Source organism: Streptomyces sp. NPDC052101, from assembly GCF_040680235.1.
Taxonomy (GTDB): Bacteria; Actinomycetota; Actinomycetes; order Streptomycetales; family Streptomycetaceae; genus Streptomyces.
The window spans coordinates 1-56,358 of sequence record NZ_JBFAWH010000020.1; the positions used below are offsets into that span (position 1 = coordinate 1).

The 56,358-nt window shown below is 71.1% G+C and carries 51 protein-coding genes and 1 pseudogene (1 of these 52 only partly in view); 22 read left to right on the forward strand and 30 right to left on the reverse strand.

Features of this window, described 5'->3' with window-relative positions; genetic code table 11:
• The 10 genes from AB0L75_RS30040 to AB0L75_RS30085 form a co-directional block, all read right to left on the reverse strand.
• The coding region (locus tag AB0L75_RS30040) for an amino acid permease (protein WP_365187065.1) at positions 1-1,340 on the reverse strand (1,340 nt) is incomplete at its 3' end.
• Entirely contained in the window at positions 1,337-2,017 is a 681-nt protein-coding gene (locus AB0L75_RS30045; protein WP_031226953.1) for a FadR/GntR family transcriptional regulator, read from the reverse strand. The genes AB0L75_RS30045 and AB0L75_RS30040, both read right to left, overlap by 4 nt.
• 172 nt (positions 2,018-2,189) lie before the next feature.
• Complete coding sequence (locus tag AB0L75_RS30050) at positions 2,190-3,026, reverse strand: undecaprenyl-diphosphate phosphatase (RefSeq protein WP_365187067.1); 837 nt, start codon at positions 3,024-3,026, stop codon at positions 2,190-2,192.
• Positions 3,027-3,101: 75 nt separating this feature from the next.
• Positions 3,102-3,476: a fluoride efflux transporter CrcB gene (gene crcB, locus AB0L75_RS30055; RefSeq protein WP_365187069.1), complete on the reverse strand. Its 375-nt coding sequence runs from the start codon at positions 3,474-3,476 to the stop codon at positions 3,102-3,104.
• A complete protein-coding gene (locus tag AB0L75_RS30060) occupies positions 3,473-3,853 on the reverse strand; it encodes a DUF190 domain-containing protein (RefSeq protein WP_365187071.1) in 381 nt (126 codons plus the stop codon). Before AB0L75_RS30060 ends, crcB (AB0L75_RS30055) begins: the two co-directional genes overlap by 4 nt.
• Positions 3,850-4,311, reverse strand: a complete 462-nt coding sequence (gene crcB, locus AB0L75_RS30065) for a fluoride efflux transporter CrcB (protein ID WP_365187074.1) — start codon at positions 4,309-4,311, stop codon at positions 3,850-3,852. The genes AB0L75_RS30060 and crcB (AB0L75_RS30065) overlap by 4 nt, the downstream gene beginning before the upstream one ends.
• Positions 4,312-4,400: 89 nt before the next feature.
• Positions 4,401-5,354: an SMP-30/gluconolactonase/LRE family protein gene (locus tag AB0L75_RS30070; protein WP_365187076.1), complete on the reverse strand. Its 954-nt coding sequence runs from the start codon at positions 5,352-5,354 to the stop codon at positions 4,401-4,403.
• Positions 5,355-5,473: 119 nt separating this feature from the next.
• Positions 5,474-5,761, reverse strand: coding sequence for an ArsR family transcriptional regulator (locus AB0L75_RS30075; protein ID WP_365187077.1), 288 nt, complete (start codon positions 5,759-5,761; stop codon positions 5,474-5,476).
• Between the two features lie 190 nt (positions 5,762-5,951).
• On the reverse strand, positions 5,952-7,514 hold the full coding sequence (locus AB0L75_RS30080; protein ID WP_365187079.1) for a glycosyl hydrolase 53 family protein: 1,563 nt from the start codon (positions 7,512-7,514) through the stop codon (positions 5,952-5,954).
• 109 nt (positions 7,515-7,623) lie between these two features.
• On the reverse strand, positions 7,624-9,645 hold the full coding sequence (locus tag AB0L75_RS30085; protein ID WP_365187081.1) for a beta-galactosidase: 2,022 nt from the start codon (positions 9,643-9,645) through the stop codon (positions 7,624-7,626).
• 235 nt (positions 9,646-9,880) lie between these two features.
• Between AB0L75_RS30085 and AB0L75_RS30090 the strand changes: the two genes are divergently transcribed.
• The 4 genes from AB0L75_RS30090 to AB0L75_RS30105 are packed head-to-tail and all read left to right on the forward strand — an operon-like array spanning position 9,881 to position 14,050.
• The gene (locus AB0L75_RS30090) at positions 9,881-11,197 is read left to right on the forward strand and encodes an extracellular solute-binding protein (RefSeq protein ID WP_365187083.1); all 1,317 of its coding nucleotides are present in this window, start codon (positions 9,881-9,883) and stop codon (positions 11,195-11,197) included.
• On the forward strand, positions 11,194-12,120 hold the full coding sequence (locus AB0L75_RS30095) for a sugar ABC transporter permease (RefSeq protein WP_365187085.1): 927 nt from the start codon (positions 11,194-11,196) through the stop codon (positions 12,118-12,120). The genes AB0L75_RS30090 and AB0L75_RS30095 overlap by 4 nt, the downstream gene beginning before the upstream one ends.
• Positions 12,117-13,022 (forward strand): carbohydrate ABC transporter permease, encoded by a 906-nt coding sequence (locus tag AB0L75_RS30100; RefSeq protein WP_365187087.1) that lies wholly within the window; start codon positions 12,117-12,119, stop codon positions 13,020-13,022. Before AB0L75_RS30095 ends, AB0L75_RS30100 begins: the two co-directional genes overlap by 4 nt.
• Entirely contained in the window at positions 13,019-14,050 is a 1,032-nt protein-coding gene (locus AB0L75_RS30105; protein ID WP_365187090.1) for a LacI family DNA-binding transcriptional regulator, read from the forward strand. The genes AB0L75_RS30100 and AB0L75_RS30105 overlap by 4 nt, the downstream gene beginning before the upstream one ends.
• 119 nt (positions 14,051-14,169) lie before the next feature.
• On the opposite strand, the gene AB0L75_RS30110 is transcribed toward AB0L75_RS30105, so the two are convergent.
• Together AB0L75_RS30110 and AB0L75_RS30115 are read right to left on the reverse strand one after the other, a co-directional pair.
• Positions 14,170-14,853 (reverse strand): response regulator transcription factor, encoded by a 684-nt coding sequence (locus AB0L75_RS30110; RefSeq protein ID WP_365187092.1) that lies wholly within the window; start codon positions 14,851-14,853, stop codon positions 14,170-14,172.
• Positions 14,850-15,713, reverse strand: coding sequence for a histidine kinase (locus tag AB0L75_RS30115; protein ID WP_365187095.1), 864 nt, complete (start codon positions 15,711-15,713; stop codon positions 14,850-14,852). The genes AB0L75_RS30110 and AB0L75_RS30115 overlap by 4 nt, the downstream gene beginning before the upstream one ends.
• A gap of 131 nt (positions 15,714-15,844) precedes the next feature.
• Between AB0L75_RS30115 and AB0L75_RS30120 the strand changes: the two genes are divergently transcribed.
• From AB0L75_RS30120 to AB0L75_RS30135, 4 genes are all read left to right on the forward strand, one after another.
• Complete coding sequence (locus AB0L75_RS30120) at positions 15,845-16,552, forward strand: ABC transporter ATP-binding protein (protein WP_365187097.1); 708 nt, start codon at positions 15,845-15,847, stop codon at positions 16,550-16,552.
• Complete coding sequence (locus tag AB0L75_RS30125) at positions 16,549-18,861, forward strand: FtsX-like permease family protein (protein ID WP_365187100.1); 2,313 nt, start codon at positions 16,549-16,551, stop codon at positions 18,859-18,861. The genes AB0L75_RS30120 and AB0L75_RS30125 overlap by 4 nt, the downstream gene beginning before the upstream one ends.
• A gap of 118 nt (positions 18,862-18,979) precedes the next feature.
• Positions 18,980-19,330 carry a VOC family protein gene (locus AB0L75_RS30130; protein WP_365187104.1) on the forward strand — a complete coding sequence of 117 codons (351 nt, stop codon included), beginning with the start codon at positions 18,980-18,982 and terminating at the stop codon, positions 19,328-19,330.
• Positions 19,331-19,412: 82 nt separating this feature from the next.
• Positions 19,413-19,811: a MarR family transcriptional regulator gene (locus AB0L75_RS30135; protein ID WP_365187106.1), complete on the forward strand. Its 399-nt coding sequence runs from the start codon at positions 19,413-19,415 to the stop codon at positions 19,809-19,811.
• 6 nt (positions 19,812-19,817) lie between these two features.
• Here AB0L75_RS30135 and pqqB read toward each other — a convergent pair whose 3' ends face one another.
• The 7 genes from pqqB to AB0L75_RS30170 form a co-directional block, all read right to left on the reverse strand.
• The gene (pqqB, locus tag AB0L75_RS30140; RefSeq protein WP_365187109.1) at positions 19,818-20,708 is read right to left on the reverse strand and encodes a pyrroloquinoline quinone biosynthesis protein PqqB; all 891 of its coding nucleotides are present in this window, start codon (positions 20,706-20,708) and stop codon (positions 19,818-19,820) included.
• Positions 20,709-20,806: 98 nt separating this feature from the next.
• A complete protein-coding gene (locus AB0L75_RS30145) occupies positions 20,807-21,919 on the reverse strand; it encodes a hypothetical protein (protein ID WP_365187111.1) in 1,113 nt (370 codons plus the stop codon).
• A gap of 73 nt (positions 21,920-21,992) precedes the next feature.
• A complete protein-coding gene (locus tag AB0L75_RS30150; RefSeq protein WP_365187114.1) occupies positions 21,993-22,391 on the reverse strand; it encodes an SseB family protein in 399 nt (132 codons plus the stop codon).
• 207 nt (positions 22,392-22,598) lie between these two features.
• The gene (locus tag AB0L75_RS30155) at positions 22,599-23,306 is read right to left on the reverse strand and encodes a GntR family transcriptional regulator (protein WP_365187116.1); all 708 of its coding nucleotides are present in this window, start codon (positions 23,304-23,306) and stop codon (positions 22,599-22,601) included.
• Positions 23,303-23,854 (reverse strand): isochorismatase family protein, encoded by a 552-nt coding sequence (locus tag AB0L75_RS30160; RefSeq protein WP_365187119.1) that lies wholly within the window; start codon positions 23,852-23,854, stop codon positions 23,303-23,305. The genes AB0L75_RS30155 and AB0L75_RS30160 overlap by 4 nt, the downstream gene beginning before the upstream one ends.
• Positions 23,851-25,308, reverse strand: coding sequence for a cytosine permease (locus AB0L75_RS30165; protein ID WP_365187360.1), 1,458 nt, complete (start codon positions 25,306-25,308; stop codon positions 23,851-23,853). The genes AB0L75_RS30160 and AB0L75_RS30165 overlap by 4 nt, the downstream gene beginning before the upstream one ends.
• A gap of 237 nt (positions 25,309-25,545) precedes the next feature.
• Entirely contained in the window at positions 25,546-26,793 is a 1,248-nt protein-coding gene (locus AB0L75_RS30170; RefSeq protein WP_365187122.1) for an MFS transporter, read from the reverse strand.
• 54 nt (positions 26,794-26,847) lie between these two features.
• Here AB0L75_RS30170 and AB0L75_RS30175 point away from each other — a divergent pair, with 54 nt between their 5' ends.
• Complete coding sequence (locus AB0L75_RS30175) at positions 26,848-27,609, forward strand: helix-turn-helix transcriptional regulator (RefSeq protein WP_365187125.1); 762 nt, start codon at positions 26,848-26,850, stop codon at positions 27,607-27,609.
• Between the two features lie 124 nt (positions 27,610-27,733).
• Complete coding sequence (locus AB0L75_RS30180; RefSeq protein WP_365187127.1) at positions 27,734-28,807, forward strand: NAD(+)/NADH kinase; 1,074 nt, start codon at positions 27,734-27,736, stop codon at positions 28,805-28,807.
• 67 nt (positions 28,808-28,874) lie between these two features.
• Here the strand turns inward: AB0L75_RS30180 and AB0L75_RS30185 are convergent, their stop codons facing one another.
• Together AB0L75_RS30185 and msrA are read right to left on the reverse strand one after the other, a co-directional pair.
• Positions 28,875-29,915: a hypothetical protein gene (locus AB0L75_RS30185; RefSeq protein ID WP_365187129.1), complete on the reverse strand. Its 1,041-nt coding sequence runs from the start codon at positions 29,913-29,915 to the stop codon at positions 28,875-28,877.
• A 300-nt stretch (positions 29,916-30,215) separates the two neighbouring features.
• The gene (msrA, locus tag AB0L75_RS30190; protein WP_365187131.1) at positions 30,216-30,737 is read right to left on the reverse strand and encodes a peptide-methionine (S)-S-oxide reductase MsrA; all 522 of its coding nucleotides are present in this window, start codon (positions 30,735-30,737) and stop codon (positions 30,216-30,218) included.
• Positions 30,738-31,132: 395 nt separating this feature from the next.
• Between msrA and AB0L75_RS30195 the strand changes: the two genes are divergently transcribed.
• Entirely contained in the window at positions 31,133-32,845 is a 1,713-nt protein-coding gene (locus AB0L75_RS30195) for a carbohydrate binding domain-containing protein (RefSeq protein WP_365187133.1), read from the forward strand.
• Between the two features lie 265 nt (positions 32,846-33,110).
• Entirely contained in the window at positions 33,111-33,404 is a 294-nt protein-coding gene (locus tag AB0L75_RS30200) for a hypothetical protein (protein ID WP_365187135.1), read from the forward strand.
• Between the two features lie 19 nt (positions 33,405-33,423).
• On the opposite strand, the gene AB0L75_RS30205 is transcribed toward AB0L75_RS30200, so the two are convergent.
• Both AB0L75_RS30205 and AB0L75_RS30210 read right to left on the reverse strand, forming a co-directional pair.
• Positions 33,424-34,698, reverse strand: coding sequence for a Zn-dependent hydrolase (locus AB0L75_RS30205; RefSeq protein WP_365187137.1), 1,275 nt, complete (start codon positions 34,696-34,698; stop codon positions 33,424-33,426).
• 61 nt (positions 34,699-34,759) lie between these two features.
• Positions 34,760-35,908, reverse strand: a complete 1,149-nt coding sequence (locus AB0L75_RS30210) for a diaminopropionate ammonia-lyase (RefSeq protein ID WP_365187138.1) — start codon at positions 35,906-35,908, stop codon at positions 34,760-34,762.
• Between the two features lie 118 nt (positions 35,909-36,026).
• Here AB0L75_RS30210 and AB0L75_RS30215 point away from each other — a divergent pair, with 118 nt between their 5' ends.
• Positions 36,027-37,019, forward strand: coding sequence for a LysR substrate-binding domain-containing protein (locus tag AB0L75_RS30215; protein WP_365187140.1), 993 nt, complete (start codon positions 36,027-36,029; stop codon positions 37,017-37,019).
• On the opposite strand, the gene AB0L75_RS30220 is transcribed toward AB0L75_RS30215, so the two are convergent.
• A complete protein-coding gene (locus tag AB0L75_RS30220) occupies positions 36,956-37,768 on the reverse strand; it encodes a TetR/AcrR family transcriptional regulator (protein WP_365187141.1) in 813 nt (270 codons plus the stop codon). The genes AB0L75_RS30215 and AB0L75_RS30220 overlap by 64 nt on opposite strands.
• Positions 37,769-38,003: 235 nt before the next feature.
• Here AB0L75_RS30220 and AB0L75_RS30225 point away from each other — a divergent pair, with 235 nt between their 5' ends.
• Positions 38,004-39,716: an MFS transporter gene (locus AB0L75_RS30225; RefSeq protein ID WP_365187143.1), complete on the forward strand. Its 1,713-nt coding sequence runs from the start codon at positions 38,004-38,006 to the stop codon at positions 39,714-39,716.
• A gap of 136 nt (positions 39,717-39,852) precedes the next feature.
• On the opposite strand, the pseudogene AB0L75_RS30230 reads toward AB0L75_RS30225, so the two are convergent.
• Positions 39,853-40,781, reverse strand: a pseudogene (locus tag AB0L75_RS30230) (2-hydroxyacid dehydrogenase); the annotation flags it as partial.
• Between AB0L75_RS30230 and AB0L75_RS30235 the strand changes: the two are divergent.
• Positions 40,771-41,106: a hypothetical protein gene (locus AB0L75_RS30235; RefSeq protein ID WP_365187144.1), complete on the forward strand. Its 336-nt coding sequence runs from the start codon at positions 40,771-40,773 to the stop codon at positions 41,104-41,106. The pseudogene AB0L75_RS30230 and the gene AB0L75_RS30235 sit on opposite strands and share 11 nt — an antisense overlap.
• A 124-nt stretch (positions 41,107-41,230) precedes the next feature.
• Here AB0L75_RS30235 and AB0L75_RS30240 read toward each other — a convergent pair whose 3' ends face one another.
• Positions 41,231-42,181 (reverse strand): zinc-binding dehydrogenase, encoded by a 951-nt coding sequence (locus AB0L75_RS30240; protein ID WP_365187147.1) that lies wholly within the window; start codon positions 42,179-42,181, stop codon positions 41,231-41,233.
• 121 nt (positions 42,182-42,302) lie between these two features.
• Here AB0L75_RS30240 and AB0L75_RS30245 point away from each other — a divergent pair, with 121 nt between their 5' ends.
• Positions 42,303-43,034: a hypothetical protein gene (locus AB0L75_RS30245; RefSeq protein ID WP_365187149.1), complete on the forward strand. Its 732-nt coding sequence runs from the start codon at positions 42,303-42,305 to the stop codon at positions 43,032-43,034.
• 486 nt (positions 43,035-43,520) lie between these two features.
• Here the strand turns inward: AB0L75_RS30245 and AB0L75_RS30250 are convergent, their stop codons facing one another.
• On the reverse strand, positions 43,521-44,315 hold the full coding sequence (locus tag AB0L75_RS30250; RefSeq protein ID WP_365187152.1) for an SAM-dependent methyltransferase: 795 nt from the start codon (positions 44,313-44,315) through the stop codon (positions 43,521-43,523).
• Positions 44,316-44,467: 152 nt separating this feature from the next.
• On the opposite strand from AB0L75_RS30250, the gene AB0L75_RS30255 reads away from it, so the two are divergent.
• Positions 44,468-45,445 (forward strand): Lrp/AsnC ligand binding domain-containing protein, encoded by a 978-nt coding sequence (locus AB0L75_RS30255; protein WP_365187155.1) that lies wholly within the window; start codon positions 44,468-44,470, stop codon positions 45,443-45,445.
• 42 nt (positions 45,446-45,487) lie between these two features.
• Here the strand turns inward: AB0L75_RS30255 and AB0L75_RS30260 are convergent, their stop codons facing one another.
• Complete coding sequence (locus AB0L75_RS30260; RefSeq protein ID WP_365187158.1) at positions 45,488-46,693, reverse strand: MFS transporter; 1,206 nt, start codon at positions 46,691-46,693, stop codon at positions 45,488-45,490.
• A 200-nt stretch (positions 46,694-46,893) separates the two neighbouring features.
• Between AB0L75_RS30260 and AB0L75_RS30265 the strand changes: the two genes are divergently transcribed.
• Positions 46,894-47,754 (forward strand): hypothetical protein, encoded by an 861-nt coding sequence (locus tag AB0L75_RS30265; protein ID WP_365187160.1) that lies wholly within the window; start codon positions 46,894-46,896, stop codon positions 47,752-47,754.
• Between the two features lie 7 nt (positions 47,755-47,761).
• On the opposite strand, the gene AB0L75_RS30270 is transcribed toward AB0L75_RS30265, so the two are convergent.
• A complete protein-coding gene (locus AB0L75_RS30270; RefSeq protein WP_365187363.1) occupies positions 47,762-49,072 on the reverse strand; it encodes a phosphatase PAP2 family protein in 1,311 nt (436 codons plus the stop codon).
• Between the two features lie 307 nt (positions 49,073-49,379).
• On the opposite strand from AB0L75_RS30270, the gene AB0L75_RS30275 reads away from it, so the two are divergent.
• The 3 genes from AB0L75_RS30275 to AB0L75_RS30285 all read left to right on the forward strand — a co-directional run bounded on the left by AB0L75_RS30275 (position 49,380) and on the right by AB0L75_RS30285 (position 53,645).
• Positions 49,380-51,284 carry a glycosyltransferase family 39 protein gene (locus tag AB0L75_RS30275; protein WP_365187162.1) on the forward strand — a complete coding sequence of 635 codons (1,905 nt, stop codon included), beginning with the start codon at positions 49,380-49,382 and terminating at the stop codon, positions 51,282-51,284.
• A 124-nt stretch (positions 51,285-51,408) separates the two neighbouring features.
• Complete coding sequence (locus tag AB0L75_RS30280) at positions 51,409-53,340, forward strand: VCBS repeat-containing protein (protein WP_365187164.1); 1,932 nt, start codon at positions 51,409-51,411, stop codon at positions 53,338-53,340.
• A complete protein-coding gene (locus AB0L75_RS30285) occupies positions 53,337-53,645 on the forward strand; it encodes a VCBS repeat-containing protein (protein ID WP_365187166.1) in 309 nt (102 codons plus the stop codon). The genes AB0L75_RS30280 and AB0L75_RS30285 overlap by 4 nt, the downstream gene beginning before the upstream one ends.
• Before the next feature lie 71 nt (positions 53,646-53,716).
• Here AB0L75_RS30285 and AB0L75_RS30290 read toward each other — a convergent pair whose 3' ends face one another.
• Entirely contained in the window at positions 53,717-55,549 is a 1,833-nt protein-coding gene (locus tag AB0L75_RS30290; RefSeq protein WP_365187168.1) for a trypsin-like serine protease, read from the reverse strand.
• A gap of 139 nt (positions 55,550-55,688) precedes the next feature.
• On the opposite strand from AB0L75_RS30290, the gene AB0L75_RS30295 reads away from it, so the two are divergent.
• Positions 55,689-56,358 carry the 5' portion of a hypothetical protein gene (locus AB0L75_RS30295; RefSeq protein WP_365187171.1) on the forward strand. It continues 215 nt past the right edge of the window, so the window shows 670 of its 885 coding nt (coding positions 1-670); it begins with the start codon at positions 55,689-55,691; the stop codon falls past the right edge of the window.

Consider the following 56,358-nt stretch of genomic DNA (forward strand, 5'->3'; position numbering starts at 1 on the left):
GTGCGTCCGGCGCCGCCGTCGGCGTACATGAGGACCAGGACGGAGGCGAGGAACGCCAGCGTCACGAGTTCGGTCCAGGGGGAGCCCGGCAGCCGGTACGACGGCCGGATCAGCTCGCTCCGCTGGGTCTTCCGCCAGAAGAGCAGGTGACAGATCATGATCATGCCCCAGGTCGCGAGGATGCCGATCGCCGCGAAGTTGAGGACGATCTCGAACGCGTCGGCGGGGACGACGTAGTTGAGGCCCACACCGAGGACACAGATACCGCTGGTGAGCAGGATTCCGCCGTACGGGACCTGGCTGCGGCTCATCCGCGCGGTGAACTTCGGCGCCGACCCGCTCATGGCCATGGAGCGCAGGATGCGGCCGGTGGAGTACAGGCCGGAGTTCAGCGAGGACATGGCGGCGGTGAGCACGACCAGGTTCATCACGCCGCCGGCCGCCGGGACGCCGATGTGCGACAGGACGGTCACGAAGGGGCTCTCGCCGGCCCGGTACTGGTTCCAGGGCAGCAGCATCGAGAGCAGGACGACGGAGCCGACGTAGAACAGGCCCACGCGCCACATGATCGAGTTGATCGCCTTCGGCATGATCTTCTCGGGGTTCTCGGTCTCGCCGGCCGCGACACCGACCAGCTCGACGGAGGCGTAGGCGAAGACGACACCCTGGATGATCAGCAGCATCGGCAGCAGGCCGTTGGGGAAGACACCGCCGTTGTCGGTGATCAGGGACGGGCCGGGGTGGTGGCCCTCGACCGGGTGCTGGGTGACCAGCAGGAAGATGCCGATGCACATGAAGACGACCAGCGCGCTGACCTTGACGATCGCGAACCAGAACTCCAGTTCGCCGAAGATCTTGACCGAGATCAGGTTCACGGTCAGGACGACGGCCAGCGCTATCAGCGCGATCACCCACTGCGGGATGTCGGAGAACATGCCCCAGTAGTGGGTGTAGGTGGCGACCGCGGTGATGTCGGCGATGCCGGTGGTCGCCCAGTTCAGGAAGTACATCCAACCCGCGGTGTAGGCACCCTTCTCGCCCAGGAACTCCCGCGCGTACGACACGAAGGCACCGGAGGACGGGCGGTAGAGGACGAGTTCGCCGAGGGCGCGCACGACCAGGAAGGCGAAGACGCCGCACACGGCGTACGCGATGAACAGGGAGGGTCCGGCGTCGGCGAGCCGGCCGCCCGCGCCGAGGAAGAGGCCGGTGCCGATGGCTCCGCCGATGGCGATCATGTTGACGTGCCGGTGCTTCAGGCCTTTGCTGTAGCCGGCGTCTCCGGCGTCGACATGGCCGGACGAGGGGCGCGTCTCGTCTTTGAGGTGCTGCTCGCTCACGCCTCGGGTCCGCCTTCCGTGGGGAGGTCGTCCGTCCGCTGGGGACGCACGATGTCGGTGAGGGTCGTCTCGACGCGGTCCAGGTGGTGGCTCATCGCCTCCACCGCGTCGTGTTCGGAACCGTCGACCAGCGCCTCGACGATCGCCCGGTGCTCGCGATTGGACTGCTCGCGGCGCCCGCCCAGCTCGTTGAGGAAGGCCGACTGACGCGCCAGTGCGTCGCGGATCTCCTCGATGACCCGGCGGAAGACCGGGTTCTGGGCGGCCTCGGCGATCGCGAGGTGGAAGAGGGTGTCCATCGCCACCCAGGCCGTGGTGTCCGTCTCCCGCTCCATGCGGTCGAGCAGATGCGCCAGGTGGTCCAGGTTCTCCGGGGTGCGGCGCGCGGCCGCGTACCCGGCGACCGGGATCTCGATGTGCCGGCGCACCTCGAGCAGGTCGCTGGCCGCGTAGTCGCCGAAGGTGGGGTCCTCGACGGCGTTCGCGACGACGAAGGTGCCCTTGCCGGTCCGGGAGACCGTGAGGCCCATCGTCTGCAGCGCGCGCAGCGCCTCGCGCAGCACGGGCCTGGACACCTCGAGGGTGCGGCACAGCTCGGCCTCGGAGGGGAGCTTGTCGCCTATGGCGTACTCGCCGCGCTCGATGGCGCCGCGCAGGTGGCCGAGGACCGCTTCCATGGCGCTGACGCGCCGCGGGGCCGGGCCACCTGTCTGGCTGTCTGACAGGTTCACGGGAGCGATCCTGCGGGTTGCGTCAGGGAACTGTCAAGACATCGCGTAAGGAAACATTCACGGGGTGCGGCGCCTGAATGCAGGCATCCGCACCCCGTGGGTGATCAGGAGGGTTCGGTCAGGCGTCGAGCACGCCCGTGGCGAGCAGGCCGAGCAGGCCCACGCCGATGACGATGCGGTAGATCACGAAGGCGTTGAAGGAGTGCTTGGCGACGAACTTCAGCAGCCAGGCGATGGAGGCGTAGGCGACCACGAACGACACGATGGTGCCGACGGCCAGCGGAGCCGCGCCCACGCCCGCACCGAGGGCGTCCTTCAGCTCGTAGATGCCGGCGCCGGTCAGGGCCGGGATGCCGAGGAAGAACGACAGCCGAGTGGCGGCGACGCGGTCCAGGTCCAGGATGAGCGCGGTGGACATGGTGGCGCCGGAGCGGGAGAAGCCGGGGAAGAGCAGGGCAAGGATCTGGGAGCAGCCGACCCACATCGCATCCTTGAACGACGTGTCGTCCTCACCGCGCTTGTGGCGGCCCATCTGGTCCGCGCACCACATCACGACCGAGCCGAGGATCAGGGAGCCGGCGACGACCCAGAGGGAGCCGAGCGGCCCGTCGATCAGCGGCTTGGCGGCGAGGCCGACGACCACGATCGGGATGGTGGCGTAGATGACCCACCAGGCGAACTTGTAGTCGTGGTGGTAGCGCTCCTCGCGGTTGGTCAGACCGCGGAACCAGGCGGAGACGATCCGCTTGATGTCCTTGAAGAAGTACACGAGCACGGCGGCGATGGCGCCGACCTGGATGACGGCGGAGAACCCGACGACGGACTTGTCGTCGACGGGAATGTGCATGAGCCCCTCAGTGATCTTCAGGTGACCCGTGGAGGACACCGGGAGGAACTCGGTCACCCCCTCGACTACTCCGAGGACGACGGCTTGACCGACGGAGATGGCGCTCATGGAATCCAGTTCTGGGGAGAGTTGGTCGACAGTGCTGTAGACAGTACTTGCTGCGCGCGGCTGCCGGGCGAGGGTCTAGGCCCACAGGACATGAGCAAGCGCGACGCCCGCGAAGGCCGCGGTGAGCCCCGCCGCCACGCTCGCGACGACATTGACGGCAGCGTAGAGCCCGGAGCCGGCCTCGGTCAGCCTCAGCGTCTCGTAGGAGAAGGTCGAGTACGTCGTCAGCGCCCCGCACAGCCCGGTGCCCAGCAGGAGTTGCAGATGGGTCCCGGCGGCACCGGTGGAGGCCGCGCCGGTCAGCAGCCCGAGGACCAGGCAGCCGACGACGTTCACCACGAAGGTGCCCCAGGGGAAGACGGAGTCGTGGCGGGCCTGCACGGCACGGTCGGTGAGATAGCGCAGGGGTGCGCCGACCACGGCCCCCGCGATCACCAGCAGCCAGTTCACAACGACTTCTTACCCTTCGGTTCCTTGGCTCCCGGGCCGCCCGCGCGTCCCACGTACCGCACGACCTCGCACTCCTCCAGCGTCACGAGCCCTTCCCCGACGAGTTCGTCCAGTTGCGGCAGGAAGGCTCGTACGCGCTCCTCGGTGTCCACCACGACGACCGCCACGGGCAGGTCCTCACTCAGGGACAGCAGGCGGGAGGTGTGGATACGGGAGGAGGCACCGAAGCCCTCGATGCCCCGGAAGACACTCGCCCCGGCGAGTCCAGCCGCGTGTGCGCGGTGCACGATCTCGGAGTAGAGGGGCTTGTGGTGCCAGGTGTCGTCCTCGCCGATGTAGACGGTCAGCCGGAGCGCCCGGCCGCTGAGTGACGTCATCGCTGCCTCCTGATCAGCACCCGGCGGGCGGCGACCGAGGCGAGCCACACCGCGGCGAGGGCCGCGCACAGCGTCGCGGCGAGATAGGCCAGCCCGAGGCCGGCGCGGCCCGCGTCGACCAGCCTGCGGATGTCGACCGCGTAGGTGGAGAAGGTGGTGAAGCCGCCGAGGACGCCGGTGCCGAAGAAGGGGCGTATCAGGCGGTGGGCGGCCCATACCTCGGTGATGAGCACCATGAAGACACCGATCACCGCGCAGCCGCTGACGTTGGTCCAGAAGGTCGCCCAGGGGAAGGCGCCGGGCGGCGTGGGCCAGGCGAGCGTGAGGCCGTAGCGGGCGCAGGCGCCCAGGGCGCCGCCGAGGGCGACCACCGCGACGACGGGTGCCTGGGTACGCCACTCGGACCGCCGCCGCGGGGCGGGGCGGACGCGGAGGCTCTCGGCTTCCGGGGCTGTCATGCGCTTGCGTCTCCTGTTCGGCCTGCCTCGACGGGTGGTTCGTCCTGCCCCGACGGGTGATCACGGCCGGGCACCAGCCTACCGCCGGGTCATCGTGCGCAGACCGCGACGCCGGGCTCCCGGAGGCTGCCGAGGACGAGGTGGTCCCCGGTCGCGCAGACGCTGGTGACCATGCGGAAGCCGGAGCGGCGGCGGACCAGGTGCCGGACGGTCCGGCCGGTGTCGTCGAGGGCCATCACCCCGATCGTTCCGCTCGGGCGGTAGGGCGCGTGTACGGCGGCTCGGGCGGCGGCGCCGCGCACGCCGGGCGGGGTGCGGTGCAGGAGGTCCAGCGGCGGGACCCGTGAGCTGGCGAGCGCGACCCAGATCGGGCCGTCGGGGCCCTCGCGCCAGAGGTTGTCCGGCATGCCGGGCAGCGTGGCGAAGAGGTCTGCGTGGCCGGCGCGCGGGCCGGTGAGGTGGTAGCGGGTGAGCCGGCAGGCGCCGGTCTCGGCGATGACCAGGAACGAGCCGTCACCGCCGGCCGCGAGGCCGTTGGCGAACTGCAGCCCGTCCAGCAGGACTTCGGGCTCACCGCCCTTGGGCGTCAGGCGCAGCAGCCGTCCGGTGCCGGTGTGTTCGACGATGTCGCCGACCCACTGATCGAGCGGATAGCGGCCGCTGGAGACGGTGAAGTACAGGGTGCCGTCCGGGACGGCGACGACGTTGCTGCAGAAGCGGAGCCGCTCCCCCGCCACCGAGTCCGCGAGGACGCGGACGGTGCCGGGGCCGCGGCCCGGGTCGACGCGCAGCAGGCCGCGTTCCGCGTCGCACACCACCAGGCCGCCGTCCGGCAGTGGTTCCAGTCCGAGGGGGCGGCCGCCGGTCTCGGCGAGCACCTCCACGCGGGCGGTCCGCGGATCGCCGAGGTGGTGCAGGCGCAGGATCCGGCCGTCCTCCACTCCGGTCAGCACACGTCCGTGCGCGTCGGCCACCACGTCCTCGGGGCCGCGGGCGCCGAGGGAGACGTAGTGAAGGGGGACGAGCGCCGTGGGTCGGTCCATGTGCGGTGCCCTTCGCCGTCGGTCGGCCCGTCCTGCCTGCCGGCCGGGCGATCACCGAGCCCCATCGATCCCTCCCTCCATCCTGCCCCGCCGGTCCGGCGTCTCACCCGCGATGTCCGTCACCACCCCTTCTCGAACACCCGGGCCACCTCGGCGATGCGGATCTCGTCGCGCCGGTAGTGGGTGCGGCAGCGCAGCCGGCGGGTGCGCAGCAGACCGAGCCGGGTGAGGAAGTCCAGATGGGCGCGGGCGGTCCGGTGGCGCACGCCGAGCTTGGCGGCGATGGCCCGTGCGGTGACTCCGGTCTCGGCGAGGTCGCGGCGACCGGGCGCCGGGAAGTGGACCGCGGGGTCCTTCAGCCATTCCAGAATCGTCTGCCGCATCCGGCCCGAGGGGGTTCCCATCATCCGTCCGCCTCCGTCCCCGGCCTCCTCGTACGCAGTGTTCCCACTGTGGCGCGGCCGACGCCGTCGCGTCCGGGACTCCGCGGCCGTTGTCCGGTACCGAACGGCCGTGCGACCGGGGCGAGTGCATATGACCCCGGAAAATCGGCGGAGGCCCGGCCGCCCCTTACGGCCGGGCCTCGTCACCTGTGGTTCAGCGGTGGCTGAACCACGTCATGGAGGAGAGCCCCTTGTCGTCGTAGCCGAACAGGGCCTGGTTCTCCCAGCCGTTGCCGGAGCCGGCGTCGGTCGGGTCCCAGCCGTTGCCGGTGACGGCGGTCCAGGTCGCCTCCCAGGAGAAGACGCCGAGGCCGCGGCCGTTCGGGACGGCCTCGACGATGCTCGCCACGTCGTTCATCCACTTGGTCTGGCCGGCCACGGTCGCCGGGTAGCCGCTCACCAGCTCGCTCGTGGTGTCGATCTGGTTCTCCAGGGAGTCGTCCTGGGCCAGCGTGAAGGGGTAGGCGGTCTCGGCGACGAACACGGGCTTGCCGTAGCGGGAGGCCGCGTCGTCCAGGGTGGTCTGGAAGTCGGAGAGCGGGCCGTGCCAGTAGCCGTAGTACGACAGGCCGATCGCGTCGAACTTCACGCCATTGGCGACGGCGTTGTCGAACCACCACTCCATGCCGGACTTGTCCCCGCCCTTGGCCAGGTGCAGCGCGACGACCGTGGACGAGCTGACCGCCTTGGTCGCGGCGTAGCCCGAGTTGAGCAGTCCCGCCAGCTGACCCCAGTTGTCCGTCGAACCCTCGGACCACAGGATGCCGGCATTGATCTCATTACCGATCTGGACCATGTCGGCGGTGGTGCCTTGCGCCTTCAAGGCGTTCAACACGTCGTACGTGTGGTTGTAGACGTCCGTCTTGAGTTGACTGTATGTATGGCCCACCCATGCGGCCGGCTTGCTCTGGGCGCCAGGGTCGGCCCAGGTGTCCGAGTAGTGGAAGTCCACCAGCAGCTTCATGCCCTGGGCCTTGACGCGCTTGGCCACCGCCAGGACGTGCGCCTTGTCGTTGAAGCCGTCCGCGGGGTTCACCCAGACCTTCAGGCGGGCGTAGTTCATGCCGTACGACTTCAGGATGGACAGTGCGTCGCCACTCGTGCCGGAACTCGTCTTGTAGACACCGCCCTTGGCCTCGCTCTTGGCCAGGGAGGAGATGTCGGCGCCATGGATGGAGGTACCGGTGGTGCCGGACGTGAAGGTCAGATCGTCAACATTGATCCAGTTGCCGGCGTTCGCGTCACTGTTGATGCTGATGGTGCACTGGTTGTTCGTCACATTGATCGGCGTGACGATACGGATCCACCCACTGGACGAGATGGGCAGATCGGTCCGCTGCTCCGCACTCCCGCAATTCTTGAGCGCTATGTACGCGGCGTTCTGTCCGCCACTGGAGCGGACCCACGCGGTCAACGTGTAGCGGCCGTTGGTCAAGCCCGACAGATACTGGTACGTCTCCACCTTGTAGGCCGACGCCGAGTACTGGGTTAGGCGGTAACTCCCGCTGTGGCCGCCGGACTCGGTGTACGAAGCGCCGGTGTCGCCGTACTCGGACCAGCCGGTCGGGGCGGCCGTGCCGGTGCCGTCGGACTCGAAGCCGCCGTTGGTGAGGGTGCTCGCGGCGTAGGCGGTCTGGGCGGGCAGTGCGGTGAGGGCGAGCCCGGCCGCGAGCGGCACCAGCAGGGCCCTGATGGTGCGTCTGGGATGGAACTTCATCGTCCGTCGTCCCTTCGACGTGGCTGGGGAGGGGTGTCCTCCAGTGGGGCTGGAGGAGAACCCCTCCGCCCGCGGCTCTCGTGGCACACGCGGACGGAGGGGAGCCGGCTCAGCCGTCGAGTCGTACGACCCGGACGGCCCCCGCGGGGACTGGAAGGCGGCCCGCGGCGCGTTCGCCCGTCAGCAGCTCGGTGCCGGGCGACTCCAGCGGCACCTTGGTGTCGCCGGAGGTGTGGTTGATCGCGAAGAGGTAGGTCCCGGACTCGCCGCTGCGGCGCACCACTTCGACATCGCGGGGCAGGTCGGCGCGCGGGGCGATCCGGGCGTCGTCGGACGCCCGGCCGATCAGCGCGTCGAGGCCCTGGGCGTCGAGGCGGGTGGAGACGTACCAGGCGGTGCCCCGGCCGTGCCGGTGCCGGGTGACGGCCGGGTGGCCCGCCGTGAGACCGTCGGCGTACCGCCACACCGTCTCGGCGCCGCGCGGCACGACGAACTCCGTCCAGACGTCCCCCGTCAGCTCGGAGCCGTCGGGGCCGGTCAGACGCACGCGCTCGTCCTTCAGCAGCGGCGAGAACTCCTCCACCGTCAGGCCGAGCACGTCCCGCAGCGCGCCCGGGCAGGCGCCCTCGTGCACGGCGTCGTGCTCGTCGACGATGCCCGAGAAGTACGACACCACGAGCGTGCCGCCGTTCGCGGCGTACTCCCGGAGGTTGTTCCCGGCGGCCTCCGTCATCAGGTACAGGGCCGGTACGACGACAAGGGGATAGGCCGAGAAGTCGGCTTCCGGGTGGGCGAAGTCGACCGTGAGGTGTCGGTCGTAGAGGGCCTCGTAGAAGGCGTCGGCGCGTTCGCGCGGGTCGTGGTCCTCGCTGGGGCGCCAGGCGAGGTTCTGCGCCCACCAGGACTGCCAGTCCCACAGCATCGCCACGTCGGCCTCGGTGCGGGTGCCGCGGACCGTGCTCAACGAGTCGACGGACGCGCCGAGTTCGACCACCTCGCGCCACACCCGGGTCTCGGTGCCGCCGTGCGGCAGCATCGCCGAGTGGAACTTCTCGGCGCCGCGCCGGGACTGGCGCCACTGGAAGAACATCGCGCCCTCGGAGCCGCGGGCCACGTGCGCCAGGGAGTTGCGGGCCATCTGGCCGGGGGCCTTGGCGGGGTTGCGGGGCTGCCAGTTGACGCCCGAGGTGGAGTGCTCCAGGAGCAGCCAGGGGGCGCCGCCGGCGATCGAGCGGGTGAGGTCGGCCGCCATCGCGAGGTTGACGTGGGTGCGACGGCCGTCGGTGATCAGGTAGTGGTCGTTGGTGACGAGGTCGACCTCGCGCCCCCAGGCCCAGTAGTCCAGCGAGTCGCACTGGCTGAGCGCCGTCATGAAGTTGGTGGTCACCGGGACGCCCGGGGAGATGCGGTGCAGGATGTCGCGTTCGGCGCGGAAGTTCTCGCGGATGGTCGCGTCGGCGAACCGCCGGTAGTCCAGGGCCTGGCCCGGGTTGCCGACGGTCGGAGTGGCCCGGGGCGGGTTGATCTGCTCGAAGCTCGTGTAGCGCTGGCCCCAGAAGGCCGTCCCCCAGGCCTCGTTGACTGCGTCGACGGTGCCGTAGGTGTGCGCGAGCCAGCGGCGGAAGTGGGCGGCGCAGGAGTCGCAGTAGCAGGCCGAGACGGGGACGCCGTACTCGTTGTGCACGTGCCAGAGCGCGAGCGCGGGGTGGTCGCCGTAGCGCTCGGCGAGCTGGGTGGTGATGCTCTCGGCGGCCGCGCGGTAGTCGGTGTTGCTGTGGCAGATCGCGCCGCGCGAGCCGAACTCGTGGCGCAGGCCCTCGGCGGTCACCGGCAGCGCCTCGGGGTGCGCCCGGTAGAACCAGGCGGGCGGCGCCACGGTGGGCGTGCCGAGGTCGACACGGATGCCGGTCTCGTGCAGCAGGTCGATGACGCGGTCCAGCCAGCCGAAGTCGTACCGGCCCGGCGCCGGTTCCAGCAGGGCCCAGGAGAAGATCCCGACGCTGACCATGGTGACGCCGGCCTCCCGCATCAGCCGGACGTCCTCCTGCCAGACGCTTTCCGGCCACTGCTCGGGGTTGTAGTCCCCACCGAAGGCGAGCCTGGTGAGGCCCCTGGGGCTGGTGTCCGGCATGACTGCCTCCCGGGAATCGATCATTTGGGAACGTGCACACACAACGGTGGCGGCGCGATGCCAACATAACCGCACAGCAACAACCATTGACAGGTGTCCGGGATGTTTCTCTACTGTGAACGCTCACAGAAGCATGGCAGGGGTTCTCCACGCTGGGGCATCCGGGTCATGTGAACGTGCACATCTGCATGGCAGGTCCCCGCAGCAGGCGGGGACCCAGGTCAGGGGAGAAACCATGCCGCACACGAAGCGTCGTCGCCTCGTGACATCCGCCCTCACCGTCGCGCTCGGCGCCACCACCCTCGCCGCCTGCGGTTCCGGGGACGACAGCAAGTCCGAGTCCGGTCCGGTCTCGCTGACGTACTGGACCTGGACGCCCGGCATGGACAAGGTCGTGGACCTGTGGAACAAGGGGCCCGGGAAGAAGGACCAGATCACGGTCACGGTGAAGAAGCAGGCGTCCGGCGACACGCTGATCACCAAAATCCTCACCGCGCACAAGGCGAAGCAGGCCCCGGACCTGGTGCAGGCCGAGTACCAGGCGCTGCCGACCCTGGTCAGCAATGACGCCCTGGCCGACATATCCAAGGAAGTCGGCGACGTGAAGGGCAGGTTCGCCGACGGCGTCTGGCAGCAGACCACGCTCGGCACGAACGCGGTCTACGCGGTGCCGCAGGACATCGGCCCGATGATGTTCTACTACCGCGCGGACCTGTTCAAGAAGTACGGCCTGAAGGTCCCCACCACCTGGGACGAGTTCGCCCAGGTCGCCCGCCAGCTGAAGAAGAAGGCTCCGGACAAGGACCTCACCACGTTCTCCGCCAACGACTCCGGTCTCTTCGCGGGGCTCGCCCAGCAGGCCGGCGCCAAGTGGTGGACCGCCTCCGGCGGCAAGTGGAAGGTCGCGATCAACGACGCGGCCACCCAGAAGGTCGCCAGGTTCTGGGGCGGGCTGGTCAAGGACGGCGTCATCGACAACCAGCCGATGTACACCCCGTCCTGGAACAAAGCGCTGGACACCGGCAAGCAGATCGCCTGGGTGAGCGCCGTGTGGGCACCGGGCACGCTGACCACGGCCGCCCCGGACACGAAGGGCAAGTGGGCCATGGCCCCGCTCCCCCAGTGGTCGCAGTCCGACGACGTCACCGGCCGCTGGGGCGGCTCCTCCACGGCCGTGACCACCGACTCCGCGCACAAGGAGGCCGCCGCCAAGTTCGCGGCCTGGCTGAACACCGACCACGACGCCCTCGACGCCCTGGCGAAGGACAGCGGCATCTACCCGGCCTCGACGTCCGCCCAGCTCAGCGGCGCCTTCTCCAACCCGCCGGACTACTTCTCCGGCCAGGCCGACTTCTACCCCAAGGCCGCCGAGATCGCCAAGACCACGGCGCCCTCGGCGTGGGGCCCGAACGTGAACGTCGCCTACGCGACCTTCAACGACGCGTTCGGCTCCGCCGCCAAGAGCAAGTCGGACTTCGCCGCCGCCCTGAACAAGATGCAGGACGCCACGGTCGCCGACATGAAGAAGCAGGGCTTCGAGGTCTCCCGGTGACCAGCCCCGCAGGCCGGAAGTCGTACGGGGTCAAGGGGGCCCCGTACGGCTTCCTCCTCCCGGCCACGATCCTTTTCGCCCTCTTCTTCGCGCTGCCCATCGGCTACGCCGTCTTCCTCAGCTTCCGCAAGGCCCATGTCTCCGGGCTCGGCCTCGGAGCCAACGCGCGGAGCGAAGTCTGGGCAGGCGTCCAGAACTACACCGAGGCCTTCCGGGACAGCGAGCTGCTGCAGGGCGCGCTGCGCGTCCTCGGTTACGGCTGCATCGTCGTCCCGGTGATGCTGGGCCTCGCCCTGCTGTTCGCGCTGATGCTGGACTCCGAGAAGGTACGGCTCGCCCCGTTCACACGGCTCGCGATCTTTCTGCCGTACGCCATCCCGGGTGTGGTGGCGGCGCTGCTGTGGGGCTTCCTGTATCTGCCGGACGTCAGCCCCTTCTACTACGTGCTGGACAGGCTCCACCTTCCGCAGCCGAACCTGCTGGACGGCGGTCCGCTGTATCTCGCCCTGTCGAACATCGCGGTCTGGGGCGGCACCGGCTTCAACATGATCGTCATCTACACCTCGCTCAAGTCCATCCCGGCCGAGGTGTACGAGGCGGCGAAGCTCGACGGCGCCACGCCGCTGCAGATCGCCCTGAAGATCAAGATCCCGATGGTGGCGCCCTCACTGGTGCTGACCTTCTTCTTCTCGATCATCGCGACGCTCCAGGTGTTCAACGAGCCGACCACCCTCAAGCCGCTCACCAACTCCGTCAACACCAGCTGGAGTCCGCTGATGAAGGTGTATCAGGACGCCTTCCACCGGAACGACATCTACTCGGCCGCCGCCGAGGCGGTCCTGATCGCCCTGGTCACGCTGCTGCTGTCGTTCGGTTTCCTGCGGGCCGCGAACCGCCGCAACAGGCAGGAGGAGGCTCGATGAGTTCTCTTGCGCTCCGCAAGGCCGCCCCGGCCGCCGGCACCACCCCCGGTACGGCGCAGGGCCCGCCACTACGCCGCCGGATCGCGTTGGTGCCGACGATCACCCTGCTGCTCGGGGCGATCTACACACTGCTGCCGGTCGCCTGGGTGGTGATCGCGTCCACCAAGTCCGGCCACGAGCTGTTCTCCACCTTCACCTTCCTGCCGGGCACCGGGTTCACCCAGAACCTCAAGGACCTGAACGCCTACCGCGACGGCATCTACTGGACGTGGATGGGCAACTCCGCCCTGTACTCCGGTCTCGGCGCGCTGCTGTCCACGGCCGTCTCGGCGTTCAGCGGCTACGCGCTCGCGACCTACCGCTTCAAGGGCCGCGAGACGATCTTCAACGTCCTGCTCGCGGGCGTGCTGATGCCGCCGGTGATCCTCGCCATCCCGCAGTACCTGCTGCTGGCCAAGGCGAACCTCACGGACTCCTACCTGTCCGTGCTGCTGCCGCAGATCCTCTCCCCGTACGGCGTCTACCTCGCCCGGATCTACGCGTCCGCCGCCGTCCCCGCCGATGTGGTGGAGGCCGGGCGGATGGACGGGGCGAGCGAGTGGCGGATCTTCACCAGGATCGCGCTGCCGATGATGATCCCGGGCATGGTCACCGTGTTCCTGTTCCAGTTCGTCGCGATCTGGAACAACTTCCTGCTGCCGTACATCATGCTCAGCGACGACGAGAAGTTCCCGCTCACGCTCGGCCTGTACACGCTGCTGGAGCAGGGCGCCAACACTCCGGCGCTGTACACGCTGGTGATCACGGGCGCGTTTCTCGCGGTCCTCCCGCTGATCGCGCTCTTCCTGGCTATTCAGCGGTTCTGGAGCCTGGATCTGCTGTCCGGAGCCGTAAAGTCATGACCATGAGCAATTCGGGGGGCCGGCGCAAACCGCCGACGATCCACGACGTGGCGCGCGAGGCAGGCGTCTCGCGCGGCACCGTCTCGCGTGTGCTCAACGGCGGGCACTACGTCAGTCCCGCCGCGGCCGAGGCGGTCAACGCCGCCATCCGCAAGACCGGGTACGTCGTGAACCGGCACGCCCGCTCGCTGATCACCGGTCGCTCGGACTCGGTCGGCTTCCTGCTGACCGAGCCGCAGGAGCGGTTCTTCGAGGATCCCAACTTCAATGTCCTGCTGCGCGGTTGCACCCAGGCGCTGGCCGCCCACGACATCCCGCTGCTGCTGATGATCGCGGGCACGGAGGACGAACGGCGCCGCATAACGCGGTACATCACCTCCGGGCACGTCGACGGGGTGCTGCTGGTCTCCAGCCACTCGGGCGATCCGGTCGCGGAGGAGCTGCGGGAGGCGGGCGTGCCGCTCGTCGCCTGCGGCAAGCCGATCGGGCTCGGCTCCAAGGTGAGTTACGTGGCCGCCGACGACCGGGACGGCGCCCGGGACATGGTCCGGCATCTGCTGTCGCTCGGCCGGCGCCGCATCGGTGTGGTGACCGGTCCGCTGGACACCCCCGGTGGTGTGGAGCGGCTCGCCGGGTACAAGGAGGTGCTGGCCGAGGCCGGCATCGGGGTCGACGAGAGCCTGATCGTCTCCGGTGACTACAGCCGGGCGAGCGGTGAGGCGGGGGCGGAGCGGCTGCTCGCGCAGGCTCCGGACATGGACGCGGTGTTCGTAGCCTCCGACCTGATGGCGCAGGGCGTGCTGGCGTCGCTGCACCGGGCCGGGAAGGGGGTGCCGGATGACATCGCTGTCGGCGGTTTCGACGACTCCCCGGCGGCCACGGCCGTGACCCCGGAGCTGACCACGATCCGGCAGCCGTGGGACCGGATCAGCAACGAGATGGTGCGGGTGCTGCTCGCGCAGATCGGCGGCGAGGACCCGGCGGCGGTGATCTTGCCGACGGAGCTGGTGCGACGCGCTTCCGCATGAGCCGGGCGCACCGCGGGGTGCCGGGAAAGGCCGTCCGGCGTCTGCCGCACCATCGTGGCCTGTCGCGCCCACGCGGCGGACCCGCACATTCAACACAGCCCCGCGCCCCTGGGGGTGCGCTACGCGCCCCCGGGTCTGACCAGCCCCGTCTCATAAGCGAGGACCACCGCCTGGGCTCGGTCGCGCAGGCCGAGCTTGGCGAAGATGCGAGCCACGTGGGACTTGACGGTGGCCTCGCTCAGGGTCAGTTCGGTGGCCAGTTCCGTGTTGGACAGGCCGCGGCCCATCAGGGTCAGCACCTCCCGTTCGCGGGGTGTGAGGGCGGCCATGTCGGCGGGTACGGCGTCGGTCGTCCGCTCGGCCTCGGCCGCGTACCGCTCGACCAGGCGCCGGGTGATCTGCGGCGCGAGCAGGGCGTCACCGGTGCTGACGAGCCGTACGGCCGCCGCCAGGTGCTCCGGGGTGACGTCCTTGAGCAGAAAACCGCTGGCCCCGAGGGCGAGCGCCTCGTACACATAGCGGTCCAGGTCGAACGTGGTCAGCATGAGCACCCGGCAGTCGGGGGCCTCGGCCAGGATGCGCCGGGTGGCCTCCAGTCCGTCCATGGCGGGCATGCGGATGTCCATGAGAACCACGTCGGGCCGCAGTTCGCGCGCCGCGGCAACCGCCTCGACGCCGTCGGCGGCCTCGCCGGCCACCTCGATGCCCCGCGCGGTGAGGATGAGGCGGAAGCCGGTCCGGATCAGCGTCTGGTCGTCGGCGATCAGCACCCGGGGCGCCCGCTCGGGCGTGTCCGTCGTCATGGGCGGTCCAGGGGTATGCGAGCGCGGACGCGGTAGCCGCCGCCGAGTCTGCGGCGGGCGTCCAGGTCTCCGCCGTAGACGGCGACCCGCTCGCGCAGCCCGAGCAGGCCGCGCCCGGTGCCGCCGACCGGGCGTCTCGCCGTGGCCGGGGCGGTGCCGGTGAGCACACTGGGGCCGGTGTTGAGGACCTCGACGCGCAGGGCGTGGTCGGCGTACCGCACGGTCACCTCCGCCTTGCCGCCGTCGCCGTGCCGGAGCGCATTGGTCAGGGCCTCCTGGATGATGCGGTAGGCGGTCACGTCGACGCCCTGCGGCAGCGGGCGCGGATCGCCGGAGACACGGACCTCCACCGGCAGCCCGGCGAACGATATCCGGTCCACGAGCGGGCCGAGCCGGTCGAGGCCGGGCTGCGGGGCAAGGGGCGTGCTCACCTCGGCGGCGCCGCCCGGGGCCTCGCCGACGGCGCTGTCCTGGCCGTCCTGCGCGGGGGCCAGCAGTCCCAGCAGATGTCTGAGGTCGGTCATCGCGCCCCGGCCGGCGTCCTCGACGGCCCGCAGCGCCGTCGCCGCCTCGTCCGGCATCGTGCCCAGCACCTCGCGGGCGGCGCTCGCCTGGACGACCATGAGGCTGACGTTGTGGCTGACGATGTCGTGCAACTCGCGGGCGATCCTGTCGCGTTCGGCCGCGATCGCGGCCTCCGTCGCGCTCTCCCGCTCACGCTCCAGCAGCCAGCCGCGCTCCCCGACCGCCGCCTGCCAGCGGCGTCGGGTGCGCACCAGCGCCACCGTCAGCCCGGCAACTGCCGCACACGCCACCGCGAGCGCCGCTGCCAGCACCTCGTACTCCCCCATGGCGCTCATGGTCGCAGACGGTACTGACATCCGCATCGACCTGGGGATTCAGCATTCTGCATCCACAGGATGAGTCAGGCAGCGCAGTGCCATCCGGGGAGGGATGCCGGGGTCGCCGTCCCCCGTCTAGCGTCCTGCTCATGGTCACCGAGGTGAGAACGGGAGACACCGTCGTCAGGCTCGACGGTGTGCGCAAGGAGTACGGCGAGACGGTCGCACTCGACGGGGTATCGCTGGAGATCCGGGCCGGGGAGGCGGTCGCCGTGATGGGCCCCTCGGGGTGCGGCAAGTCGACGCTGCTGAACATGGTCGCGGGCCTTGACCGGCCGACGGCCGGCGGTGTCGTCGTACACGGCGAGAACGTCGGGGAGTTGAGCGAGAAGGGGCTCGCGCTGTACCGGCGGCGCCGGATCGGCATGATCTTCCAGTTCTTCAACCTCATCGACGATCTGTCGGCCCTCGACAACGTGACCCTGGCCGCCCAGTTGACCGGCACTCCGGCCCGGCAGGCCCGGCGGCGCGCACTGGAGTTGTTCGAGGAGCTGGGCATCGCGGACCGCCGCAACGCCTACCCGGCGGTGCTCAGCGGCGGTGAGCGCCAACGGGTCGCGGTGGCACGGGCGTTGATGAACCGTCCCGCGCTGCTGCTGGCCGACGAGCCGACCGGCGCGCTGGACAGCCGGGCCGGGGAGCAGGTGATGGACCTGCTGATCGACCTGAACCAGATCGGGCAGACGCTCGTCATCGTCACGCACGACCGGCATCTCGCCCAGCGCTGTGCCAGCCGGCTGGTGGAGTTGGCCGACGGCCGGGTGACGGGTGAGCACACGCTGGAGCCGTCGGTATGAGGGCGGTGTGGAAGGCCGCACGGGCGGCCGTACGCAGGCGGAGACTTCAGACGCTGGTGATCTGGCTGGTCACGCTGGTGTCGACGGGGTCGATCGTGGTCGCGCTGGGGCTGGTGGATGCGGCGTCGGCGCCGTTCGACCGGATCTTCGGCAAGCAGCACGGGCCGCATGTGGTCGCCGAGTTCGATCGGGGCAAGGTGACGGACGCCCAACTGGCGGACGCCGCACGGGAGTCCGGGGTCGAGGCGGTGGCCGGGCCGTTCCCGCAGGCCACGGTGGACATTCCGCGTGGCGCGTCGGCTCTGGGTCTGGGTGGCGAGATCACGGTCGTGGGCCGTTCCGGGCCCGGCGGTCCGGTGGATCGCGTGGATCTGTGGGCAGGCCGGTGGCCGACGCGGCCCGGCGAGATGGTCATGAACCGGACGTCGGACTGGACCGCCGACGACCTCGGCAAGACGTTCCATGTGCCGTCCGGGCCGACCCTGACCATCGTCGGATTCGCCTTCGACCTGAATCACACGGCGGACGTGTGGGTCGCACCGGACCAGGTCGCAGCCCTGCACGCGAACTCGACGCAGATGCTGTACCGGTTCCGGGACGCGTCCTCGCAGAGCGCACTGCGTGCAGGGCTTGCGGGGGTGACCGAGGGGCTGCCCAGGGGCGCCCTCGCCAGTTCACGCACCTATTTGTCGGTCAAGCACCAGTTGGGCAGCAACGCGCGCTCCTACGCCCCCTATCTGTTGGCGTTCGGGGTCCTCGGGATTCTGGTGGCGGTGCTGATCGTCGCGAACGTGGTCGGCGGCGCGGTGGTGTCGGGCTTCCGGCACATCGGCATCCTCAAGGCCCTCGGGTTCAGCCCGGGGCAGGTGCTCGGCGTGTATCTGGTCATGATCTCCGTGCCGGCCGTCCTGGGCTGTGCGCTCGGCACGCTCACGGGGAACCTGTTGGCCCCTCCGTTCTACCGGTTCGTGTTCAGCGGCCCGGACTCGGGAGTGCTGCGGGACAGCGTCGGCATCGGCGCCTGGGTGAATGTCCTGGCCCTCGTCGGCATGCCGCTCGTGTGTGTACTGGCCGCGCTCGGCCCCTCGGTGCGTGCCCATCGGCTGTCGGCGGCACGGGCGATCAGCGCGGGCAGCGCGCCGCGTGCCGGGCGGGCGCTCGGCGTCCAACGGCGGCTCGCGGGTCTGCGGTTGCCGCGGTCGGTGAGTCTCGGGGCGGGGCTGCCGTTCGCCCGGCCGGCGCGCAGCGCGCTCACCATGGCCGCGGTGGTCCTCGGCGTGACGACGGTGACGTTCGCGACGGGTCTGGCGTCGACGATGACCCGCTTCGGAGACGCCGGCAAGGGCGCGTACGACGTCACGGTGTACGCGAGCAACGACGTCAACGGCAAGGAGATGCTGCCAGTCCACGGCGATCGGGAACTCCAGTCGATGCTGGACTCGTTGCCGGGCGCGGCCGGGGTGACGGCCCGGGGCGACGAGGACGCCCAGCTCGCGGGCTCCACGCAGAAGGTCTGGATCGAGGGCAGGCGCGGGCCGGACGTGCGCCTGGACAACGTGCTCGTCCAGGGCCGGTGGATGCACCGCCCGGGAGAGGTCGTGGTCGGCTCGGCCTTCGTGCGCCGCAAAGGGGTGAACGTCGGCGACCATCTGCGGCTGCGCAAGAACGGCCGCGAGGAGGAGGTCACCGTGGTCGGTGAGCTGATGTGGCAGAACGACTGGACCGTCGTCGGCACATGGCCGACGTTCTCCGCCCTGGTCCCCGGCGGGAAGGCCTTCGCGTACCACGTCAAACTGCGCAAGGGCGCGGATCCGGCGGCGTACGCGCGCGCGGCCCGAGCCGTCGACCAGGGGCTCAGTGCGGAGTTGCCCGGCCCGGACAGCGCCACCCGGACCATCAACGACTCGGCGACGGCCCTCACCCTGATGCTGGCCCTGGTCGCCTCCCTAGGCGTGTTCAACACAGCCGTGCTCAACACCCACGACCGGCGGCGCGACCTCGGCATGCTGAAGTCGATCGGCATGACCCCGCGCCAGGTGACGGTGATGACGGTGACGTCGATGGCGGTGCTCGGCATGCTCGGGTCGGTGCTGGGTGTCCCGCTGGGCATCGCCACCTACGAGGTGGTCGTCCCGCGGATGGCCGCGGGGATCGACATCACCCTGCCGCCATACATGACGGACGTGTGGCACGCGCCGAAGCTGGCCGTCCTCGCGCTGGCCGGTCTGGTGATCGCCGTGGTGGGCGCCCTCGTGCCCGCCCGCCGGGCGGCCCGTCTCACGGTCGCGGAGGTGCTGCACAACGAGTAGGCCACCGGGGAGCCCGCAACCGGTCAGGATCGAAGAAGCCACAGCGGGCTCCCCGGTCCTAGCGTGAGGTGCAGCGACGGAGAACCCGTCGGGCCACACACCTCAGAAGGAGACTCCCATGACCGCCGGCGTGCAGACGATCATCTACCCCGTCAAGGACAAGGACCGCGCGAAGGCCCTGTTCACCGCCCTGCTGGGTGTCGAGCCGTACGCGGACCAGCCCTACTACGTCGGTTTCAAGGCCGAGGGCCAGGATGTCGGCCTCGACCCGACCGGGCACGCTCAGGGGCTGACCGGGCCGGTGCCGTTCTGGCACGTGACCGACCTCCGGGAGCGGCTGGCGGGCCTGCTGACGGCGGGTGCCGAAGTGGTCCAGGACGTGCGGGACGTCGGCAACGGCAGGCTGATCGCCTCCGTGAAGGACCCCGACGGCAACCTGATCGGCCTGCTCCAGGACCCGGCCGCCTGAGCAGCGGCCCCCGTGCACATACGTTTGCACCCGCACTAATTGCACACTCAACGATTGGCTGGATCGGTGCTACGGTGCGGGTATGGCAGTCAAGACGGCCGACGCCCGGCTCGAGGAACGGTGGCGGGACATCCTCGCCGTGCACGCGCGCACGATGTGCGAGATCGACCGGGCCCTGCACCCGCACGGGCTGGGCGCCAGCGACTTCGAGGTGCTGGACATCCTGGCGGCCGAGTCGCCCGCGCAGGGCGACCAGTGCCGGGTGCAGAACCTGGTCGGCCGGGTTCATCTCAGCCAGAGCGCGCTGTCCCGGCTGATCGGCCGGCTGGAGAAGGACGGTCTCGTGGAGCGCTCGGTGTGCGCCGAGGACCGGCGCGGGGTGTGGGTGGCGCTCACCCCCAAGGGCCGCGCGCTGCACGCCGAGGTGCAGCCGCTGCAGCGCGCCGTACTGGAGCGCATGCTCTCCGAACAGGAACGTTAGAGCACGTCAGAGCACCAGCTCGGCGCCGTCGGGCAGGATCTCCATGCCCTCTTCGGTGACACGCGTGCGTGCCGGTGACGCCGGGTCGAGCAGCGGGTTCGTGTTGTTGAGGTGGGTGTAGATCCGGCGTGCGCCGGGATGGCGGGCCAGGGCCGCGAGCGTGCCGTCCGGGCCCGTGACCGGCAGATGGCCCATCGCGGCCTGCCCGGCGCCGGACCGCACCGTCGTGCCCATCTCGTCAGCCGCGTAGAAGGTGCCGTCCAGCAGCACGCAGTCGGCCTCGGCACACAGCTCGTCCAGCGCCGGGCTCCAGGCGCCCACACAGGGCGCGTACACCAGCACTCCCCCGCTGGCCAGATCCTCGATCCGGTACGCCGTCACCCACGGGCCGGCGGGCACGGGCTGCTGGCCGGGAACGTACTTCGGGATCTTCATACCGACCGGATGGGCCGTGACCACCAGTCCCCCGGCCAGCACGAATCCGCCATCGGCCACGCTGTCCGCCCACTCCCAGGAGGCGTAGCGGTGCAGGGCGGCGCGGGCCGGGCCGAGGGCGGCGCGGACCGGCGGGGCGGCGTAGACCTTCAGGTTCGCCGCGCCGCGCAGCTCGGTCAGGCCGGTGACGTGGTCCGCCTCGGCGTCGGTGAGCAGGACTCCGCGCAGCGGGGTGTCCCGGGGGCCGGGGCCCGGCCACAGCGCCGGTGTGGCGGTGAGCTGGGTGCGTAGATCGGGCGAGGCGTTCAGCAGCCACCAGTCGCGGCCGTTGCCGGTGACGGCGGCGCACTCCTGGGTGCGGGAGGGCAGCCTGCCGTCCCGGGCGGCCGTGCACAGCGAGCAGGCGCAGTTCCACTGCGGGAAGCCGCCCCCGGCGGCGGTGCCCAGCAGGACGACCCTCACGACCATCGGCTCCTTCGCACGCGTCCGGACTTGTCCCGGCCTGGGCCTCGACCTGGCCTGGACCTGCCTCCGGGGATCTTCCCGCCTCGGGGCCGGGACTACCCGGTGACGGGGGGCAGTTCCGGCCGACCTTCGCCGGGCCGCCGGTCCGCCGGGCGTGCGGGCGGGATCGGGCCGCCGGGGAAGTCGCGCGGTCCGGTCCACAGGGCGGGTACGGCGTCGCAGCGGCGGCACAGTTCGTAGGCGATCGCCTCGTAGTTGACCCGCCAGCCCTGGAAGTGCGGCCAGGCCTCCTTCAGCGGGCGCTCGGCCCGGAAGCCGGCCGACTCCAGCATGGCCACGGCCGCGTCGAACTCGGCGAAGGAGAGCCGGATCGTCGCGTCCGGCGAGGGGTCGGCGTCGAAGGGGATGCGCAGCGCGCGGGCGATGTCGCGCAGGGCGGTGAAGCCGGCCCGCAGCACCAGCCGGGCCTCCGGCGGGGCGAGCCGCGGGTCCAGGGCCAGCTGAAGCGCCGCCGCGTCCATCACCGCGACGAGCCCGACCAGCCAGCTGCGGTGCGGCCGCGGGGAACGGAAGGTCAGCAGGATGGGGTACGTGGAGTGGCTCTCGCCCATGTCCGAGGCGAGCCGCTCCCAGTCCCGGTACAGCGTGGGCAGGGCGGTCTCGGTGTCGACCAGCCACTGGCGGGCGAGGATCTCCGGTCCCCAGGCCGGCTCGCCGGCCCTGGCCTGGAGGAGGGTGACTTCCAGTTCGCGGCGGTTGTAGGCGGCGTACAGGGTGGGCAGATAGGCGATCTGCAGGGCGATCAGGACCGGGCCGGTGGCCGCGGCGACGAAGTCGAGCACCGACAGCTTCAGCCGGGCTCCACCGGCGAAACCGAGCGTGAACAGGCTGGACCCCGCCTCGCGGAACGCGTCGGCCCAGGACAGCGGGGACAGTGAGTACAGCAGCAGTCCGAAGCCGAGCAGCGCGCCGGCGAGCCAGGCCGTGAGCATGCCGACGAGCATCAGCGGGGCGAGCCAGGTCTGGGCGCGGTCGATGGCGTCGTAGCCGCGGCGGACGGTGGTGAGCCGGAGTGTGCTGCGCAGCAGCCACCAGAGGCGGAACACCAGCGCGGAGTAGAGGCCTCGCGGTACCACGAGCGTACGCAGGATGCTGGACAGGACCAGCACCAGGACCAGTGCTCCTGCCGCGCCGGCGATGTATTCCATGGGCTTATTCTCGCGCCCACGCAGGTGGATGATCAGTTCGGTTGCACGGCGCCGCGCCTCGTCAAGGCGTTGATCACCGGGCCAGCAACGTACGTACCCCCTGTGACGTGAGTGTCAGGGCATGGGTGGAGTTGCCGTCGATGGCCAGGGAGAGGTCCTCGTCGGGCCACTGGGAGGCGAGGGCGCCGAGGGGTATGAGGCGGTAGCGGGAGACGAACGGCAGCAGCTCGGCCATCTCGCCCTCCGTGGTGAACACGGGGACGACCGGCTCGCCTCCGGGCTGTTCGAGGACGGGCAGGGCCACGGACGTGGCGTCGGCGCCCTCCCCGTCGACCGCGTCGTCCGGCACGGGGACGAGGACGTCACTGTGGGCGAGGACGTCCAGCGCGGACTGGTCCTCGGCGTTCACGGCCAGCGCGTCCAGCGCCTGCTGGGCCGGCGTCGGCAGGTCTTCGTGTGCGGATGTCTCCATGGCAGATCCCCAGGTAGCGACGGTCGTACGAGCCACCCGCAGGCGGTTGTGCCGCCCGGGTGTGCTCGCCCTCGCGTACCCGGTGGGCCGCGCGCCATGCGTGCGGAGCCGCGGGAGATCCAGTGGCGGTCCTGCCCTCGCGAGGGCAGGGGATGGTGAAAATCGGCCATGGGCCCCTCCGGGTCCGTCCTGGCCCGGCCGGTGGGTTCAGCCGAAGGGGAGGGCCAGTTCGAAGTGGGTGGGGTCGAGGAGGCTGTCGACGTGTTCGACGAAGGAGCCGTCGGCCGCCCGGCTGGTGCGCCGCGCCTGCAGGAACCAGTCCCCTGGCGTGCGCCGCAGCAGCTCCGCCTCGCGGGCGTCGACCGGCCGGCCGCGGATCCGCTGTTCCCCGTGGTCGGGCCGTAGCCCGGCGCGCAGCAGCAGTTCGGTGAGCGAGCCCTGGTCGAGGCCCTGGACGGGCAGCTCGCGGATCCCGGGCACCGGCGGCAGGAAGCTGCGCTCGTACGACACCACGGTGGCGTCCGCGAGCAGCTCACGGCTCCGCTCCACGCACACGAACACGTCTTTCTCCAGGCCGAGTTCGGCGGCGAGGGCGGCGTCGCGGATCTCGTGTACGGCGAGGGTCCGCACGGTGGTGTCCAGGCCCCGCACGGCCAGGGTGCGGGCCCAGCCGAGCCCGTCGTCCGGCGGGCCGCCGTCGAAGAGGACGTAGGAGCCCTTGCCGGTGCGGGTGGTGATCAGGCCCTGCTCGGTGAGTTCGGCGAGGGCCGCGCGGATCGTCGTACGGCTGACGCCGAACCGCTCGGCCAGGGTGTGTTCGCCGGGCAGCCGCTCACCGGCCGGGCGGCGGCCGTCGCGGATCTCCCGGGCGAGGATCCGGCTGATCCGCTGGTGCTTGAGCGGGACGCCGGTCACGGTCCGGGCTCCGCGAGCAGGTCGCGGGCCGTGGTGACGCGGACGAGCGGCCGGTACAGCTCCATGATCTGAAGGGCCTTGAGGTGGGAGTCGTCGTCCGCGCCGGCGCAGGCGTCCGCGACCACCAGCACCTCGGTGCCGGCGTCGGCGGCGGCGAGGGCGGTGGACAGCACACAGCAGTCGGTGCTGACCCCGGCCAGGACCAGGCGGGCGTCCGGGCCGACGCGGGCGGCGAGTTCCGGGGTCCACTTGCCGAAGGTGGTGGCGTCCACGACATGCCAGGCGTAGTCGGTGAACTCGTCGGAGAGGTGCCAGAGTTCGGCGTCCGGGGGCTGGAGGGCGAAGGGCCAGCGGTCGTAGTAGGCGCGCCAGGATCCGGTCGGTGTGCCGGGGGCGAGGAAGCGGGTGAAGGTGACTCGGTCGGCGAAGGCCGGCAGCAGGCCGCGCACGCCGGCCGCCGCGTCGGCGTACCGGGGAGTGGCCCATGGGCTCGCGGGGTCGGCGAAGACGCGCTGCATGTCGATGACGGCGAGGTGTCCGGCGGTCATGGGTTGAGCACCCCCGCGTCGGTCACCGGGCTGGGCTCCCGCGCCTCCTGGGCGCGGACCCGGCCCCGGCCGAGCAGCAGGGTGCCGAGGAAGGCCAGGGCCAGCGCGACCAGGACACCGAGGTTGGCGTAGGCCCAGGCGCCGGACTTGCCGCCGAGGCCGAGCGGACCGAGGAGGTATCCCTGCCAGGTGAGCCACCTGGCCGCGGTGTTGGTGACCAGGCCCCAGCCGACGGCCGTGGCGGCGAGGGTGAGCAGCAGGGGCGGCAGGGGGATGTCGCCGTAGCGGCCGTGCGGGCGGAAGAGGTCGCCTTCGTCGTAGTCGCGGCGGCGCAGGGCGAGGTCGGCGAGCATGATGCCGCACCAGGCGGCGATGGGGACGCCGAGCGTGGTGAGGAAGCCCATGAACTGGCCGAGGAAGTCACCGGCGAAGAACACGATGTAGACCGAGCCGGCGATCATCAGGACGCCGTCGACCAGGGCGGCCAGGTAGCGGGGGATCGGCAGGCCGGCGGAGAGCAGGGCGAGGCCCGAGGAGTAGATGTCGAGGACGGCGCCGCCGACCAGGCCGAGGACGGCGACCACGGCGAACGGCACCAGGAACCAGGTGGGCAGGATCGTGGTGAGCGCGCCGATCGGGTCGGCCGCGACGGCCTTGCTCAGCTTCGACGAGGAACCGGCCAGCAGCAGGCCGAAGACCAGCAGGAGCAGCGGGGCCACGGAGGCACCGAAGGTGGTCCAGCCGATCACGCTCCGGCTGGACGAACTCCGGGGCAGATACCGGGAGTAGTCGGCGGCGGCGTTGACCCAGCCGAGGCCGAAGCCGGTCATCATGAACACCAGGGCGCCGATGAACTCCTGCGCGGATCCGGCCGGGAGGGCGCTGACCGTGCTCCAGTGGATGTGGTCGGCGACGAGTGCGACGTAGCCGAGTGTCAGTACGCCCGTGATCACGGTGATGGCCGTCTGCAGCCGCATGATCAGGTCGAATCCCATGACGCCGCCGACGACGGTCAGCGCGGCCACGACGATCAGGGCGACCACCTTGGTCTCGGTGCCGCCGCCCCAGCCGAGGCGGCCGAAGACCGTGGCGGTGGCCATCGTGGCGAGCGCGGTGAGGACGGTCTCCCAGCCGACGGTGAGCATCCAGGAGATCACGGACGGCAGCCGGTTGCCGCGCACTCCGTACGCCGCCCGGCTGAGCACCATCGTGGGGGCCGAGCCGCGTTTTCCGGCGACCGCGATGAACCCGCACAGCAGGAACGAGACGACGATGCCGAGCACGCCGGCGGCGAGGGCCTGCCAGAAGGAGATGCCGAAGCCGAACGCGAAGGCGCCGTAGCTCAGGCCGAGGACGGAGACGTTCGCCCCGAACCAGGGCCAGAACAGCGTGCGCGGGGTGCCCTTGCGCTCCGCGTCCCCGATCACGTCGAGTCCGTGCGTCTCCACCTGCATCGGGCGGCCGGGGGATCTGCCGTCGGTGCCGCCGACGGGGTCCTGCGGTTGCCTCATCGCCGAGCCACCTGCCCTACCTGTCCAGACGTGTCTGATCACGCGTCTGTTCACGCTAGGCCGGGCCCCGGGGGCGGTCAAGGAAGGTGATCGAGGTGCGCATGCGGTCGCGGCGGACCCGCTGGGGGCCGCCGCCGGTCAGCGCCACGGGGTCGGGGGCAGCACCACGGGGTCGGGAGGTCAGCGCCACGGGGTCGGGGAGTCAGGCCGCATGTCGTCCTTCTGCTCGCCGCCTTCCGGGGACGGTTGCCCCATCTCGGCCGTCGGCAGGGGAACTTCAGCTGGGGGCCGCGGGGCGGCGGGTTCCGGCATGGTGCGCAGCAGCAGCCAGGACAGCACCGGCATCAGGACGAGCGAGGCGAGGGCGGTCCGCAGGGACGTGGCGTCGGCGAGCCGGCCGATGAGCGGGCTCGCCAGGCCGCCCACGCTGACGGCCAGACCGAGGGTGATCCCGCCGGCCGTACCGACCCTGGAGGGCAGATAGTCCTGGCCGAGCGTGACCTGGAGGGAGAACGGTACGTACAGACCGGCCGAGGTCAGCGCTATGCACCCGTACAGCGCGGGACCGGGGACGACCACCACGCCCGCCACCGCCACCACCGAGACCAGATAGGACCAGCGGCACACCGTGACCCGGTCCCAGCGCTCCGCCAGCGCGCCGCCCAGCAGGGAGCCGGCCGCGCCGCCGAGATAGAGCAGGAACAGCGCGGCGGTGCCGGCGGCCGTGCTCCCGCCGAGGCGCTGTTCGGCGTACAGGGAGAGGAAGGTGCTCAGCCCGATGAACACGACCGAGCGGCACATCACGGCCAGCGACAGCTTCACGAACGACGCCCGGTCGTCGCCCGGGCCCGTCGGCGCCGCACCGGCCCGCCCGGACGGCCGTCGCCCCGGTGTGCGCAGTACGACCAGGCACAGCCCGGTTCCGACGAGGGCGGGCAGGACCAGCACCGGCGTCCAGCGCAGCCCTCCGGTGCCCACCACGGCGGCGACCAGGAGCGGGGCCAGGGCGAAACCGACGTTGCCGCCCAGCGAGAACCAGCCCATGGCGCTGTGGGCGCCGCGGGCCGCCTGCCGGGCGATCCGGGCGGACTCGGGGTGGTAGGCGGCCACGCCGATCCCGGACAGCGCCACGCACACCAGGGTGAGGGCGTACGTGCCGCCGAGCCCGCTCAGCGCGATGCCGACGCCGGCCAGGAGCGTACTGGCCGGGAGCAGCCAGGGCACCGCCCGGCGGTCGGTGAGGGCGCCGAAGAACGGCTGCGCCACGGACGACAGCAGGGAGGCTGCCAGGACGACTCCGGACGCGGCGGCATAACCGTAGCCCCGGTGGGCGACGAGAAAGGGGATCAGGGATGCCACGGCGCCTTGGTAGACGTCGACGCAGGCGTGCCCGACGGACAGCAGGGTGATCGATGTGTTCCTCCGCACCCCGTCATGCTCCGGCCCCACCGGGCTGTCGTACTTCCGATAAACTACCATGTGATGACGGAAATCCGCCATCTGCCGACGGCTCCGACGCGCACCCGTCGGCTGGCGTCCCGCGCGGCGATCGAGGCCCACCGGCACGACGACCACCAGATCGTCTACGCGGGCCGCGGAGTCGTGGCCGTCACCACCGACGCCGGTTCCTGGGTCGCCCCCGCCACCCGCGCCCTCTGGGTGCCGGCCGGCACGGTCCACGCCCACGAGGCGCACGGCGAGCTGGAACTGCACCTGATGGGGCTGCCGGCGACGGAGAACCCGCTGGCCCTGGACACGCCGACCGTGCTGGCCGTGGGACCTCTGCTGCGTGAGCTGATCATCGCCCACACCGCGGCTCCTGACGACGGCAGCCCCGAACGGGCCAGGCTGCGCGCGGTGTTGCTCGACCAGCTGAGGGCCTCGCCCCAGCAGCCCCTGCATCTGCCCACGCCCGGCGCGCCCGTGCTGCGCGCGCTGTGCGACATCCTGCGCGCCGATCCGGCCGACGGCCGCACCCTGGCCGAGCTGGGCCGGGAGGTCGGGGCGAGTGACCGTACGCTGTCGCGGCTGTTCCGCCAGGACCTCGGCATGACGTTCCCGCAGTGGCGCACCCAGTTGCGGCTGCACCACGCGCTGGTCCTGCTGGCCGAGCAGACGCCGGTGACCGCCGTGGCCCACCGCTGCGGCTGGTCCTCGGCCAGCGCGTTCATCGACGTCTTCCGCCGCACCTTCGGCCACACACCAGGGGCCCGCCCGACGGACACCGGCCCGGCATTCGCCTGATCCCCCGCCCGGCGCCTGGGTCCCCGGTGCCGCTCGGCAAAGCGCCCCGGCGGCGTGGCGCGCGCCGCGCCGGAGCGGTCCGCGGCGAGGATGGCGACCGGGAGCAGCCGGCTGGGAGGCGGGTATGACGGTGAACCGTATCGGCCTGGTGGTCCACGGCGGCCGCGCCGAGGCCGTGGCCGCCGCACGATCGGTGCGCGAGTGGTGCGCGGAGCACGCCGTGGGCTGCGCCGACATCGACGTGTGGCGGGAGGGGGCACGGCACAGCGCCCGGGACGAGGTCGACGCCGCGGGCGATCCGGATCTCATCGTCACCCTCGGCGGCGACGGCACCTTCCTGCGCGGCGCCCGGCTGGCGGCCGAGAACGACACCCTGGTGCTCGGCGTCGACCTCGGCCGGGTCGGCTTCCTCACCGAGGTCCCGGCCTCGTCCGTACGGGCGGCGCTGGACGCGGTCCGGGCCGAGCGCATCACCGTCGAGAGCCGGATGCTCCTCACCATGCGCGCGTCGTGCCGGCTGGAGGTGCCCGCGCAGATGGAGACGCTGCTGCAGTACGGTCGCGGGCCGATGCTGCCGCCGCCCCGGGTGCGTGCGGAGTGCGAGACGGGCGACAACTGGGGTGTCGCGCTGAACGTGACCGCACTCAACGACGTCGTCGTGGAGAAACTCGCGCGGGACCGGCAGGTGTCGGTCGCTGTCTATCTGTCCGGCCGGCTCCTGGCCTGCTACTCGGCCGACGCGCTGCTGGTGGCCACGCCCACGGGCTCCACCGCGTACAGCTTCGCCGCCGGCGGCCCGGTCGTCTCGCCGCGCGCGGAGGGCCTGGTCTTCACGCCGGTCGCCCCGCACATGGTGTTCAACCGCTCCGTCGTGGCCGCTCCCGACGAACCCATCGCGCTACGGATCCTCGAACGGTCGGGGCAGGCCGCCGTCAGCATCGACGGCCAGCTGCGCGGGGTGCTGAGCCCCGGGGACTGGATCGGCGTGTACGCCGCGCCGCGTCGGCTGAAGGCGGTCCGGCTGGGCCCGATGGACTTCTACGGCCGGCTGCGCGAGCGCATGAACCTCACCGACGCGCCGGCCGCCCTCGCCGACGGCTCCGCCGCTCCCCTGTGGCCGGTGACCTCGCCTCCGCCGGGCGACCTGGCCCACCTCGCGCTGCCTACGGCGCCTGGGGACGGGCCTGGGCCGTCCTGAGGCCTCGGCAACACGGCGGTGTTCAACGCCCTTGGCTTCAGGACCTCTGGCTTCAGGGCCTCTGGCTTCAGGGCCCCGCAGCCTGCGCCGGCGTGCCAGGTCCGGCCGTGTCGTCCACGGCCTGGCGTGACATGCCGGACCCGCAGGTGCGCACGAGCGCCGGGAGCATCACCGCGCCCGCCGCGACGGCCCCGATGTGCAGCACGACCGCGAGGGTGAGGTTCTCCGGAAGGGACGTACCGGCGGGGTGGGCCAGCGCCGCGTGCAGGATGAACGGGAGTTTCCAGCCGCCCCACGCGCACAGCGACCCCGTCCCCAGCCAACCGAGCGTCAAGGGGATCCAGCGGGGCAGCCGGGCGGGCCTGCCATGGCAGACCGTCCAGGTGGCGGCCGAGGCGATGAGCGCCCACAGCCCCCACACGCCGGTCAACAGCCGCTCGCCGGCGCTCCGTTCCGCCGGATGCGCGAGGCCGGCCGTACCACCGAGCGCCCAGTAGACCCAGACCGCCCCGATCACCGCACCGGCGCCCACCGCCCACCGCACCCGGTGCGCGAGGCCCGCGCCCGCGTCGCCGGCCCGGCCCGCGAACACCTCCGGCCAACGCCGCCGCAGATGGGCAGGCAGGGCGATCGCGAGACCGAGTCCCATGCCCACGAAGCTGGTCTGGATCAGCACGGCTTCCCAGCCCGGCATGACCGACCCGCCATCGTGACGGTGCTGTGGCGCGCCGTCCGACAGTCCCAGAGCCGAGTCGAGTACGGCGTACGGCAGCACGGGGACGAGGAAGCCCGTGCCCACCCAGGCGACGCCGGCGACCAACGGCCCCGGCAGGCGCATGCCCCAGGGCCGTACCAGGGCGAGCGCCATGGCGATCCCGAGGCCCGCCATGCCGATGGTCGCGGTGTTGAGCACGACCCAGCCGGCCAGGCCGAAGCCGTCGCCGATGGGCAGCACCCCCGCGATCGCGCCGACCACCCAGGAGATCTTGATCAACATGTACGGCGTCATCACCGCCGCCGCCCCGTACGCCGCGAGCCGCCCCAGCCGGTCGAAGCGGTCCCATGAGTTCCACGAGTCCAACGCTTCCGACGAGTCCCACCGGTCCACCGAATCCCCCGTTTCTCCGCGAGCACCGCACTCGTGCCCCTGCCTCCGGAGTCCCCACACTCGTCGCCTGCGGGACCGGTCACATCCCACGCAGGTCGGATCGCTCTCCCCCGTCCGGCGGAGAGCGATCCGGGCATGCCGCCCGGCGCGCCGCCGGCTGAGTCGGCCGCGGACGCGCTGTGTGCTCGTAACGGGTAACGCGGGTGGTGAAGTGACGCGGGATCAGAGGCGGGCGCAGCACACCGGCGAGAGCTTTCCAGGGCCGGCAGGTCGGCAGCGCACGGCTCAGATCCGCGCGGCTCAGTTCGTCGTGGCCGACCCGCGCCTCGGCAGCTTCCAGTTCGGTCGCGGGAAGTGACAGGTGTAGCCGTTGGGGTAGCGCTCCAGGTAGTCCTGGTGCTCGGGTTCCGCCTCCCAGAAGTCGCCCACGGGCTCCACCTCCGTGACGACCTTCCCCGGCCACAGCCCGCTCGCCTCGACGTCCGCGATCGTGTCCAGGGCGACACGGTGCTGCTCTTCGTCGCCGTAGTAGATCGCGGACCGGTAGCTGCGGCCGATGTCGTTGCCCTGGCGGTCCCGCGTGGTCGGATCGTGGATCTGGAAGAAGAACTCCAGGATGTCGCGGTAGCTCGTGGCCGTGGGGTCGAAGAGGATCTCGATGGCCTCGGCGTGGTCGCCGTGATCACGGTACGTCGCGTTCGGCGTGTCGCCGCCGCTGTAACCGACGCGCGTGGACAGCACGCCCGGCTGCTTGCGGATCAGATCCTGCATACCCCAGAAACAACCGCCCGCCAGTACGGCCCGCTCGGTTCCCACTGCCATCGGTCACTCCCTGACGCTCCAGCCCGGCGCGGTCGTCGACCTGCCGGTTTCACCGGCCACCCAGCCTAATACCGCCCACGAGCGACCGACCAACGGTCTCCGACGGACGCCGCGATCCGCCGACTGTCCGGCACCACCGGCTCACCACCGGCCCGCTACCGGCTCGCCACCGGCGCACGTGCGGTCCGCTCAACTCGCCCTCGGTGCGGCAGAGTTCCCCCTCGTGCAACGACCGGCGCAGGCATCGGAAATCCAGATGGATCCAGTTGGTCTAGTCCTCTTGACGGGGCGACACACGGGCTGTTTGGTATGTACCAACGCCGACCCGGCTCGGCACCACCCCCCACCACCCCACCACCCCACGCCCGAGAGGCATCCCCGAAAGGGGCACTGTCATGCACCTGGCAAGATCTGCCGCTTCCGTCTGCGCGCTCGCACTCGCGGCCACCGGCGCCGTCGTCGCTCTGGCGCCCGCCGGCAGCGCCGCGGCGAGCAGCGTCTACTCCGTGGCCCCCTATGTCGACATGTCGAACAGTCAGGAAGGCATGCTCGACACGGCCATCACCGGACACCACCTCAAGGCCTACACCGCAGCCTTCGTACTCGGCGAAGGCTGCAACCAGATATGGGGCGACACCCTCCCCGTCGGCAACGACTCCTACACCGACCCCGAGATAGCCAAGGCGAAGTCCGAAGGCGCCTCCGTCATCATTTCCTCCGGCGGAGCGAGCGGCGAGCCGCTGGCCTGGACATGCTCCACCCAGAGCAGCATCGACGCCGGATACCAGGCTCTCATCAACGACTACGGCGTCACCCAGCTCGACTTCGACGTCGAGGGTGCCGCCGTCGCGGACACCGCGGCCGCGGCCCGCCAGATGCAGGCGATGAAGGACCTCAAGGCAGCCAATCCCGGCCTGCGGTTCTCCATGACCCTGCCGGTGCTGACGAGCGGCCTGACCAACGACGGCGTCAACATCCTCAAGGCCGCCAAGAACGCCGGCATCAAGATCGACGTGGTCAACATCATGGCCATGGACTACTACGCGGGCACCGGCACCGAGATGGGCCAGGGCGCCGTGTCCGCCGCCGAAGCCACCCTCGCGCAGATGCAGTCCGTGGACTCCGGCTACACCTACGCCGACCTCGGGATCACCCCGATGATCGGCAAGAACGACGACGGTTCCACCTTCACCCCGGCCGATGCCCGGACGGTGGAGAACTTCGCCGAGCAGAACGGCGTCGGCCGCCTGGCGTTCTGGTCGGTCAACCGGGACCAGCCGTGCAGCGGAAGCGCCAACTCCCTCCCCACGTGCAGCGAGATCAGCCAGAGCAGCCTCGCGTTCACGGACGCGTTCGTGCCCTACGAGGGCAGCGCCGGCGGTGGGGGCGGAGGCACGACCAGTGACTTCTCCCTGTCCCTGGCGCCCGGTTCCGCCTCGGTCGCTCAGGGCGGCTCCGCCACCGCCACCGTCTCCTCGGCCGTCACCTCCGGCAGCGCCGAATCCGTCAGCCTTACCGCGTCCGGCGCGCCCTCCGGCGTCAGCGTCTCCTTCAGCCCCGCCTCCCTCACCTCCGGCGGCAATGCGACGCTGACGGCGGCGGTCGGCTCGTCCGTGGCCGCGGGCACCTATCCGATCACCGTCACCGGCACGGCCGCCAGTGGCACCCACAGCGCCACCTACACGCTCACCGTCACCTCCGGCGGGGGCGGAGGCGGTGGCGGCGGGGGCTCGCTGACCAACGCCGGCTTCGAGACCGGCAGCACGAGTCCCTGGACCTGCACGGGCGGCAGCGCGGTGGTCTCCGGCCCGGCTCACAGCGGCGGCCATGCCCTGCAGGTCACCCCGAGCGCCGGCGCCACCGGCGAGTGCGACCAGACCGTCACCCTGTCCCCCAACCACACGTACACGCTCACCGGTTGGGTCCAGGGCCCCTACGCCTACATCGGGGTCAGCGGCGGCGCCTCCGCCGGCACATGGTCGAACAGCACGAACTGGAACCAGCTGTCGGTCGGCTTCACCACCGGCAGCAGCGGAACCGTCACCGTCTACGTCCACGGCTGGTACGGCCAACCCGACGTGTACGCCGACGACTTCGCCCTCAGCTAGCGCCCTCCTGAGCGTGCGGCGCGCGCCGCCTCCGCCAGGAGCCCCGCGCCGCACGCACGCATGCCTCGTATCCCGAAGTGTCGATCGCGTCATGGTGAACCGGACGCCTACGAGGGTCACCGGAGCCGGTCCTGTGCGCCGGTGCCCGAGCGGCCGGGAACAAACCGTCACGCCCGGAGCGCTTTCACTTGTACCTCGTCGGGCACCGGGCCCCGGGGGTGGCGACCGCCTTGGACGAACCGACCGGCGGAGGAGTGCGAGACCGATGACGACGGCACAGAGCGAACGGCTCCACGGGATCGAAGTGGGCCGCGCCCAGGAGATCCCGCTGGTGACCAGGTGCGGACGCAGGATCGAGGTCCGGTGCCTGCGGCTCGGGCATCCGGACCGGCCCGTCAGCCGGATCGCCCTGAACGTGGGAGAGGACCAGGGCGGCGAGCCGGGAGTCTGGGCGGCACTCACGCCGGACGAGGCGCGCGGTCTGGCTCACCTGCTCCTTCAGCGGGCCGGAGCGAGCGAACGGTCCGCCGGCAGCAGCCCGCGGAACAGCGCTCCCTGATGCCGGTCTCTCAGGGCCGTCAGTCCTGGTCGGCGAGGCGCACCAGGGTGGTGGCCAGGACGTCCACGCCGTGGGCGCATGCCTGAGGGGTGGAGTACTCGCGGGGGTTGTGGCTGATGCCGCCGTACTCGCCGCGTACGAAGATCATGGCCGTGGGGCAGAGCGCCGCGATCTCCTGGGCATCGTGGCCCGCGCCGGAGAGCAGGGAGATGTGCGCCAGGCCGTGATCGTCGGCGGCCTGCGCTACGACCTTCTGCACGCCCTCGTCGAAGGGGACGTGGGCGGTCCTGGCCATCTGCCGGGTGGTCACCGACAGACCCGGCCCGCCGCCTTCCAGCTCGCGCAGGAACGCGGCCAGGGCCTCCTCGGCGCGGGTCATCTGGACGTCGTCGGGATTGCGCAGGTCGACGGTCAACTCGGCGCGGGCCGGGACGATGTTGGTCAGTCCCGGGTGGACCACCAGGTGGCCGACAGTGGCCCGCAGGTCGCCGTACTCGCCGGAGTCGACCAGCGCCCGCAGGCGGACGACGATCTGGGCGGCCGCGAGGCCGGCGTCGGCGCGCAGGCGGGTGGGCGTCGTACCGGCGTGGGCGGCGCGGCCGTGCAGGGTGATCTTCTGCCAGGAGATGCCCTGCACGCCGGTGACGACACCGATCTCGACGTCGTGGTCGGCGAGGACGGGGCCCTGTTCGATATGGCACTCGACGTAGGCGTGGGGCGGGGCGAGACGTACGTCGGTGGGGCCGTCGAAGCCGGTGCGGGCGAGTTCGGCGCCGAGGGTGAGGCCGTCGCGGTCGGTCAGGGCGCGGGCGGAGCGCAGGGTGAGGCGGCCGGCGGCTACGGCGCTGCCGAGCATGTCGGTGCCGAAGCGGACGCCTTCCTCCTCGGTGAAGACGGCGACCTCGATCGGGCGGCGGGTGGTGATGCCGCGTTCGTCGAGGGTGCGGACGACTTCGATGCCGCCCAGGACCCCGAGGCAGCCGTCGAAGGCGCCCGCGGTGGCGACACTGTCGATGTGCGAGCCCGTGAGGACCGGGGCAGCGGCGGGGTCGGTGCCCTCGCGGCGGCCGTAGATGTTGCCCATCCGGTCGACGCGGACAGCCAGGCCGGCCTGTTCCATCCACGCGATCACCTGCCGCCGCCCGGCCGCGTCGGCGTCGGTCAGCGCCAGACGGTTGACGCCGCGCAGGCCGGTGCGCTCGTCGTCGTACGCGCCGATGTCGGCGAGATCCATCAGGGACTGCCACAGGCGGTCGCCGTTGATGGTGAACGTGTCGGAGGTGGGGCTCGTCATGACCTGTCTCCTGGAAGGTGTCGGAAACAATGGGTGGTGGGGTCTTCTGGGTGTCGCGTGTTCAGCGGCTGGTGATGGCGCGCGGGTTGGCGGCCGTGCCCTCGGTGCTGAGCAGCACGACCACCGACGCCGATCCGAGCCCGAGTGCCGTACGGCGTTCCCGGGCGCCTGTGCCGGTGAGCGTCGCGCGCACACCGGCGAGCGCCGCGGCTCCGCAGGGCCCCGAGGAGACACCGAGAGCAGCGAGATCAGCCGCCGCGCGGGCACTGTCGGCGTCGGTGACGGCGACCGCGGCGTCCAGCCCGCCGCGCAGCAGGGGCCAGGCGATGCCGGACGGTGTGCCGCAGTTCAGCCCGGCCATGATGGTGTCCCTGGTCGTGACGCTGACGGGTTCGTCGAGGGTGAGGCTCTCCAGGACGCAGGGCGCTGCCTCCGGCTCCACCGACAGCAGCGCCGGGGCGCGCCCCGCGGGGCGGCTGCGGTAGTGGGTGACCACGGCCTGGGCCAGCGACCCCACACCCACCGGTACGGAGACGAGATCGGGGCCTTCGACGACTCCTGCGGCCGCGAGTTGCTCGTCGATCTCGGCGCAGAGGGTGGAGTACCCCTCGACGATCCACCCCGGGATCTGCTCGTAGCCCGGCCAGGCGGTGTCCTGGACCAGGATCGCGTCCGGCGCGCCCGCCCGCTCGGCCGCCAGGCGCACGGCCGTGTCGTACGTCCCTGAGACCTCGGTGACCTGCGCCTGTTCGGCGGCGATGGCCGCCACGGCCTGTGGATGCACTCCCCGTGGGACGAAGACGTGGGCGCGCTGCCCCAGGCGGTGCGCCATGCGGGCCACCGCACGGCCGTGGTTGCCGTCGGTGGCGGTCACCAGCGTGACCGGGCCCCGTTCCGCGCCGTGCGCGCCGTGCGCAGCGTCTGCGGCGTCCGCGGCGCGCTCGGCGAGGATTCGGTGGATCGCCCAGGATGCGCCCAGCGCCTTGAACGCGGGCAGCCCCAGTCGCCATGACTCGTCCTTGACGAAGACCCGGCCGACGTCCCATTCACGAGCCGACGACGGCAGTTCGGTCAGCGGGGTGGGGGCGTAGTCGGCGAGCGAGGAGTGGAAGCGCCGCACCTCGACGGGTGCGGAGGCGCAGCGCCACAGCCGGGCGCCGGGCCGCGCAAGCCACGGCGGTGCGGGGAGGGAGGAAGCGTTCTTGGGCACGCCTACAGGTTCCGGCAGCGCCTACGATCGGTCCAGCGAATGTTTCCGAGCGATACACATCAAATAGACCGATCATTCGGCGAAGGGCTTCGCGGAGTGGGAAACGAGGGGGCCACCAATGTTCGACATGCACCGACTGCGTCTGCTGCGCGAACTCAAGCACCGCGGCACACTCGCTGCCGTCGCCGCCGCCCTGTCCTACGCCCCCTCCTCCGTCTCCCAGCAGCTCTCGCAGCTCGAAGCCGAAGTCGGCGTCCCGCTGCTGGAACCGGTCGGGCGGCGGGTGCGGCTGACCGAGCAGGCCGAGATCCTCGTCGCCCACACCGAAGCGGTCCTCGAACGGCTGGAGCGCGCGGAGGCGGACATCGCCGCCTCCCTCACCGACCTGACCGGCACCCTGCGTATCGCCTCGTTCCAGACGGCTGCCCTGGCCCTGGTCCCGACCGCGCTCGGACTGCTGCGCGACGCGCACCCGCGCCTGCGCGTCCACGTCACCCAGCTGGAGCCGGAAAAGGCCCTTCCCGCCCTGCAGGCCCGTGACTTCGACCTGGTCCTCGCCGAGGAGTACCCGGGCAACCGCACTCCACAGCCCGCCGACCTGGAGCAGGAAGACCTGCTCGACGACACCCTCCGCCTCGCCACGCCCGCCACGGCCGACGGACCGAGCGCCGAGCGCCCGTCGGCGGCGCTGCGCGCGCTGGCCGACCACCCCTGGGTCATGGAGCCCGAGGGCACGACGGCACGGCACTGGGCCACGACCCTGTGCCGCAACGCCGGTTTCGAACCCGACGTACGGTTCGAGACCACCGATCTTCTGCTCCACCTCCGCCTCGTCGAGGAGAAGCACGCCGTTGCCTTCCTGCCCGACCTCCTCTGGCAGGGGCAGCCCACGACCGTCACGCTGCGGCCGCTCCCCCGCGGACAGCGCACACGCCGTATCTCCACCGTCGTACGCCGCGGCCGCAGCCGGCACCCCGCCGTCGTGGCGTGCCGCGACGCCCTCCTCCGCGCGGCGGCCCTCCGCTCCGAACAGCGCCGGCCTCAAGATCAGGTGGTGTCCGGCGCCCGCTCGGCGTCGGGACTCGTGCGGGGCGCCGAGTCCGGCAGATAGCTCGCCAGGCCCCGCAGGATGATCTCCAGGCCGACTTCGAAGCGCTCGTCGGAGGAGTCCGAGACCATCAGCCCGGCCAGGGCACGCAGATGGGGAAAGTCCTTCGCGGGCAGGGACGCGAAGTAGTTCTGCATCTCGTCGGCCATCTCGCGCCAGTCGGGGCGGGCCAGGGAGGAACCGTTGCCGCCGTGATCGGCGGCCCGGTCCTGCCACATACCCTCCTCCAGGACGAACCCGTCGATGTAGGTGGAGATGAGGTCGCCCGCCTCCGCCGCGATACGGTCGGGCAGCCCGGCGGTCCGGAAGACGGCGAGCAACGCCTCGATGTGGGGCAGCAGTTCGGCGGTGAAGGGGACGTGGGCCATCGAGATCCTGGCCATGTCCCGGTGGGACAGCAGGCGTTGCCGTCCGGAGCGGGCGTAGTCCCGCACCTGCTCCTGCCACCGCTCCGGGTCGGGTCGGGGCATCGCGAAGCCGTCGAAGAGCCGGGTGTACATCAGCTCCAGCAGGTCGTCCTTGGAGCTGACATGGGCGTAGAGGGCGGAGACCGTGACTCCCAGTTCCGCCGCGACCTGGCGCATCGACAGTCCGTCGAGCCCCTGGCGGTCCAGCACGGTGAAGGCGGCCTCGACGACCCGTTGGCGCGACAGGGGTGTACGCGCGGGGGTGACGTGGACACGAGCGGGGCGCCCGCGTTCCCAGGGGGACGGCGGAGGAGGTGCGGGGGTGCCGGCGGCCGCGTCGGTCATGACCACAGTCTAGGCGTCCGGAGAACGGTGTTCTCTTCAGCGAGCGCTGTTCGCGCCTCCCGCCTCAACAGGTCGCACACACGATAGACGCGATATATCTTGTCCCGGGCGGAGCTTTGCGCTATATCTTAATGAACAGCGTTCTGTTGGTGAGCACTGTTCGGTACAGTGAACAGTGTTCTCCAGCTGATTCGCCAGCTGTTTCGCCAGCATCCATCCGTCCCAGGGAGTTCCGATGTCCACCACCGGTGTCGCGCCCGCCGAGGCGTCCACCGATTCGCCAGCGCCCTACCGGTGGCGCTGGGCTGCGCTCTTCGTGATCCTGGCGGCCGAGGTGATGGATCTCCTCGACGCCGTCGTCACCAACATCGCCGGCCCCTCCATGCGGGCCGACCTCGGCGGCGGTGCCTCCACCCTGCAGTGGCTCGCCGCCGCGTACACCCTCTCGATGGCCGTCGGGCTCGTCACCGGAGGACGGCTCGGGGACATTCACGGGCGCCGCCGCATGTTCCTGGTGGGGGCCGCCGGCTTCACCCTGGGTTCGCTGCTGTGCGCACTGTCCGTCTCGCCCGGGATACTGATCGCCGCACGCGTCGTACAGGGGCTGTTCGGCGCGGTGATGCTGCCGCAGGGCCTCGGCATGATCAAGGAGATGTTCCCGCCGAAGGAGTCGCAGAAGGCCTTCGGCATGTTCGGCCCGGTGATGGGCCTGTCCGCGGTGTGCGGGCCGATCCTCGCGGGCTGGCTCGTGGACGCCGACTACTTCGGCACCGGCTGGCGGATGATCTTCCTGATCAATCTGCCGCTGGGTACCGCGGCGTTCCTCGGTGCCCTGCGCTATCTGCCGAGGGGCAGGTCCGGCACCAGGCCGCGCCTGGACATCCCCGGCATGCTCATGGTCTCGCTGGCCGCGCTGCTCATCATCTTCCCGCTGGTCCAGGGCCGTGAGTACGACTGGCCCGTGTGGACGTTCCTGATGATGGCCGCCTCGGTGATCGTCTTCGTCGCCTTCGGCACGTACGAGTCGCGCCGCAGCAAGGCCGGCCGGGACCCGCTGGTCGTCCCGAGCCTCTTCCGCAAGCGGGGATTCAGCGGCGGCATGACCCTCGGGCTGGTCTTCTTCTCGACCATGCAGGGCTTCATGCTGGTCTTCAACCTCTACACCCAGATCGGCCTCGGCTATTCGCCGCTCAGGGCGGGCCTGGTGATGGTGCCCTGGTCGGGCGGCATGATCGTCGGCTTCGGCATCGCTCAGGGTGTCGCCCGGTTCGGGCGTGCCGTCCTGCAGGCGGGCGCGCTCGTCATGGCGGTCGGCGTGTTCGGTGTGTGGCTGACCCTGGACCTGGTGGGGAGCGGTGTCGGCCCCTGGCAGCTCGTGCCGTCCCTGCTCGTCACCGGCATCGGAATGGGCCTGCTGATGGCACCGTTCTTCGACATCGTGCTCGCCAGCGTCGAGCAGCACGAGACGGGCTCGGCGTCCGGCACGATGACCGCCGTTCAGCAGCTCGGCGGCGCGTTCGGCGTGGCACTGCTCGGCACCGTGTTCTTCGGTCTGCTGGGCGGCGGGATCGCCACCGCCGTCGACCACCACGCGGACGGTCTGCGGGGGCAGTTGACCACCGCGCACGTCGCGCCCGACGCCCGGGAACGCATCGTGGCGGACCTGCGTAGGTGCGCCTCGGACCGCGCCGTCGCCAAGGACCCCGCCGCGACCCCGGCGTCCTGCGCCCGCCTGGAGAAGGACACCCGGTCCGCCGTCACCTCGCCTCAGGCCGGCGCACGGATACCCGCCGCGCTGCAGGCCACGGCGTCATCGGCCTTCCGGAGCGGCTTCGGCTCCGTCATGCGCACGGTGCTGTGGATCGTCGACGGCATGCTCGCCCTGACCTTCCTGCTCGCGTTCCTCCTGCCGCGCCACGCGCGCCCCGAAGGATCCGCAGGACACTGAGCCGACCGCACCGGTATCGGTGAACGGGGCGGCCGGGCACCGCTGAGGAGCGGCTGCCCGGCCGCCCCGCTTCCGCCGGTCGCAGTCGCCCGAGGTGGCTTATGGCAGGCCGTGCGAAAGGTCGGCTCTTCCTGGCCTCGGGGTTGGCGCAGTGGGCCAGCGGCTCGCCGCGGAGGAAGCGGCCGACCTCGGCGGCGACGATCCGGGCGGCCCTGTGGGCGACCTCGCGGCTCGCCCCGGCGATGTGCGGGGTGAGGACGACACCCGGGGTGGACAGCAGGCGCGAGCCGGCCGGTACCGGTTCGAGGGGAAAGACGTCGAATCCGGCGGCTGCCAGCCGGCCCGAGTCGAGCGCGTCGCACACCGCCCCGTAGTCGACCAGGGCGCTGCGGGCGCAGTTGACGAGGACGGAACCTCGCGGCATGGCCTCGATCTGGGCCTGTCCGATCATTCCGCGGGTCTCGTCCGTCACCCGCGCGTGCAGCGAGACGATCCTTGAGCGGCTCAACAACTCGTCCAGGGACACCAGTTGTGCGACCCCTGCACCGCCTCCGGACGCACATAGGGGTCACGGACGAGGACCGTCGCCCCCATGGCGCCCAGCACGCGGGCGACGCGTGATCCGATGGCTCCGAAGCCGATCAGGCCCACGACCGAGCCGTCGATCTCGACACCGCAACGGACGTAGTCGTAGTAGTCGCCGCGCCAGGTGCCCTGTCTGAGGTCGGTGTGGACGTCGCCGATCCCGCAGGCGGCGGCGAGGATGAGGGCGAGGGGGTGCTCGGCCGTGGCCACGGCGTTGCGGCCCGGGGCGTAGCAGACGGCGACGCCGTGCCGGGTCGCGGCCTCCAGGTTGGTGTTGACGGGCCCGCCCCGGCTGACGCAGAACAGCTCCAGATCGGGACAGGCGGCCAGCACCCGTGCGGTGAGCGGCGCCATCTGGGTGACGCAGACCCGTACGCCCCGCAGCGCCTCGATCAGCTCCTCCTCGGTTCCGGACGCCTCGTCCGCCTCGGCGACCTTGCCGAACGGGGTGTGTGGCCAAGGGAGTTGCATGCTGCGGACGTGGTTCGGCGGGGTGGACTGCGCGGTCACCACGCTGCTGCTCCACTACGGCACAGTGGCCGCCGGCGACGACTTCGCCCTGGCCATGGTGCTGGTGAGCCTCTTCGGCGCGACGCTCGCCGGCTATGTGCCGCTGTCCGCGCTGATGCCCTCGCTGGCACCGGAGCACAAGGGCCAGGCGATGTCGGCGCTCGATCTCGGCGCGGGCGCCAGCACGTTCGTCGGGCCGACCGTGGTCGCCGTCTTCCTCGGCCCCCTCGGCGTCCAGGGCGTGATGTGGATCTTTACCGGTATCTGGCGAGCGCCGGGATGCCCCTCTCCCTGACCCTGCCCGCACCGGCCACCTCGACCGGCGCCTCCGTCGTACCGGTGCCGAGCAGCGCCGGAAAGGTGTGACGGGCGTCCCTCCACGCACGTCAGAGGTGAAGCCTCGTGGAGGGACAGGACGATCACATGGCGGGATCCAGGCTGAACTTGCCCGTGCCGGTACGGCTCTTGAGCACCTCATGGACCTTCGCCGCGTCGGCAAGCGGGTGGATCCCGCCGGTCACGATCCTGAGCGTGCCGTCGGCGACGGCGTCGAAGAGGTGCCGCATGGACGCCGTCAGCGGGAGCGTCCGGTCGGAGTACAGGTGCGGCAGCCAGAAACCGGCGACAGTGACGGACTTCTGGAGCAGCGTGTGCACGGGGACGTCGGCGAGCTGCCCGCCGGCGTAGCCGTACACGACCAGCCTGCCGCGCGGGCCGATGGCGTCGAGGGTCCGCCGCAGGGTTGTGCCGCCGGTCATCTCCAACGCGGCGTGTACAGGTCCTCCCGCCGCATCGAGGATCCGCTCCGTCAGGCCGTCCTCGTCGGAGGAGTCGACGGCGGCCGCCGCCCCCAGCTCCAGGGCCAGCCGGCGCTTCTCGGCCGTGCCGGCGAGAGCGATGACCCGGGCACCTGCCCGGTGCGCCAGCTGGACGGCCAGCGAACCGAGGCCGCCGGCCGCGGCAGGGATGACGACGGTCTGGCCCTTGGTGACGAGGGCGACCGTGAAGAGGAGGTGGTACGCGCTGTTTCCCTGCAGGGCCAGCGGGACGGCCTGTTCGTCGCTGACCTCGTCGGGGATCTCCCACTGCAGCCTGCGGTGAACGGCCGCCTTCTCCGCGTACCCGCCGCCCTGGGTGAGCGCCACCACGCGCCTGCCGTCCGCCGTGGTGCCGACGACCTCGTTGCCGGGTATGTACGGCAGCTCGACCGGCGCGAGGTAGGTGTTTCCCCGCACATGGACGTCCGCGTAGTTGACGCCCGCGAGCCGCACGTCCAACAGCTGTTGCCCGCGCGCGAGTTCGGGCTCGGGAACGTCTTCCAGCCGCAGGACCTCGGGGCCGCCGAACTCCCTCATGACAATGGCGCGCACAGCACTCCTAATCGACGCGGGCCGGATGTGTACGCACGACAGACTAGGACAGGGCGATAAAGGGAGTGCGGGTGTTCGAGCCGGTGCGATAGGTTCCTGCCTGTTCGAAGGGGGACCCGAAGTGGCGAAACTGAACCAGATCATCGCTGTCGAGAAGGGTGTCAAGAGCAAGTCGCTCCAGGACATCACCGCGGCGCACCACAAGGTGCAGAAGCCGGCACTGCTGGCCGGTATCTCGCGTACGTACCAGCCGAAGGACGAGGAGGGCGAGCAGCTGCCGCCCGAGTCCACGCGGGTGCAGGTGCAGGCCGAGGACGTGCTGCGGGAGATGTCCGCGTCGCTCACCCGGCTCTTCGACGTGACCGCGACCAAGGACTGGGCGAACTGCGCGGCCCGCGCGGACGTCACGGTCGACGGCCGGACGATCGTCACCGATGTCCCGGTCAGTTACCTCCTCTTCCTGGAGAAGCAGCTCACCGACCTGCACACGTTCGTCAGGAAGCTCCCGACTCTCGACGCCGCCGAGTCCTGGTCGCCCGACCCCTCCACGGACTGGTGGAAGACGGACCCGGTGCGCACGATCCGCACCAAGAAGGTCCCGCGCAACCACGTCAAGGCGGAGGCGACCGACAAGCACCCGGCGCAGGTCGAGGTGTACTACGAGGACGTGCCCATCGGGTACTGGACGACCGTGAAGTTCTCCGGAGCGCTCCCGGCGCGGCGGGTGAACGAGCTGGTGGAGCGGGTCGAGAAGCTCCAGCAGGCGGTGAAGTTCGCCCGCGAGGAGGCCAACGGCGCCGAGGTCACCGACCAGCGGATCGGCGACGCGGTCTTCGGCTACCTGCTCGGCTGACGCCGGCCACGGGTAGCATCCATGATCGCCCCCGCGTGCGAGCGCGGGGGTGCGCGACAGGCGCGGACCGGATTGAGGACCGGTGCGCGCGATGAGCGCAAGCTGACACTGAAGTTCAGCCTGAAGTCACGGTGACAGTGAAGGTTCGAGTCCTTCCCCCGGCACAGCACCATCCGCAACGGGCCGGGGTAGCCCAACATGGCAGAGGCAGCCGCGATCAATCTCAGACTCTCGCTCCAGTCTCAGCATCGCCGCCGATCGCCGGATCGACCGAGGCCGGACGAACGCCGTCGGATGCGAGTTCGAATCTCGCCTGCACCTCTCGCCTGGTGCGGTAGTTCAAAGGAAGAACACGACGGCATGATGACTGATCCGTCCTCTTAAACGCCGCCGGCGTGCGCAATTGGGTGGCATCCCCAGGGGCCCGGGAGCTGGATACGACTCCCGGGCCCCGCCACGTCCGCGACGTACTCGGCCACATGTGTGCTACGGCTTGATCGCGACGCCGCCGAAGTCGTCCACGTCGGCGGGCGCCTCGGCACCGGTCCGCGCGGGACGCCAGCGGGAGACGGGTACAAGACCGGGCTCCAGCAGGTCCAAGCCGTCGAAGAACCGGGCGAGCTGTTCCGGGCCGCGGTTCACGCGGGGATTGTCGCTCGCCTCGTTCCACTGCTCGATCATCTCGCGCATCTTCTCGGGGTCGAACACCTCGGTGTCGTCGCAGAGTACGAGGTGGCTGCCGGAGGGCAGCGCCGCCACCAAGCGGCCGACGATGTCGTAGGCGGAGTCATCCGTGACGTGTGCGGTGATCCCCAACAGGATCAGCCCGATCGGCCGGGTGAAGTCCAGTGTCCTGGCGGCCTGCTCCAGGATCGCCTCAGGCTCGCGCAGGTCGGCGTCGACGTAGTCCGTCGCGCCCTCGGGCGAGCTGGTGAGCAGAGCCTCGGCATGGACCAGCACGACCGGATCGTGGTCGACGTACACGATCCGTGACTCGGGAGCCAGGCGCTGGGCGACCTCGTGGGTGTTGTCGGCGGTGGGCAGGCCGGTGCCGACGTCCAGGAACTGGCGGACGCCGGCCTCGCGGACGAGGCAGGTGACCGCGCGGACGAGAAAGGCCCGCTGTGCCCGGGCGATGTCGAGAATCGCCGGATTGGCCTCGGCGATCTGGTCACCGACCTGCCGATCGATCTCGTAGTAGTCCTTGCCGCCCAGCCAGTAGTTCCAGATACGGGCGGAGTGCGGCACGTTACTGTTGATGCACGGGCGCTCAAGTGGCATGACTGCTCCCCGAGTTGGTGTGAGGTCACCCCCAACCTAGACGCAGGGCGGCGGTTACGAAGGTGTGTCCGAGGGGCGGCACCGGGGTGAAGAACTGCGGCGGCGCGAAGCGCGGCTCACCGACCGGCGACACGGACATACGATCCAGTTGCATGGAGAAAGCAAGCCATGTCCTGAACGGAACGGACAGCCGGATCGCCGCCGCGATGCTGGCCTCCCCGCGCGCCTCATGGCGCACGGCCGGCCGCGTCCTGGGCATCTCGGAGCGCACCGTGGTGCGTCGTACGGCACCGCTGTTCCACGACGGGACGCTGCGTGCCACAGCCGTACGCAACCCCGTGTGGTTCCCCGATCTCATTCCGCTGGCCCTGCGCATCCGGTGCCGGCCCAACCGGATCAGCGCCATCGCCGCCACCCTGGCCCGCCGCCCTGACACCATCTGGGTGGACGTCCTGGGCGGCGGCGACGAAATCTGCACCATCCTCTTCCTGGACGGGCCGGACGCACGCAACACGCTGCTGCTGCGCGATCTTCCCGCCACACCCGCGGTGCAGTCGTGGACCTCTCATGTCCTTCTGCGGGTCTTCCCCGCCGCCTTCGACTGGAGCGGCGGCCTTCTGTCGGAAGCCGAGCTGACCGGCCTGCGGCCGGACACATCCGCCGCACCCGCCCGCTCCGCCCTCCTGCCGGTCGACCACCAGCTGATCGCCGCGCTGACCGAGGACGGACGAGCCTCCTACACCGACCTGGCCCGCCGCGCCGACACCACGCCCCTCACCGCCCACCGCCGACTGGAGGCTCTGGTGGGCGGCCAGGTTCTCCGGCTCGCCACCGAAGTCGACCTCGCCCGGCTGGGCATCCGTACCGAGGCGCTCCTGTGGATCACCGTCGCGCCCGGCGGCCTGGAGGAGACGGGGCAGCGGCTCAGCCGCCACCCGCAGGTCCGCTTCGCCTCCGCCACCACCGGACCGGCCAACCTCCTCGTGGCCGTCGCCGCAGCCGACCTCGACGCGCTCTACCACTTTCTGAGCGACACCGTCGGCGCCCTCTCACACATCTCCACCATCGAGGTCACCCCCATCCTGACCGGCGTCAAACGGACCGGCCTGGTCCGCCCGGGCAGCCTCTGAGCCGACCCTGCCGACGCTGCGACGCCGCACTCGGCTCACCTGTCAGCCTGCGCCGTGCCGGCGTACGGACGGCAACGCCAGAACCACCCCGACCGCGGTCAGCTGCCACAGCACTCCGAGCCCCAGAAGCCGTTCTGCGCCTACGGCGCCCGACGCCGGTCCGGCCAGCGCCAGTCCGAGGGGCCCCAGGGCGAAGGCGCCCAGGCCGTCGAACGCGCTGATGCGTCCGCGGACCTCGGCGGGGACCTCGCGCTGGATGACGGTCGTCGAGAGGGTGCCGCACACCGCTGCCCCGCCTCCCGCGAGGAGTGCGGCAGCTGCCACCCAGGGCAGCGGCAACCGCGCGGCCAGCGCGGCCGCCGGTATGGCCCAGCCCGCGGATGCGGCGATGGACCAGGCGAGTGCCCGGCTGGGGTTCCTGCCGAGCAGCGCCAGGCCGCCGATGATGGAGCCGATGCCGTACAGGGCCAGCACCAGCCCCCAGGCCCGCGCGCCGCCGAGCCGCTGCTGGGCGAGCGTCGGCCCCAGCACCAGGAACGGCGCCCAGAGGACGAAGTTGAACAGGCTGATGTGGAGGGTCGTGACCCACAGCCAGGTGCGGGAGGTGAACTCCTTCCAGCCGCGTCCCAGCTCGGTGAGCAACCCTCGGCGGGGCGCGGCCGACTGCGACAGGGGCAGCCCGGCCAGGGCCAGGACGCTCACGCCGTAGCTGACCGCGTCGGCCGCGACCACCGTGCCCGCATCGGCAACCGCGATGAGCAGACCGGCCAGACCTGGCCCCGCGACCGAGGCCGCGGCCTGGGCGATCTGCAGCAGCGAGTTGGCGTCCGCAAGCTCATCCGCGGGCACGAGGCCCGGCACCAGAGCCGTCAGGCCCGGGCTGAACCCTCCCTCACCGATACCGAGGACCACCGCGAGGGCGGCCACTTCCCAGATCCGCGCGCCATGGGTGAGGAGCAGCACGGCCAGCACGCCCTGGGAGGCGAACCGGAACACATCCGCCGTCACCATGACCGCACGGGCCCCGAGCCGATCGGTGAGAACTCCGCCGAGCAGCAGCACCGCCAGCACCGCCAGGATCCGCGCCGCCATCACCACACCCACGGCGTCGACCCCTCCGCCGGGCAGCTGCAGCACGGCGAAGGTCGTGCCGATGGTGTTCATCCCCGAGCCGAGCAGCGACGTGCTCTGGCCGATGAGGAAGCGGCGGAATCGGGGGTGGCGCAGCGCGCGCAGACGGTGAGTCATGAGTCCGCACTGTTCCGCCGGAAACCTATTTCCTGCAAGCGCTTCCGGGAAAGAAACCTGAGTCTTTTACGAGCACATTTACTTCCCGGTCGATTGACGCAGTAAATGGCACGCATTTACTGCAACACGCCTGGTGATAGGCTCCGTTACGGAATAACAGGGGGAGGCCTGGTGGGTTTCATTTACTGCGGATGGCCGGCATGAGCCAGGCGCCGGTGGAGTACAGCGCGGCCGTCGACTGCTATCTCGCCGCGGCCGGTCTCGGCAGCGCCTCCCGGCGCGTCTACCGCATCTCGCTTCAGGGGTGGGCCTGGCCGCTGGTCGACCGCCGGACCCCGACCGGTCGTGAGCGCAGGGGTGCCCGCCCGCCCCTCGTTCCTCTCGCCCTGCTCGACGACCCGAGCGCCCCGAAGCGGCTGCGGCGGGGACTGGCCGATCGCGCCGCCACCGCGCGACCACGCACACTGACCCGCGAACTGGCCTGCCTTCGAGCCGCCACGGCATGGTGGCTGGCACAAGGCTGGATCACCGTGGACCCGGCCACCGGACTGGCACCGCCGACGCCGCGCCCCGGACCGGTGCCGGTCTCCTCCGGTGCTTCCACGACTGCGGGGGCGACGGCCGCGGCCCCCGATCGGGCTCGCGCCGCCCTCGCCTTGCGGGCTCCGCTGAGGGAGTTGGCTCTCTGGCATCTGCTCCACGAGTCGAGAGCCCCTGTCGAACAGGTGCTCGCCCTCGACATCGACCAGCTCGACCTTCCCGGTCGACGTACCAGGGAGCGCGCGGTGGCACCCCTGAGCTGGGGACCGGGTACGGCACGCCTGCTGCCCATGCTGCTGGCCGGGCGCACCGCGGGGCCGGTGTTCGTCACCGACCGACGGGCCCCCGCCACCACACCGGCAGCCGACCGCTGCCCGGTGACCGGCCGAGGACGGCTCTCCTACCGCCGGGCCGCGGAACTGTTCACCGCCGCGACCAGACCACTCGATCCAGCGGACCGCGGCTGGACGCTGCTCGTCCTGCGCGACCGAGCCCCCCGGAGCGAGCCGGTCCGCAGCTGACGCACGGTCAGCCGACCGCTCGAACGGGTTCGGGTTGCGGTTCCGGTTGCCGAGCTGGTGCGGCCTTCGGTTCCCACTGCCTGGTGGTCCGTACGTAGCCGTAGACCACGGAGACCATCGCCAGAATGAGCAGTGGTCCGAACACCCACGGATGCTGGGCCATCTGCATCGGCAGATAGCGGTACGACACCAGGAGCGCGGCGAAGACCGTTGCGCCGTAGGCGACCAGCCGGGCTCCTGACCGGTCCCAGCCGCGTGCGAGCGAGCGCAGAGCAGCCTCGATCGTGAGCGTGAACACCACGCCGGCCACGAGATCCGCGCCGTAGTGGTAGCCGAATCCCAGCGTTGCGCCGAGCGTGGCCACCAGCCAGAACACACCTGCGAATCGCAGAGCCCGTGGGCCCTTGCGGGAGTGAATGAAGATCGTGGTGGCCCACGCCGTGTGCAGGCTGGGCATGCAGTTGCGTGGGGTGACCTCGTCGAAGAGCATCTGGTGCGGGGGGTGGATCGGCGGCGGCGTGTGCGGCCACAGGTCCGCCACCGGCCAGTGCCCGCCGCCGGTACCGAAGGCGCCGGTGCCGTAGGCGAAGATCGGCCCGACCACCGGGAAGATCATGTAGATGCCCGGCCCGACGAGGCCGATCGCCAGAAACGTGCGCACCAGATGATGGCGCGGGAAGCGGCGCTCGACCGCCACGTTGCGCAGCTGGTACAGCGCGACGACGACCGCGGCCACCGCGAGCTGGACGTAGACGAAGTCGAGAACATGGGCACCAACCGGGCCGGTGGCCTCGACGATCCGGCCTGCCAGCCATGACGGGTTGCCCAGCGCGTGATCGGCGGTCGCCACGTACTGGTCGAGCACCGCCGGGCGTGTCTTCGACGTGATGAGCAGCCAGGTGTCGCCGGTCTTACGGCCGGCCACCAGCAGCAGGCCGAGGCCCACGCCCTTCAGCAGCAGGGCGCGTTCCCGGCCCGTGCGGCGCGTGACAGCGATGACCGCGCAGCCCAGAATCACCCACAACGCGCCGTTGCCGAAGGGGTGGCCGCCGGTCACCTTGATGTCGAGCACCCACCGCACCAGGAAGATGACGATGTCGATGCCGATCGCGGTGCCGGCCGCGATGAGGCGTTCTCGCCAGGTGAGCACCACCATCATCAGGGCCATGCTGGCGTACAGCAGGAAGCCTGACTTGGGCGGGAATATCACCTCTTTCATCTGGTTGGTGATCGGCCCGGGCAGGCCGTAGCGACGCGCGGCGATCTCCAGCGTGATGAGGAATCCGAGGATCACCACACCCGCCGTGATCCACAGCATCGCCCGCGGTTGGGAAAATACCCGTGTTGGTCTACGTATCAATTCTCTGGCCGATTTGTTGATGTTTAGTTGAATATGCCGCTCTTCGTGCCGGATGAAATGGCTTTCCGGTGCAGGGCGGCCGATGGGGGTGCTCTTCGTAGGTTCGATCATGCTATCGGAGCGGCACGAGTGGATTCGTCCTGCTTCCGTCATGCGGTTAAGGTGTGCGCTTATCGAACGTTCGAGCGCTCAACGCCCGTTGCAGAGAGGATCTACCGCCGGTAGCCCGCCGCTCCGCCTGACCTTTGATCCGAGGACCTTCGCCATGGCCACCATCCCCACCGCCCAGACCACCGGCAGCCACGGCCGCCGCCGGGCGTCGAACCGCCGCGAAGGCCGGCCGGAAGCTCCGGCGCGCTGGGAGCGCCCGGCGCTGGTCGCGGTGCTGGTCCTCGCCGCGGTGCTGTACGGCTGGGGCATCGGGCACGCCGCGATCCACCCCTACTACAGCGCGGCGATACGGTCGATGGCCACGAGTTGGCGGGCCTTCTTCTTCGGCGGTCTCGACACCAGCGGTTCGATCACCCTCGACAAGCTGCCCGGCGCCTTCTGGCCCGACGCCGTCTCCGTCTCGATCTTCGGCCCGCACACCTGGGCGGCCGCACTGCCGCAGGTCGTCGAGGGCGTGCTCACCGTATGGCTGCTGCACCGGATCGTGCGGGCCTGGGCCGGGCCGTTCGCCGCGCTGATCGCCGCGCTCACCCTCACCCTCACCCCGGTCACCGTGGTGCTCAACCGTGCCACCATCCCGGACACCGCGCTCACCCTGCTCCTGGTGGCGGCCGCCGGAGCCCTGCAGAAAGCGCTGCGCACCGAGCGGCTGCTGCCGCTGCTCACCTGTGGCGTCTGGGTCGGGCTCGCCTTCCAGACGAAGATGCTGCAAGCATGGCTGGTGCTGCCGGTCTTCGCCCTCGTCTATCAACTCGCCGCGCCCGGCGCGCCGTTGAAGCGGGCTCTGCGCGTCCTGCTGGGCGGTGCGGTCGCGCTGGCGGTCTCCTGCTGCTGGGTGCTGATCGCCTGGGCGACGCCCGCGGGGGACCGCCCGTATGTCGACGGCACGTCCAACAACAACCCCTTCAGCCTGGTCTTCGGCTACAACGGCCTGAGCCGCTTCGGCGACGATGACACCGCCTTCGGTGCCGTTTCGGGGACCGCCGCCAGCCGGACCTCCGGGAACACCGGCTGGGGAATGCTGGTCAACCACACCGTCGGCCCGCAGATCGCCTGGTTCCTGCCGCTCGCGGTGCTCGCCGCCGTACTGGGCCTGGTGTGGTGCGCCCGCGCACCGCGCACCGACCTGCTGCGTGCCGGTTTCCTCCTCTGGGGCGGTTGGCTGGCCATCCATGCCGTGGTGTTCAGCGTCTCCAACGGCAATCACCCCTACTACACGGCCGTGCTCGCACCGGCGATCGCCGCGCTCGCCGGCGGCGGGCTCGCCCTCTTCCGGTCCGCGTACGAGGCAGGTGGTCAGCGGCGTGTGCTGCTGCCGTCGGCCGTCCTGCTGACGGTGGTCTGGGCCCTGTTGCTCGACCGGCCGACCTGGTTCGCCTCCTGGCTGCTGGTACTCGCCGTGATCCTCGCGATATGCGGCGCGCTGGGCCTGTGGATCAGCGGGTCCGGCGCGTCGCGGGGGACGGTCCAGGGCGCGTTGGCCGCCGGGATCGCGGCCATGCTGCTCGTACCGGCGGGCTGGGCCGCCGCCGGCCTCGACCCGCTCTACGCCGGCGCCTCCACCTCGCCGACGGCCGGACCGGTCGGCAAGGCCTACCGCAACGCCGTCCACCACCGATCCGCGCTCCGCCGGGTAGGGCTCGACGACCCCAGCACCCGCGACACCGCCCTGCTCGACTACCTCACCAGGCACCGCCACGGCGAGAAGTACCTGCTGGCCACCCAGGCCGCCTACCCCGCGGAACGTCTGCTGCGCGCGCAGTCCCAGCCGATGCTCGTCATGGGCGGGTTCACCGGCAAGACCCCCTTCCCCACGAAAGGGCAACTCAGCACCCTGGTCGCCACTCACCAGCTCCGCTACGCACTGCTCACTCCCCTGCGAGCCGCCACCCCCGCCACGACCTGGGTGAAGTCCCATTGCACCCGCATCCACTCACGGGCCTACGGCTGGCGCACCAGGGGCAGCTTCAGCCTCTACGACTGCGGCCGACAGCACTGAGGCCGCGACTCCCCGGCAGCACCTGCGCCTTCACTGGCCGGACATCAGGACGCGGCACTGTCACACCGGCCATACAAGATCCACACATTTTGATCACGGAGTCTGGCGCCTGGGGGACCGGATCATGCATGTCATCAGGGGCACGTTCGCGCTCGTGCTGAGCGGAAGCCTGGTGGGGGCGCTGTCCGCGCAGGCGGCTGCCGCACCGGCCGTGGGCACCACGGCCGGGGTCACGGTGGCCACCGACCCGGTGCAGCCCGGTGTCTGGGCCGCCGCCACCGAGCTGGCCCCCACCGCCCGGCACCGCGTCCTGGACCTGCAGGCCCGCGCCGACGGCGCCCTCACCGCCCTGCGCGACCAGCCGCAGGACCCCACGCAGTCGGTGGAGGTCCGCCGGCTCACCGTCCAGGTCCGCCCGGCGGGCAGCACCACGTGGGCCGCGCCCCGGACGCTGTCCACGGCCGCCGACTACCTCCTCGACGCCAGCACCCTCGCCCCGCAGGCCGACGGCTCCTTCCTCGCCTACTGGCGCGAACGTGTCCCCGGGGGCAAGATCCTCCTGAAGGCCGCCACCCTGGCCCCCGGCGCCACCCGCTGGTCCGACCCGACCACGGTCGCCACCACCGAGTGGATGGACTGCCCTCCCGTGGTCTTCGGCAGCGCCACCGGCCGCCTCACCGCCGTCTGGGCGAGCCCCGTCGTGGGCGGCCGTGAGCTGCGCATGACCGAGCGGCCGGCCCCCGGCGAGGCCTGGTCCGAACCCGCCGTGTTCGACACCGTCAAGAGCGGGACCGAGGCCGGCGAGTGGACCCTGACCGGGCTGCACGCCGCCGTCGACAAGGCGGGCAACGCGGCCATCGCATGGAATCTCGACGACGCCTTCCGTGACGGCGGCTTCGCCCGTGCGACCGGGGCCGAGGTCTCGTACCACTCCCGGATCATGGAGCGCGAGGCCGGCGCGACCACGTGGGGCGCGGCCGAGGACCTGACCCCGTTCGCCGGCACCCGGCCCGGCGCCCTCCGCCTCGACGCCGACCCGGCCGGCGGGCTCACCCTCCTGTGGGCGAGCGCCGGCAACGGACCCGTCCGCTTCGCCCGCAAGAGCGCCCCCGGTGCGGCGTGGAGCGCCCCCGAGCAGACCCCGCTCACCGGCTGGTACGCCCCCCGCGCCCTGCCCCGCCCGCTGACCGCCCCGACCGGCGACGTCACCCTCGTCGACAGCGCCCGACAAGGCGGTGGTCTCCACCACCCGCTCGGCCCGCACCGGCATCTGGGGAGCCGTCGAACAGGCCGACGACCGCCGTCCCTTCGGCTCCGCCCACTGGTCCGTCAGCTCCGGCATGGCCGCCGACGGCACCGTGCACGCGGCCTGGGCCGTGTCCATCGGCAACGGCTCGTACCGGTTCGTCTCCGCATTCCGCACCCGTGGCGGCTGGTCGGCCCCGAAGACCCTGGCCACCGCCACCGGCAACCGGACCGTGGGCGGCGCCCTCACGGTCGCGGGCACCCGCCCCACCGCGCTCTGGTACGACAGCTCCGCCCTCGGCGGCCCGCTGTACACCGTCTCCGGCACCAGCCGCCCGCTCCCCCGCGCCCGCGACTACGGCGACGACCTCCGCGCCGATGTGCTCGCGCTGACTGGCACCACCCTGACCCGGTACGAAGGCGAGGGCGCGGGCCACCTCGCGCGGGCTCCGTGCACAGCGGCGCGGTCACCGCCGACTGGCCCGCCGGCACCCGGTTCACCGGCTTCGGCGACCTGAACGGGGACCGCCTCAACGACGTCCTCGCCGTGCTGCCCACGGGCGAGGCGCGTATGTACGAGGCCCCGGCGGGCCGGCTGCCCGCGCCGAAGTCCCCGTACCGGAAGACCGGTTCCGACTGGCGCGGCTACGACGTTCTCACCACCCCCGGCGACCTGACCGGCGACGGCCGTGCCGACCTGCTGGCCCGCTCCGCCGCGACCGGTGACATCTACCTGTACGCGGGCAACGGCAGCGCCGGTTTCGCCCCGCGCCTCAAGATCCGCTCCGGCTGGAAGGGTACACCCGGGTGATCGGCGCCGGGGACCTCGACGGCGACGGACGTGGAGACGTGCTGGCCCTCGACGGCTCCGGCGAGCTGTGGCGCTACAACGGCACCGGCACCGGCAAGCTCGCCGACCGTGTGCTGGTCCTCCGCGACTGGGGCAAGAGCTACCGCCAGGTGCTCGGCGCCGGCGACCTGAACGGTGACGGCAAGGCCGACCTGCTCTCGGTCGACTCCGACGGCCTGGCCTGGCTCAACCCGGGCACCGGCCACGGCACTTTCGGCAGCCGGGTCCGCGTCGGCTCGGGCTGGACCGGCCGCACCCTTTCGTAACCGGCGGCACGCTTCTACGGCGCCCGGGCCGGCCACAGGTGTGCGTGGCCGGGCCGGGCGGTGCCGCCGGGTCAGGACGTCGAAGCGACGAGCGTGCGCTCCGTGCCCAGCCGGTTGGCGGCTGTGTCGGTGTACATGGTGGTCTCGCCGTCCGACCAGCGGATGACGAGGTCGTCGGTTCGGCCGTTTCCGGTGAACTCGCCGGTCGTCATGGCCGCGTCGTGGGTCCAGAGCTGGTTGGGGTTCTGCAGACGCTGCTGGGTGCCCAGGCCCGAGGTGCCGGTGCCGGCGTAGTTGTCCAGCTCGCCGTCGGTCCAGCGGACCATGAGGTCCCACTTCTGGTTGCCGGAGTACTCGCCGCTGGTGAGCAGCGTGGCGCTCTTCCAGGTGCTGTTGGGGTCCTTGAGCTTGTGCTCCTGGCCGAAGGTGCCGGCACCGACGTTGGTGTAGAGGGTCAGTTCGCCGTCGGACCAGCGCACTATCAGGTCGGTGACGTACTGCGAGGAGGCGAAGCGGCCGGCCACGATCTGGGTCGCGTTCTTCCAGGTCGCGTTGGGCTTGATCATCTGGGTGCCCGCCCGGTTCAGCCCCTTGGAGCCCACGTCGCCGTAGAGGGTGACCTCGCCGTCGGACCAGCGGACCAGCAGGTCGAACTGGCCGGAGCCGGTGAAGTCGCCCGCGGTGATGGTCGCCGCGCTCTTCCAGGTGTTGTTGGCGGCCACAAGCTGCCGCTCGGCGCCGTAGCCGCCGTGCCCGTTGCCGGGGTAGAGCGTGACCTCGCCGTCGGTCCAGACCACGATCAGGTCGCTGTGGCCGGTCTGCCGGAAGTCACCCGAGGCCATCAGCCTCGCATGCTGCCACGTGGCGGCCGGGCCGGGCAGCCAGGGGTCCCCCGACGGCTGGTACGGCGTCCTGGCGCCCACCACGCGATGGGCGGCGGCGTCGTTGAACAGGTCCTGGGCGTCCTTGCCGTAGAGCGGCGCGTAGGTCACCCAGTCGACGTTGGCGTCGTTGCCGCCGCCGTTGTACCCGCCTGTGTTGCCGATGACCTTGCCGGTGCCGGTGGTGGGGTTGTAGTCCTCGATCCAGGGGCCACCGGAGACGCCGCCGTAGAAGCCCTTGCAGGTCATCCGCATCTGCCGGAAGCCTGGCAGCTGTGCGGTGGTGACGGGGCAACGGACGGGGGTGTGCTGGGGGTTGACAGTGCCGGAGCCCGGATACCCGATGACGGTGACCTTGTGGTTGTAGCCGCTGGTCGGCGTGAACGTCAGGGCTCCCGTGACATCCTCCACCTTGCCCCGGCTGCTGGCACCGACCTGGGCGAAGGCCAGGTCGAGGTCGGAGGTGGGCTTCTTGGTGTTCGACTCGTAGCGCGGGTCGATGTACAGCTGGTTGACCGGGAAGACGCCGTACGGCTGCTCGGCGGCGGACTTGCCGCTGCGGTACTGGGGCACGAAGATCCGGTGGGTGGCCTTCGCCAGGCCCAGCCCGCAGTGTCCGGCGGTCAGCACGATGTCCTTGGCGGCGGTGTGCACGACGCTGCCCGTGCAGAATGTGCTCGGGCCGCCGAGCGGCCTGCCGTCGAAGAAGAAGGTGCCCACCGTCGGGTGGCCGGCGAAGTGCTCGGGATCGGGTGTGCCGGACGGCGCCAGGCCGTGGCTCGAGCCCGGTCCGGCGATGCCGTGCGGTGAGGCGTGCGCCGGGCCCGCGCCGGCGTCGACCGGTACCGCCTTGTCCATGAGGTCCGCTGTCCAGTACTTCGTCTCCTCGCTCAGGCTCGGCCCGCCCGACGGCGCCGGAGAGGGGCTCGGGCTGCCGGTCGCGGCCGATGCCGGCCCGGTGCCGAGAAGGCCCGCGCTCAGTCCGAGCGCGAGGGGCGGAATCCACCTGTGTCTGGAACGCAACGAGGCACCTTTCCCTCTTGTAAGGGGCCGAACGGCGAGCGGTGTCGACGTCCCGGAATCGCATGTCAGTTCGGCGCAAAGTGCGTAGCATACCGATGAGTAATTACCGACACAACGTCAATAAGAGACAGGCGAGGCGATGGACCGACTCCGCAAGGCCGCGTGGGCGGCGCTTCCGCTCCTGCTGCCCCTTCTGGCAGCCGGCCCGGCCTCGGCGTCGCAGTCCGCGTCATCGCTTCCGCTCGGAAGTGTCCGGTCGGTGCGGCCCGGCGACACCGTGACGGTCGATGCCAAGCAAGGCCAGGCCCAGTACGCCGACACCGTCAGCTCGTCCGCGTTCCTCGCGGCGGGCAGGCTGCGCATGATGGATCCGCTGCTGACCACCACCGTCACCATCGCCTGCGACGCCCGGCCGGGCACCTATCAGGTCGTGCTGAAGCGCGCCGGAGACGTGGGCCCGGAGGAGCATCCGTTCCACTGGGCGCGGGTACGGGTCGAACCGGCCGACGAGGCAGCGCGCAGTACCTGCCGTGACAAGGTGAAGAAGCTCTCCCCGCCCAGTCCGGAGGAACGCTGGGCCCGGGACGACACCTGGCCCCAGTCGGAGTGGGATGTGCGGACCTTCCGGGCCGGCAGCCACATCACGATCACGGACAACGACGACGAGGGAGCGGACGGGGACATCACCCTCACCTCCCGCGCGTTCACCGACCGGCCCGTCCTGCGCGGCGCCAAAGCCGTCCTGTCCGCGACCACCACCCTCAAGTGCGGTGCCGCGCCCGGCCTCTACGTCGTCTACCGGCACGAGT

Coding starts and splice junctions, on each gene's coding strand:
- AB0L75_RS30045 (WP_031226953.1), bottom strand. CDS start 2,017: ATGGAAGCGGTCCTCGGCCACCTGCGCGGCGCCATCGAGCGCGGCGAG.
- AB0L75_RS30050 (WP_365187067.1), bottom strand. CDS start 3,026: ATGAGCGCCATCTCCGTCGGTCAAGCCGTCGTCCTCGGAGTAGTCGAG.
- AB0L75_RS30060 (WP_365187071.1), bottom strand. CDS start 3,853: ATGACGTCACTCAGCGGCCGGGCGCTCCGGCTGACCGTCTACATCGGC.
- crcB (WP_365187074.1), bottom strand. CDS start 4,311: ATGACAGCCCCGGAAGCCGAGAGCCTCCGCGTCCGCCCCGCCCCGCGG.
- AB0L75_RS30070 (WP_365187076.1), bottom strand. CDS start 5,354: ATGGACCGACCCACGGCGCTCGTCCCCCTTCACTACGTCTCCCTCGGC.
- AB0L75_RS30075 (WP_365187077.1), bottom strand. CDS start 5,761: ATGATGGGAACCCCCTCGGGCCGGATGCGGCAGACGATTCTGGAATGG.
- AB0L75_RS30080 (WP_365187079.1), bottom strand. CDS start 7,514: ATGAAGTTCCATCCCAGACGCACCATCAGGGCCCTGCTGGTGCCGCTC.
- AB0L75_RS30085 (WP_365187081.1), bottom strand. CDS start 9,645: ATGCCGGACACCAGCCCCAGGGGCCTCACCAGGCTCGCCTTCGGTGGG.
- AB0L75_RS30090 (WP_365187083.1), top strand. CDS start 9,881: ATGCCGCACACGAAGCGTCGTCGCCTCGTGACATCCGCCCTCACCGTC.
- AB0L75_RS30100 (WP_365187087.1), top strand. CDS start 12,117: ATGAGTTCTCTTGCGCTCCGCAAGGCCGCCCCGGCCGCCGGCACCACC.
- AB0L75_RS30105 (WP_365187090.1), top strand. CDS start 13,019: ATGACCATGAGCAATTCGGGGGGCCGGCGCAAACCGCCGACGATCCAC.
- AB0L75_RS30110 (WP_365187092.1), bottom strand. CDS start 14,853: ATGACGACGGACACGCCCGAGCGGGCGCCCCGGGTGCTGATCGCCGAC.
- AB0L75_RS30115 (WP_365187095.1), bottom strand. CDS start 15,713: ATGAGCGCCATGGGGGAGTACGAGGTGCTGGCAGCGGCGCTCGCGGTG.
- AB0L75_RS30120 (WP_365187097.1), top strand. CDS start 15,845: ATGGTCACCGAGGTGAGAACGGGAGACACCGTCGTCAGGCTCGACGGT.
- AB0L75_RS30125 (WP_365187100.1), top strand. CDS start 16,549: ATGAGGGCGGTGTGGAAGGCCGCACGGGCGGCCGTACGCAGGCGGAGA.
- AB0L75_RS30130 (WP_365187104.1), top strand. CDS start 18,980: ATGACCGCCGGCGTGCAGACGATCATCTACCCCGTCAAGGACAAGGAC.
- AB0L75_RS30135 (WP_365187106.1), top strand. CDS start 19,413: ATGGCAGTCAAGACGGCCGACGCCCGGCTCGAGGAACGGTGGCGGGAC.
- AB0L75_RS30145 (WP_365187111.1), bottom strand. CDS start 21,919: ATGGAATACATCGCCGGCGCGGCAGGAGCACTGGTCCTGGTGCTGGTC.
- AB0L75_RS30150 (WP_365187114.1), bottom strand. CDS start 22,391: ATGGAGACATCCGCACACGAAGACCTGCCGACGCCGGCCCAGCAGGCG.
- AB0L75_RS30160 (WP_365187119.1), bottom strand. CDS start 23,854: ATGACCGCCGGACACCTCGCCGTCATCGACATGCAGCGCGTCTTCGCC.
- AB0L75_RS30165 (WP_365187360.1), bottom strand. CDS start 25,308: ATGCAGGTGGAGACGCACGGACTCGACGTGATCGGGGACGCGGAGCGC.
- AB0L75_RS30175 (WP_365187125.1), top strand. CDS start 26,848: ATGACGGAAATCCGCCATCTGCCGACGGCTCCGACGCGCACCCGTCGG.
- AB0L75_RS30180 (WP_365187127.1), top strand. CDS start 27,734: ATGACGGTGAACCGTATCGGCCTGGTGGTCCACGGCGGCCGCGCCGAG.
- msrA (WP_365187131.1), bottom strand. CDS start 30,737: ATGGCAGTGGGAACCGAGCGGGCCGTACTGGCGGGCGGTTGTTTCTGG.
- AB0L75_RS30195 (WP_365187133.1), top strand. CDS start 31,133: ATGCACCTGGCAAGATCTGCCGCTTCCGTCTGCGCGCTCGCACTCGCG.
- AB0L75_RS30200 (WP_365187135.1), top strand. CDS start 33,111: ATGACGACGGCACAGAGCGAACGGCTCCACGGGATCGAAGTGGGCCGC.
- AB0L75_RS30205 (WP_365187137.1), bottom strand. CDS start 34,698: ATGACGAGCCCCACCTCCGACACGTTCACCATCAACGGCGACCGCCTG.
- AB0L75_RS30215 (WP_365187140.1), top strand. CDS start 36,027: ATGTTCGACATGCACCGACTGCGTCTGCTGCGCGAACTCAAGCACCGC.
- AB0L75_RS30220 (WP_365187141.1), bottom strand. CDS start 37,768: ATGACCGACGCGGCCGCCGGCACCCCCGCACCTCCTCCGCCGTCCCCC.
- AB0L75_RS30225 (WP_365187143.1), top strand. CDS start 38,004: ATGTCCACCACCGGTGTCGCGCCCGCCGAGGCGTCCACCGATTCGCCA.
- AB0L75_RS30235 (WP_365187144.1), top strand. CDS start 40,771: ATGCTGCGGACGTGGTTCGGCGGGGTGGACTGCGCGGTCACCACGCTG.
- AB0L75_RS30250 (WP_365187152.1), bottom strand. CDS start 44,315: ATGCCACTTGAGCGCCCGTGCATCAACAGTAACGTGCCGCACTCCGCC.
- AB0L75_RS30255 (WP_365187155.1), top strand. CDS start 44,468: ATGGAGAAAGCAAGCCATGTCCTGAACGGAACGGACAGCCGGATCGCC.
- AB0L75_RS30260 (WP_365187158.1), bottom strand. CDS start 46,693: ATGACTCACCGTCTGCGCGCGCTGCGCCACCCCCGATTCCGCCGCTTC.
- AB0L75_RS30265 (WP_365187160.1), top strand. CDS start 46,894: ATGAGCCAGGCGCCGGTGGAGTACAGCGCGGCCGTCGACTGCTATCTC.
- AB0L75_RS30270 (WP_365187363.1), bottom strand. CDS start 49,072: ATGCTGTGGATCACGGCGGGTGTGGTGATCCTCGGATTCCTCATCACG.
- AB0L75_RS30275 (WP_365187162.1), top strand. CDS start 49,380: ATGGCCACCATCCCCACCGCCCAGACCACCGGCAGCCACGGCCGCCGC.
- AB0L75_RS30280 (WP_365187164.1), top strand. CDS start 51,409: ATGCATGTCATCAGGGGCACGTTCGCGCTCGTGCTGAGCGGAAGCCTG.